Genomic DNA, 57,671 nt, shown 5'->3' on the forward strand with positions numbered 1-57,671 from the left:
TGGCCCGAAACAAATGTGGGAGCGGGCTTGCCCCGCGAAGCGCCGCGCGGGCGGCGCTCGATCTCCCAGGCGCTGAAAATCCCCAGGCGACCACCTGCCAGCCACACCCCCAATCCCGCCCATCGGCCCGGACACACCGCGACATATTGTCGGCTTGACTTTGCTTATGCCCATATTCTTGTTGTAAAGTTGACGCAGAAGTCAGTTTTTTCTGACTCGCGTGACAAGGTTCTCACCCTTCCGAGTTCCCCGCACAAGAATCAAAAAAATGGGCAGCCCCCTAGCTGCCCAGAGGATCAAGCATGTCCAACCGTGATATTTCCCGGCGCGCCTTCTTGCAAGGCGGCCTGATCGCTGGTGTCGGTGTGACCATGGCGCCACTTGGCAGCCAGGCATTCGCCGCGCTGATGGAGGAACGCGTCACCACCTCGCCGCAGAAGTGGATGAACCATGATGGCAAGGCGCGTTTCCGTAACGATGCCTTGTCCAAGGTGTGCGGCGACAAGGTGTTCGCCCGCGATATTCGCGCCAAGGACATGCCCGGCTGGCCTACGCAGCAGGGCCATGCGCTGCTGCTCAAGGCCACCAAGGCCGACCGTATCTATGCCGGGCACGACCTGAGCCTGCTCGGTAGCGAGTTGCAGCCGGACCGCATCGTGACCGCGGCCGACCTTGAGAAAGACGGCATTGCCTGGCCCGAGGCGCACTCGCCCGACCCGCTGCTGCCGCCCGGCAAGGTGCCGATGTTCATCGGCCACCCGGTGGCAATCCTGATCTGGCACGACTTCGAGCGCTTCCGCCAGGCCAAGCGCAAGCTGCAGTTCAATGAGCAGGCGATCCGTTACGGTGCCCAGGCGCCGCTGTACCAGCGCGACCCCTATGGCAGCTTCCGCTTCGTGCGGGTGGGCGGTGCCACGCCGTTCGACGACGATGAATTCTCCAGCCTGAAGAATTCCATGCTGTTCCCCACCATCCTCAACCGCAAGCCGGTGTGGTCCAAAGCGCCCAACCAGCATGGCGACCTGACCGAGCAGGGGCTGTTCTACGCCAAGCGCATGGCCGAGCAGCTGGACAACCCGCCCGAAGACTGGCTGGTGTTCGACGAGCGTTACAAGACGCCGTCCATCGAACCTGCCGCGCTGGAACCGGACAACGGCAACGGCTGGTACGACCCGGCCACCGGCACGCTGCACTTCGTGGTCGCCACCCAGTGCCCGTTCGAAGTGGCGCAGGAATGCGTGCACATGATCAAGCCGTCGCGTTTCGCCTTGAACACGCTGAACATGCACCCGGGCTACACCGTGGGCTACGGCTCGAAAGACAACAACATCTTCGTCTTCTACGCCGCCGTGGCCGCGCTGTATGGCGCCGGCGTGCCAATCCGCCTGGCCAACGACCGCTATGAGCAGTTCCAGAGCGGCATCAAGCGCCATGCCTTCGACATCCGCTACCAGTTGGCCGTGGACAAGAAGGACAACAGCTTCAAGATCTTCCGCGCCGACATGAGCTGCGACGGCGGCGGGCGCATCAACTACAGCCCGTCGGTGGCAGCAGTGGGCGCTACGGCCGCGCAATCGATCTATTACATGCCGCAGAACGACCTGTCGGTGACCGCCTACCACTCCCGCGGTGTCGAGGCCGGCTCCATGCGCGGCTACGGTACCCTGCAGAGCATGGCGGCCACCGAAATGATGGTGGACGAAATCGCCGGCCGCCTGGGCGTCGATGCCATCGACCTGCGCCGCGCCAACGCGTTGAAGTCGGGCATGAAGAACACACAAGGCGCGGTCCCGGCGGGTGCGCTGCGTCTGTACGAGATTCTCGACAAGGCCGCTGTGCACGACTGGTGGCGTAACCGCGATGCACGCAAGCAGCAGATGGACGCGCAGGACCAGGACCACTGGTACGGCGTAGGCTTTGCGATTTGCCAGAAGGACTTCGGCACCGGCTCCGAAGCACCGATGGCCAGCATCGAGTTCAGCCGCGACGGGCGCATCAGTCTGCGCCACATCGGCACCGAGCTGGGCACCGGCATGTCTACCTCCCAGGCCCTGGTGGTCAGCGACTTCCTGGGCCGCTCGGCTGACGAGGTCAGGACTGCGGTCACCGAATGGCCAGAGCTGCAGCTGAGCACCAGCGGCAACCCGTACCTGATCAGCCAGCCCGAGCAGGACGCTGCGCTGCGCAACCCGCGCTGGGTCGGCAAGCTGGCGTCGCCATCGTCGGCGACCAACTCGGCCTTCTACTTCAGCCATGCCACCCGCGAAGCGGCGCGCGTGCTGTTCAACCACGGCCTGTGGCCGGCGGCCATGGCCATCTGGAGCCAGGGCCCGCATGGCGGCCAGGCCAACCCGCTGGTGGTGCGCCGCGAGAACGCGGTGTGGGTCAATGGTGAGCTGACCGGTAACGGCCTGCAGCCGATCCCGTTCGCCCAGCTGGCACAGAAGGCCCACGACATGGGCCTGATCACCGGCGCCAGCGTGCACGGTTTCAACCGTTGGAGCTGGGCCGAGGCCGACTTCGTCATCGACGGCGTGCGCGAGCGCTTCCCGCTCGATGCCGTGGCGGTGAAATACGGTGACGGCGCGGTAAATGCCAAGAAGGCGCAGATGAGCAGTCACGGCTACCACCTGCTCGACCGGCAGAACGCCGCTTACCCCGACACCCAGCTGAACAACGCCATGGTCACCTACTACAGCCCGGTAGCGACCATTGTTGAAGTCAAGGTCAACAAGGGCACCCACGAAGTGCAGGTGCTCAATCACCACAGCTGGCTGGAGTGCGGCCGGGTGCTGGTGCCGGAGCTGGTCAAGGGCCAGCTCGAAGGCGGTATCGCCATGGGCATCGGCCACGCGCTGACCGAAGACATGCCGATGTACGAAGGCGGCCCCGGGGAGGGCGACTGGAACTTCAATCGCTACCGCCTGCCGCATGCGCGCGACGTGGCGGTGTGGAAGCAGACCAGCGAAATCCTCCCGCCGCTGTCACCAACCGACCCGTCCAAAGGCATCGCCGAAGTGGTGATGATCCCGGTCGTGGGGGCCATCGGCAATGCCGTCGCCCATGCCATCGGCAAGCGCGTGCGCGATCTTCCCATCACCCCAGCCCGTATCAAGGAGGCCCTCAATGGCTAACCGTCCACTGCAACTGACCCTCAACGGTCAACCGGTCGGCCCGGTCGAGGTCCCCGCTGACCTGGCGATGATCGACTACCTGCACGAACACCAGAACCTCACCGGCTCGCGCCTGGGCTGTGGCCAGGGCATCTGCCATGCCTGCGTGGTGATCGTCGACAACCCCGACGGCACCAGCGAGGAAGTGCGCACCTGCATCACCGGCGCCCACTACTTCGAGGGCAAGAAGGTACGCACCATCGAGGGCCATGCCAAACCGGACGAGGCCGGCAACCTCACGCTGAACCCGATCCAGCAGAAGTTCGTCGACCTGTTCGCCTTCCAGTGCAGCTACTGCGCGCCGGGCTTCGTCAACGCCGCTACCGTGCTGGTGGAAACGGCCCAGCGCCAGCCATTGAAGAAGAGCGAAGTGGAAGACCGCATCGAGGCCAGCCTCGGTCACCACATCTGCCGCTGCACCGGCTACGTGCGTTATTACGACGCCACCCGCAAGGTGCTCAACGACCTCGGCCTGGTCAAGGAGGGTTGAGCATGGGCTTCGTTCGTAACGCACTGGCATTGGCCCTGGGCCTGGCGGTCAGCTCGTTTGCCCTGGCGGCCGACGAGGCCCAGGTCAAGCGCGGTGAGTACCTGGCACGCGCGGCCGACTGCATGGCCTGCCATACCGCCGAAGGCGGCGCGCCGTATGCCGGCGGCCTGCCGATTCATTCACCGTTCGGCACCATTTATGGCAGCAACATCACCCCGGACAAACAGTACGGCATCGGCAACTACAGCGCCGACGAGTTCTTTGCCGCCGTCACCGAGGGCAAGCGCAAGGATGGCGCCAACCTGTATCCAGCGATGCCTTACACCTCGTACCACCTGATCAAGCGTGAAGATTCGGACGCAATCCTCGCCTATCTGATGACCATCCCGCCGATCAACCGCCCGGCGCCGCAGACTGCGTTGCGCTTCCCGTTCAATGTGCGGACGGGCTTGAGCGGCTGGAACATGCTGTATGGAAAAAGCGTGCAGCTGCAGCCAACCGAAGGCAAAAGCCCGGCCTGGCAACGTGGCCAGTACATGGTCGAGGTGATGGGCCATTGCGGCGAATGCCATACCCCGCGCAACCCCATCGGCGCGCTGCAGCAGGACCTGCGCCTGACCGGTGGCCTGTTGGGCGGCTACCTGGCGCCGAGCCTGCTGGCCCAGGACCTGGCCGAGCGCGGCTGGACCCAGCCGGACCTGACCACCTTCCTGAAACACGGCATCAGCGCCCAGGGCAGCATGTTCAACGAGATGTTCCCGGTGGTGCACCACAGCACCCAACACCTCGAAGACGCCGACCTGGCGGCCATGGCCACCTACCTGCTGGGCGACCAGCCTCCGCCGGCCAAGGCCATCCAGGCCGTTGCCCTGGAACAGATGAGCGACAGTGCCAAGCGCGGCCACCAGCAGTACCTGAACGTCTGCGCCGGCTGCCATGGTGTCGACGGCGAGGGCAAGCCGCACATTGCCGTGGCCATGCAGGGCAACACCGTGCTGCGCCAGGGTGACTCGCGCAACCTGGTCAAGGTCATCCTCGAAGGCATCCGTGAGCAGCAGTTCACCGGCTTCGAGCGCATGCAGCCGATGCCGGGCTTTGCCGACAAGCTCGATGACCAGCAAGTGACGGATATGGTCAACTACCTGCGCCAGGCCTGGGGTGGATTGCCCGGTGACCTGAACGTACAGCAGCTCGCCGAGCTGAAGGCGGAGTAAACGTGCAGCATCTCGATCTACAGGTGGTCCGTCAGGCCTTGCAGTGGTCGTGCAACGGTCAGCGGGTGTGGTTGTGCACGGTGCTCGCCACCTACGGCTCGGCGCCCCGCGCGCCGGGCTCGCTGCTGGCGGTCAACGCCAGCGGCCAGTGGCTGGGGTCGCTTTCGGGTGGCTGCGTCGAAGACGACTTCCTCGAGCGTGTGGCCTTGGGTGAGTTCCCCGAGCCGGTTGCCATCGTGCGCTACGGTGACGACAGCGACCCGCGTTCGAGCATCCGTTTGCCGTGTGGTGGCGTGCTCGAAGTGCTGGTGGAGAACCTGCCTGCCGAGTGCGAGGTGCAGGCGCACCTGCGTGAGCTGCAAAGCGCGCTGCTGGGCCAGCGTCGGCTGCTGCGTGAAGTGCGCCTGCCCGAGGGGACGCGCCTGCTTGTCGATGACACGAGCCAAGGCCCGCGTGTGGAGCGTGAAAACGCCCGCGTGCGCCTACGCGTTGGCGCCGCCCAGCGCCTGCTGCTGGCGGGGTATTCCAGCGTGGCGCATTTCTGTGCCGAGTTCGGCAGGGGCATGGGGTTCGAAGTGATCCTCTGCGAGCCCCGTGACGAGGTGCTCGACGGGGTGCGGCTGGACGGCATCGAAGTGCGTCGCGAACTGCCGTCGGAGTTCATCTTCAATGGCGGTTGCCATGCCGATACGGCAGTGGTCGCGCTGACCCACGATCCGAAGATCGATGACCTGGCCATGCTCGAGGCGGTGCGCACCGAGGCATTTTATATCGGTGTGATGGGCTCCCGGACCACCTCCGACAAGCGCCGTGAACGCCTGCGGCGGATTGGTGGGTTGGGTGACGTCGAACTGGGCCGCATCCATGCCCCGATCGGCCTCAACCTGGGCAGCAAGACGCCGGCAGAGATCGCCCTGGCGGTGCTGGCCGATGTACTGCGGGTGCGTAACGGCATCGAGCGGGTGGCGCTGTGAGCGTGGTGGCGCTGGTACTGGCGGCAGGCAGCGGCACGCGCTTCGGTTCCGACAAGCGCCGGGCGACGCTGGCGGATGGACGCAGCCTGCTGGCGCACAGCGTTGAGCGGGCCCGGGCGGTGTTCGAGGACGTGCGTGTGGTATTGCGCGAGGGGGAGCGGGGGGAGGATTTTGGCTTGCCTTCCGATTGCCGGGTCATCGTCAGCCCCGATGCCGCGTCGGGGATGGGGCACAGCCTGGCGGCCGGCGCTCGGTCCTTGCGTGACAGCCCGGCCCAGGCGGTGGCGATTCTGCTGGGCGACATGCCCTGGATCGCGTCGGCGACCTTGCGCCAGTTGGCCACGGCAGCCTCGGCTTCCACCATCGTGTTGCCGCGGCATGCGGGGCAGCAGGGGCACCCGGTGATTTTCGGGCGCGACTTCTGGCCTGCACTGGGGCAGCTGGGTGGGGATGAGGGGGCGCGCTCGGTGGTGCAGGGTAACCGGGGTAGTTGTGTGGTAATCGAACTAGAGGATGCCGGGGTGTTGCAGGATGTCGATACGCCACAGGGGTTGATGTAGGGTCTAAGGGTTCGCCACAACATTTTCAGCGCCTGTCAGATCGAGCGCCGCCCGCGCGGCGCTTCGCGGGGCAAGCCCGCTCCCACATCTGTTTCGGGCCAGTCTCTTCTGTGGATTCACCGCTGCCCGCCTTGTTTGTTCCCTTCGATATTGAAGGTGGCGCCTTTTTTTCATCAATGCACAGCCATGCACCAAGGGTGCGCGCGCCAAAGGTGCAGGATTGACTGGCCCGAAACAGATGTGGGAGCGGGCTTGCCCCGCGAAGCGCCGCGCGGGCGGCGCTCGATCTGCCAGGCGCTGAAAATGTTGTGGCGAGCACCAGGGCCACCACTGCACCCAAGACGAACCCCCTGACCCATCCACAAAGGTCCATAATGCCCCCTTAATCCACCCAAGGTGCAATGCCAGCCACACCACTCCGGGAGCCCCACCATGCACGTTCTGCTCTGCGAGGACGACGACCTGATCGCCGCCGGCATCTGCGCCGGCCTTACCGCCCAGGGCCTGACCGTGGACCGGGTGGGCAACGCCGCCGATGCGCGGGCGATGCTGCAGGCCGCGCAGTTCGACGTGATGATCCTCGACCTCGGCCTGCCCGACGAAGACGGCCTCAAGCTGCTGCGCCGCCTGCGCCAGCAGGGTGTAGACCTGCCAGTGCTGGTGCTCACTGCCCGCGATGCCGTCACCGACCGCGTCGATGGCCTGCAGGCCGGTGCCGACGACTACCTGCTCAAGCCGTTCGACCTGCGCGAACTGGCGGCCCGCCTGCATACCCTGCTGCGGCGGGTGGCCGGGCGAGCGGTGAATGTGATCGAGCACGGGCCGCTGCGGTATGACCCCAGCAGCTGCGAGGCGACCCTTGCCGGGCAGTCCGTCGACCTGTCCCGCCGTGAGCAGGCCTTGCTCCAGGCACTGCTGCAGAACCCCGGGCGGGTGCTGTCCAGCGAACAACTGAAAGACTGCGTGTACGGCTTCAGCGACGAAGTCGAAAGCAACGCCCTGAACGTGCATATCCACCACCTGCGGCGCAAGCTTGGCAACGGCATCGTCGAGACCGTGCGTGGCCTGGGTTACCGGCTGGGCCCGGCGCAGGCACCGGAAGAGGCTGCATCATGAGCCTGCGGGTACGCCTGAGCCTGATCCTGGGCAGCGCCTTCGTGATCATCTGGGCGCTGGCCGCGGCATGGATGCTGCGTGACCTGCGCCAGCAGATGATGTTCTCCCTCGACCAGCGCCTGGTGGCATCGGCGCGCATGGTCGCCGGGCTGATCGACCAGTTGCCGCAACCGCTCACCGCCAAGGGCGGGGAGGCGCACTTTTCTGCCGACCAGTTCAGTGTGCCGGACGGCATGGCCTGCCAGGTCAGTTCGCTGCGGGGCGAGATCCTCGCCAGCAACCACAAGCACGATGGCGCCATGGACGACGAGCGCAGCGGCTTCCGTGACCAGACCATCGACGATGCACTGTGGCGCACCTTCACGTACAACCACGGGGATGTGCGCATCACCACTGCCGACCGGCACATGGAGCGTGAGGCGCTGAACCAGTCGATTCTGCTGGCCGCTTCGGCACCCGTGCTGATGGCTCTGCTCGGTAGCCTGGGGCTTTTGTGGATCGGCCTGGGCAAGGGCCTGGAACCCCTCAACCGCATGCGCGACGCGTTGCGCCGACGGCGAGCGGACAGTGTCGAGCCGTTGCAGGTGGCAGGCATGCCCAGCGAGTTGCAGCCCTTGCTGGAAACCCAGAACCAGCTGTTCCTGCGTATCGCCCAGACCATCGAGCGCGAGCGGCGCCTGACCGACGATGCCGCCCATGAACTGCGCAGCCCGCTGACCGCGATCAAGACCCACCTGCAGGTGGCACGCATGACCGATGGCGCGGTGCGCGAGCAGGCGCTGGAGCACGCCGAGCAGGGCACCGACCGCATGCACCGCACGCTGGAGCAGTTGCTGATGCTGGCGCGGGTAGAGGGCAGCCTGTCGTTCGAGGATGGCGTGCAGTGCAGTGCCGAGCAGGTGGCCCGCCAGGCAGTGCAGGACGCCGGCGGGGGTGATAACCGTCGTATCGTGCTGCGTTTGCCTGAAGCAGCCACGCAGATCTACCTGGGCATGCCCGCACCGCTGGCAGTGGCCGCGCTGCGCAACCTGCTGGACAACGCCCTGCGCCATGGCGGCAATGAGGCGGTGGAGCTGGAAGTGCAGATGGCTGACGGGCAGGTGGGCTTCATGGTGCGCGACCACGGGCCTGGGATTGCCGAAGCGGACCTGGAGCACCTGACCGAGCGCTTCTGGCGCAATGGGCAGAGTGGGGGCTGCGGCTTGGGGTTGGCGATTGTCCAGGCGATCGTGCAACGTTGTGCCGGTAGCCTGCGCTTCGACAGCCGTAGCGATGGCTTGAGGGTGCTCCTGCAAGTACCGGCGCGCTCCGGGCATTGATCTTTCCTGCCTGCACCGGCCCTTTCGCGGGCACGCCCGCTCCCACAGGGATCACACCTCAGGCCTATGCAGTACCTGTGGGAGCGGGCATGCCCGCGAAAGGGCCCGTGCAGGCTACGTAAAATTCAGTAACAACCGCTAAATCCTCCCGGCACTCAAGCGTTTTCCAAGCGATAACTGCCCATTCGCTTGTTTGCGAGGATTTACCCATGTCCACCGCTTCCAGCCTTGCCCAGGTTGCACCGGCCAACGCGTCGCAACCCTTGTACGAATTCACCGAATCACCCCTGCTGCAACGCCAGCAACAGCAAGAGTCCAACGCCCGCAGCTACCCGCGGCGCATTCCGCTGGCGCTCAAGCGCGCCCGTGGCATCTACGTGGAGGATGTCGAAGGCCGTCAGTTCATCGATTGCCTGGCCGGCGCCGGCACCCTGGCCCTGGGCCATAATCACCCCGTGGTGATCGAGGCGATCCAGCAGGTGCTGGCTGACGAGCTGCCGCTGCATACACTCGACCTGACGACCCCGGTCAAGGACCGTTTCGTTCAGGACCTGTTCGGCGTATTGCCAGAGGCACTGCGCCGCGAGGCCAAGGTGCAGTTCTGCGGCCCGACCGGCACCGATGCAGTGGAGGCGGCGCTCAAACTGGTGCGTGGCGCTACCGGGCGCAGCACTGTGCTGGCGTTCCATGGCGCCTACCATGGCATGAGCCAGGGCGCCTTGAGCCTGATGGGTAGCCTTGGTCCCAAGCAGCCGTTGGGTGCATTGCTGAGCAGCGGCGTACAGTTCATGCCGTACCCGTATGATTACCGCTGCCCATTCGGCCTTGGTGGCGAAGCTGGGGTGAAGGCCAACCTGCATTACCTTGAAAACCTGCTGCTCGATCCGGAAAGCGGTGTACCGCTGCCGGCGGCGGTGATATTGGAAGTGGTGCAAGGCGAGGGTGGGGTAATCCCGGCCGATATCGAATGGCTCAAGGGCGTGCGCCGTATTACCGAGCAGGCCGGCGTCGCGCTGATCATCGACGAGATTCAGAGCGGCTTCGCCCGCACCGGGCGCATGTTCGCCTTCGAACATGCCGGCATCGTGCCCGATGTGGTGACCTTGTCCAAAGCCATCGGCGGCAGCCTGCCCTTGGCAGTGGTGGTCTACCGCGACTGGCTGGACACCTGGAAACCGGGTACCCATGCCGGCACTTTCCGTGGCAACCAGATGGCCATGGCGGCGGGTTCTGCCGTGTTGCGCTTCCTCAAGGGCCACGACATCCCGGCCCACGCCACTGCCATGGGCGAGCGCCTGTCCGCTCATCTCAAGCACCTGGCCCGGGACTATCCGCAACTGGGCGATGTGCGCGGCCGTGGCCTGATGCAGGGTGTGGAGATCATCGACCCCGCTGCAGCCACCGACGCCCTCGGCCATCCGGTCGCCGACGGCGCCCTGGCTTCGCGAATCCAGCGTGAATGCCTCAAGCGTGGGCTGATTCTCGAAGTGGGCGGCCGCCACGGTGCCGTGGTGCGCTTCCTGCCACCGCTGATCATCACCGCAGCGCAGGTCGACGAAGTGATCGAACGCTTCTCCCGTGCCCTCGCTGCGGCGATCCAGTGAGGGCGGGGCGATGAGCGAAATACTGACCTTCGATATCAAGCCGCTGCTGCCGGCGCGCGGCACTTTGCCTTTGTTGGTCGAGGCGCCTGAGCCGGGCATGAACCTGCTCGAAACCTTCGATGAGCTACGTCCGTTGGTCGATACCCACCTGCGCAGCAGCGGCGGCATTCTGTTCCGCGGCTTCGACGTGGGCGGTGCCGAGGCGTTCCAGCAGTTCGCCGCAGCGTTCGGTGATCCGCTGCTCAACTACGAGTTCGGCTCGACGCCACGCAGCAACGTGATCAAAGGCGTGTACACCTCCACCGAGTACCCGGCGCACCAGTCGATCCCGTTGCACAACGAGCAGGCCTACACCCTCGAATGGCCTATGAAGATCTGGTTCTACAGCGTGATACCGGCCGAGACGGGCGGCGAGACGCCGATCGCCGACAGCCGCGAGATTTACCGCAGGATGCCCGCGCACATTCGCCAGCGTTTCATCGACAAAGGCCTGATGTACGTACGCAACTACGGCAACGGCCTGGATGTTGCCTGGGAGCAGGTGTTCAACACCGAGGACCGCGCGGTGGTCGAGGCCTACTGCAAGCCTCGGGCGATTCATTGTGAGTGGACCGACGATGGCGAACTGCGGACTCGCCAGACCTGCCAGGCGGTGGCCCGTCATCCGGTTACCGGCGACAACGTCTGGTTCAATCAGGCGCACTTGTTCCACGTGTCCAACCTGCCGCTGGACGTGCGTGAGAGCCTGCTGGAAGTGGTCGAGTACGAGGATTTGCCGCGCAACGTCTACTACGGCGATGGCACGCTTATCGAGGACTCGTTGCTTGAAGAGGTACGCGGTGTGCTCGATGAATGCAGCATCAGCTTCGCCTGGTACAAGGACGATGTGCTGATGCTCGACAACATGCTCGCTGCCCATGCCCGCGCGCCGTTCACCGGCAAGCGCAAAGTGGTGGTGGCCATGGCCCAAGGCCACAGTGGCTGCGGGGCGTAGCAGTTTTTCCGGCGCGCCGTTCGTACTGCAGGTACACGGCGCTTGCCATTTCGAACCTTCAGGCAAGGAGCAACACAATGACCTCGGTATTCGACCGCGAAGACATCACGTTTCAGGTGGTGGTCAACCACGAAGAGCAATTCTCCATCTGGCCGGACTACAAGGCAGTGCCCAGCGGCTGGCGCACTGTCGGCAAAAGTGGCCTGAAAAAGGAATGCCTGGCCTACATCGAGGAGGTCTGGACCGACATGCGCCCGCTGAGCCTGCGCAAGCACATGGAAGAGCAGGCCCGCAAGGCCGCGGTCTGAGCGCACGTTCATGACGAACCTGGAACTGTTTTGCCTGCCGTATTCCGGCACCAGCGCCACGGTCTACAACGGCTGGCGGCGCTCGCTGCCGGCCTGGTTGAGCGTCGTGCCCGTAGAGTTGCCCGCTGCGGGCGCGCGCCTTTGCGAGCCGTTGGTCTGCGACATGCAGGTCTTGGCCCGGCAACTTACCACCGAAATGTCGGCCAGGATCAACGGGCCTTACGCGCTGTTCGGTCACGGCCTGGGTGCCTTGCTGGCCTATGAGCTGGCAGTGGCCCTGCGCGAGGCGGGTGCACCGTGCCCAGCCGCACTGATCGCCTCCGGCACGGCGGCGCCCACCCGGTGCTACGAGTCCGCGCCCGGCGCGCCGCTCGATTGCCCGCTGCATGTGCTGGGCGGCGTCGACGACAAGGCCACCCAGGAAGCACTGCTGGCCTGGCAATTGCACACGTCGGTCAGTTTCTCTCTGGACATGCTTGCGGGTGGGCATGGCTTCCTCCATGAGCATGAGCCGAAGGTGCTGCGCATTCTGCGCAGGCACCTGGAAGTCGACCTGCGCAGGCTGGCGCTCGCAGCCGCCTGACGGAGGGAGCGACCATGGCTCGCTCCCTCCGTCATTTTCACACGGCCTGCCAGGCGCGTTTCAATCCGCTAAATCACCCCCACTCCCGCTCGTTCTTAACTAACACACGACCTGGCCCGGCGCCAGGCAACCGGCCAGTTAAGGACGTAGCAATGACGCCTCAAGATGCACAACGACTCGCCCGCCGCTTCATCGAGCTGCCTGCCGCCAAGCGCCCGCTGTTCCTGGAAGCGCTGGCGCGGGAGAACGTCGATTTTTCCCTGTTCCCGATTCCGGCCGAGGTAAAGGTCGAAGCGCGCGATGGCCTGTCCTTCGCCCAGCAGCGGATGTGGTTCCTGTGGCGCCTGGACCCGGCCAGTGCGGCATACCACCTGCCCATGGCAGTGCGCCTGGAAGGTGCGGTCGATGTGCTGGCGCTGCAGGCAGCGCTGGATGCGCTGGTGCAGCGCCATGAAAGCCTGCGTACCGGTTTCGTCGAAGACGGCGACAGCGTACGCCAGGTGGTGCAGGCGGCGTGTCACGTCCCCCTCGCACAGATCGATTTGTCAGCCACAGGTCAATCGCTCGAGACCTTGGCCGAAGCCCAGGTGCGCGAGCCTTTCGACCTCGCTCGGCCACCGCTGCTGCGTGCCAGCCTGGTCAAACTCGCGGCCGACGAGCATGTGCTGCTGTTGACCCTGCACCACATCGTGGCCGACGGTTGGTCGATGAACGTGCTGGTCGAAGAAATGGTGCGCGGCTATGACGCCGCCTGCAGCGGCACGCCCCAGGCCCTGATACCGCTGCCGATCCAGTACCGCGACTACGGCCTGTGGCAGCGCAGTTGGCTGGAGGCTGGCGGCGCCGACACGCAACTGGCGTACTGGCGTGAGCGGTTGGGCGAGGAGTCGCTGCCGTTGAACCTGCCACTGGACCGACCTCGCCCGGCCACGCCCAGCTTCACGGGTGCCCGCGTGGAAGTGGTGGTGCAGGCGGACCTGGCCGGTCGCCTGCAGCGCCTGGCCCAGGAGCATCAGTGCACGCTGTTCATGGTTTTGCTGGCGGCCTACAAGTGCCTGCTGCAACGTGAGGGCGGACAGCGACATGTACGCGTGGGCATTCCGGTAGCCAACCGGCAGCGCGCCGAGGTAGAGCCGCTGATCGGATGCTTCATCAACACCCAGGTATTGCAGACCGATATCGATACGACAATCGACAGCACCGCACTGCTGGCGCGGGTCCGGGAAACCGCGCTGGGCGCCCAGGCCCATCAGGACCTGCCCTACGAGCGACTGGTCGAAGCGCTGGCACCCCGCCACACAGGCGGTACGCCGGCGGGTTTGTTCGAGGTGCTGTTCAACCATCAGAGCCAGGTAGCCGACATTGCCGCGGTCGCTACCGCCAGCGGCTTGCGCCTGGTGCGTCAGGAGGCCGCGCGGATCAGTGCGCGGTTCGACCTGTCACTGGACACCCATGAGCGTGGTGGTGAGCTGTTCGCCCATTTCACCTACGCCAAGGACGTGTTCGATGCCGCCACGGTCGAGCGCCTGGGGCAGGACTGGTTGTCGATCCTGGACCAGATGACGGCAGGGCAGGGCAGGGCCATCGGCGATTGGGCCCTGCGCGAACACACCGAACGCGCGCCCGAGCGCGTGGCCGAAGGGTTGGCCGTGCATCGCCAGTTCGAGCGTGCGGCTGCCGGTGCCCCGCACACCCTCGCCGTCGTCGCCGGTGGCGAGCGAGTCGATTACCTCACGTTGAACCGCCGCGCCGATGCGCTGGCACTTGAGTTGCGACGTCAGGGTGCTTCAGCGGACACGCCGGTGGCGTTGGTGGCAGAGCGCTCGGTGAACATGCTCGTGGGGCTGCTGGCGATTCTCAAGGCAGGCGCGGCCTACCTGCCGCTGGAACCTGAGCAACCGGCAGACCGCCTGGCGCACATGCTGGAGGTTGCCCAGGTGCGCCTGCTGCTGGCGCCCCCGCACTGGCAAGCGCCGTTGCCGCCTGGCATTGCCCGCGTCGAGATCGGCCAAGCGTTGGCCGAGCATGCGTTCGAGGGGCCAGACGTGCACCCGGACCAACTGGCATACGTGATTTTCACGTCCGGCACTACGGGGCGGCCCAAGGGCGTTGGCGTCTCTCACCGGGCCCTGGCGCATTATCTGGACGCCGTATGCGCACGGCTGCCGCTCGAAGGTGTCGAGCGCCTGGCCATGGTGTCGACGCCCGCAGCGGACCTGGGCCACACGATGCTGTTCGGCGCCTTGGCCAATGGCCGTACGCTGCACCTGCTGAGCAAGGACCAAGTGCTCGACGCCCAGGCCTTCGCTGCGTACATGAGCGTCGAGCGTATCGATGCCCTGAAGATCGTTCCCTCGCACCTGCTGACACTGCTGTCGGCCAGCGAAGGCAACCAGGCACTGCCGGCGCGCTGCCTGGTCCTGGGCGGCGAAGCCTGCCCGCAAGCGCTGCTGGCGCAGATTGCCGAGCGTGCACCGGCCCTCGCGGTGGTCAACCACTATGGCCCGACGGAAACCACGGTCGGCGTGCTGACCCATTCATTGGCAGCCGGTGCAGCCGTCGCGCTGGGGCAGCCGCTGGGGCAGACTCGCGTGCGGGTGCTCGATGTCAGTCTTCAGCCCACCGCCCGGGGCGAGCTCTACGTGGCGGGCCCGAGCGTGGCCCGGGGTTACCAGGGGGCGGCGGCGCAGACTGCCGAGCGCTTTGTGCCCGACCCGTTCGACCCCCAGGGCGGCCGACTGTACCGCACGGGTGACTGGGTGCTGCGTGATGCCGTCGGTGACCTGCACTACCAAGGGCGCCAGGACGGTCAGGTAAAAATCCGTGGGCACCGGGTGGAGCTGGCCGAAGTCCAGGCCCGCCTGTGCGCCCTGCCGGGGGTTTCGACCGCGTTGGTGCGCGTACACCGCGATGGGTTGCTGGTGGCCTATGTCGTCGCGCCACAGGCTGACGAAGCGAGCCTGCGCAGCCGCCTGGCCGGCGAGTTGCCCGAGCCCATGCTTCCGAGCCACTGGATGCTGCTGGATCGCTTGCCGGTCACCGCCAATGGCAAGGTCGATGTCCAGGCGCAATGGTGTCGGGCGCCCCCTGGCAAGCCCCGCGCACGCCGCTGGAAACCGCCATGGCCGCACTCTGGGCCGAGGTGCTGCAGGTGGAGCGTGTGGGCCTGGCTGACAACTTCTTCGCCCTGGGCGGCCATTCGTTGCTGGCGACACAGTTGATCTCCCGGGTGCGCCGCCAGTTGAGCCTGGACGTGGCCCTGCGTGCCTTGTTCGACGCACCGGAGCTGGGCGCGTTCTGCGCCATCGCTGCAGCCCAGTGTGAACAGGCTGAGGCAGCGATCACACTGCGTGACCGCGCCCAGGCGCTGCCGCTGTCCCATGCCCAGCAACGCCAATGGTTGTTCTGGAAGATCCACCCGGCCAGCGCGGCCTACCACACCCCGCTGGCGGTTCGCCTGAACGGCGCGCTGGACCTGCCCGCGCTGCAAGCGGCGCTGGATGCGCTGCTCGAGCGTCACGAAACCCTGCGCAGCGTGTTCGAAGAGCACGACGGCACCGCCTTGCAGCGGGTGCTGCCCGCCAGCGGCCTGCCCGTCGTCGACGAGGACTGGCGCGCATGTGATCAGGCCGGGCTCGAAGCCTACCTGCGTGAGTGCGTGGAAGCGCCGTTCGACCTGCGGCACGGCCCGCTGATCCGCGCCCGGCTGATCCGCCTGGGCGAGGCCGAACACGTGCTGCTGCTGACCCTGCACCACATCGTCTCGGACGGTTGGTCGATGGGGGTGATGGTCCGTGAGTGCCTGGCCCACTACAACGCCCATCGCGAGGGCACCCCGATTGCCATCCAACCCTTGGCTGTCCAGTACGCCGACTACGCCAGCTGGCAGCGTGAGCGCCTGGCCTCCGGGCGCCAGCAGGCTCAGATCGACTACTGGAAAGCCCGCCTGGAAGATGACTTCAGCGTGCTGGAACTTCCCGCTGACCGCCTGCGCCCGAATGTGCCCAGCCATCGCGGCGCGCGTCTGGACATCCGCTTGCCCGAGCACCTGACCGAGCGCCTGCGCGCCTTGGCCGTGGGCGCCAATGCAACGCTGTTCCATGTGTTCCTGGCCACCTTCGCGCTGCTGCTGGCACGCAGCAGTGGTCGCGAGAAAATAAACCTTGGCGTGCCGATGACCAATCGCGACCGGGTGGAGCTCGAGGGCCTGATCGGCTTTTTCGTCAACACCGTGGTGGTGCGCACGGCGGTCGATCCGAGCTGCTCCTTCCTCGATCTGCTGGCCCAGGTGCGCGATAGCGCGCTGGGTGCACAGGCCCACAACGACCTGCCATTCGATGCGCTGGTCGAAGCCTTGCAGCCGCAGCGCTCGACCAGCTACAACCCGTTGTTCCAGGTGATGTACAACCACCTGCGCGATGTCGGCCACAAGGTCGATGGCAGCAGTGCGGCGGGGCTGTCGGTGACCGAGCTGGAGCTGTCCGAGCACACCGCGCAGTTCGACCTGTCGCTTAATACCCTGGAGCGCAGCGACGGGCTGCTGGCAAGTTTCAACTACGCGACGGATCTGTTCGAGGCGTCGCGCATCGAAGCCCTGGCCAGCCAGTGGCTGCGTGTGCTCGAAGGCATTGCGCGTTCGCCCAGCGGGGCCGTGGGCGAACTTGAACTGCAGGGCGAGCAGGCCTTGCAGCAGGATGCCAGGGCGCTCAACCCGGCTCCACTCGAGTACCCGGCCGTTGCGGCGCACCGTCAGTTCGAAGCCCGGGTTGCCGAGGCGCCCGATGCCGTGGCGTTGATCGTCGGTACCCGCAGCCTGACCTATAGCCAGCTCAACGCCCATGCCAACCGGCTGGCGCGGGTACTGATCGAACACGGTATCGGTCCTGGCCAGAAGGTGGCTGTGGCCTTGCCGCGCGACGAGCATCTGGTCGCCACGTTACTGGCAGTGTTCAAGGCCGGCGGTGCCTATGTGCCGCTGGACCTGGCCTACCCGGCCGAGCGGGTGGCCTACATGCTCGAGGACAGCCGCGCGCAGGTGCTGGTCACCACGTCCTCGGCCCGAGCGCAATTGCCGCGCCTGGCGAGTGTGCAGGTCCTGGCGCTGGACACCCTGAACCTGGATGGCATCGCCCCGCATAACCTGGCTGACAGCGTCGCGCCAGCAGCACTGGCCTACTGCATCTACACCTCCGGCTCCACCGGCAAACCCAAAGGCGTGATGATTGAACAGCGCAACCTCAGTGCATTGATCGGCTGGGCGGCCACGGTATACGACCGTGAGCAATTGCAGGGCGTGCTGGCGTCGACCTCGATCTGCTTCGACCTGTCGGTATGGGAGCTGTTCGTCACCCTGGCGCTGGGTGGCCAGGTGATCCTGGCCGAAAACGCTCTGCAACTGCCCCAGTTGCCGGCGCGGGATCAGGTGCGCCTGATCAACACTGTGCCTTCGGCAATCAAGGCGCTGCTCGATGCCCGACAACTGCCGGAATCGATCCGTACCATCAACCTGGCCGGCGAGCCGCTCAAGCAGGAACTGGTCGATGCGCTGTACGCTGGTACGCAGGCGGAGCGGCTGTACGACCTGTACGGCCCGTCCGAAGACACCACCTACTCAACCTTCACACTGCGCACCGCAGGCGGTCGGGCCACGATTGGGCGGCCACTGGCGGGGAGTTGGGTGCACCTGCTCGACGGTGCCGGTCAGCGGGTTGCCGCCGGCAGCCTGGCGGAAATCTGTATTGGTGGTGTCGGGCTGTCCCGGGGCTACCTGGGGCGCCCGGCGTTGACTGCCGAGAAATTCCTGCCAGATCCATTCGGGCCTGCTCCAGGCCAACGGATGTACCGCACCGGTGACCTGGCTCGCCAGGACATGGCGGGTGAGCTGGTCTACGAAGGCCGCATCGACCACCAGGTCAAGGTACGGGGCTTCCGGATTGAACTGGGCGAGATCGAAACACGTTTGCAAGCTTTCGACGGTATCGCCCAGGCGGTCGTGCTGGCCGTCGATGGGCAATTGGTGGCCTACGTGGTGCCCACTGCCGAGGTGGCCGAAGCCACCCTGCGTAATGCGTTGCGGGCGTATCTGAAGGGCAGCCTTCCGGCCTACATGGTGCCGGCGCATTTCGTGGTGCTCAGTGCCTTGCCGCTCACGCCCAACGGCAAGCTCGACCGCAAGGCCTTGCCGGCGCCACAGGTACAGGCCGAAGCCGAATACCTGCCACCCCAGACCGACATCGAACAGCGCCTGGCCGAATTCTGGGCCCAGGTGCTGGGTGTGACCCGCGTGGGCCTCACCGACAACTTCTTCGAACTGGGTGGTCACTCGCTGCTGGCCACCCAGGTCAACGCCCAGGCCCAGGCCGAATACGCCATTGACCTGCCGCTGATCGAGCTGTTCCAGGCGCCCACCCTGGCCGCCTATGCCCAGAGCGTTGCCGCCCGCATTCCTGGCGACACCCAAGACCTTGATGAACTACGTGACTTCCTGACGGACCTGGAGACGGTTTGACATGCAACACAACACCCAACTGGAGATGGTCCAGCGTTTCGTCCAACTGCCCCTGGCCCAGCGCCGTCTGTTCCTTGAGAAGCTGGCGGCCAAGGGCATGAGCCTGGCGCAGTTTCCCCTCGGCCCGCTGCGCAGCGGTGAGGGGCCTTGGCCTGTGTCCTACGCCCAGGAGCGTCAGTGGTTCCTCTGGCAACTTGAGCCGCAGAGCACGGCTTATCACATGCCCACCGTATTGCGTCTTAGCGGTGCCCTCGACGTGGCCGCCCTGCAACGGGCACTGGATGCGTTGATCGTCCGTCACGAAGCCCTGCGTACGGTGTTCATCGAGACCGACGACGGCCTGCGCCAGCAGGTTCTGCCGGCGTTGTCGGTGCCTGTTCGGACCGAGGTGCTGCGCGGCGCACTCGATGCGGCCATCGAAGCTGAAGTGGCCCAGCCATTCGACCTGTGCCATGGCCCGCTGGTGCGCCTGACGCTGCTGCAGGAAGGGCCCGAGTGCCATGTGCTGGTACTGACCCTGCATCACATCGTCAGCGATGCCTGGTCGATGCAGCGGCTGGTGGCGGAGCTTGTGCAATTGTATGCGGGGCAGGGTGAACTGCCCGCGCTGCCGATCCAGTACGCCGATTACGCCCTGTGGCAGCGCAGCTGGATGGAAGCCGGCGAGCGTGATCGCCAGCTGGGCTACTGGCGTGAAGCCTTGAGTGGCGAGCAGCCGCTGCTGGAGCTGCCTTTTGACCGGGCGCGGCCGGCCCGGCAAAGCCACCGCGGCGAACGGGTCGAGCTGCACTTGCCTGCCGCCACCGCGCAGGCCCTGCACGGCTTGGCCAAGTCGACCGCCAGTACCCCGTTCGTGATCCTGCTGGCCGCGTTCCAGGCCACGTTGCACCGCTACAGTGGTCAGGCCGATATCCGTGTCGGTGTGCCCATTGCCAACCGCACCCGCCTGGAAACCCAGGGCCTGATCGGTTTCTTTGTCAACACCCAGGTATTGCGTGCCGAACTCGACGGGCAGATGACCGTCAACGACGTGCTCGACCAGGCCCGCGCGCGTACCCAGGCGGCCCAGGCCCATCAGGAGCTGCCGTTCGAGCAACTGGTGGATGCCTTGCAGCCCGAACGTAGCCTCAGTCACAGCCCGCTGTTCCAAGTGATGTTCAACCACCAGTCGGGGGGGCGTAGTGGCCAAGCGCTGGCCGGCCTGCCGGGCCTGAGCGTGGAGAGTCTGGAGCGCGCCACGCGCACTTCCCACTTCGACCTGGTGCTCGACACCTGGGACGGCGCCGAGGGCATCCATGCTGCCTTCACCTTCGCCACGGACTTGTTCGACCGGGCCACCATCGAGCGCTTCGGCCAGCATTGGGCGCATCTGCTCGAAGCCGCCCTGGCCGACCCGACGCAGCGCCTGTGCGAACTGCCGCTGATGACTGCTGACGAGACTGTCGCCCAGGTCGCCCAGTGGAACCGGGGCGCCGTGGCTCGACCCTCGTCCCGCCTGGTGCATCAACTGTTCGAAATCCAGGCGCAGCAAGCACCTGATGCCCCGGCGATCCTGTTCGGTGAGCAGGTGCTGAGTTATGCCGAGGTCAACCGCCGTGCCAATCGCCTGGCCCATGCGCTGATTGCCCGTGGCATCGGCCCTGAGTCGCGGGTAGCGATCCTGCTGCCGCGCAGTGCCGAGGTACTGGTGAGCTTCCTGGCGGTTCACAAGGCCGGTGGCGCCTACGTGCCGCTTGACGTGGCCTACCCGCAGGACCGCTTGCAGTACATGGTCCAGGACAGCCGCGCAGCGCTGATCGTCACCGATCGCATCCGCGTCGCTGAGCTGGCTCTGGACGAAAGCCGCGCCCTGGCGCTCGACGATGCCGGGCTTGCTTCGTACGCCGAGACCAATCCGCAGTTGGTCATCGATGAAGAGAACCTGGCCTACGTGATCTACACCTCCGGGTCCACCGGCCTGCCCAAGGGTGTGGCGGTGCCGTTCGGGGCGTTGTCGATGCACATCCAGGCGGCGGGTGCCCGTTACCAGACCAGCCCGGCCGATTGCATGCTGCACTTCATGTCGTTCGCCTTCGATGGTTCCCATGAAGGCTGGATGCACCCGCTGATCAACGGCGCCCGGGTGCTGGTGCGCGACGACGAAATCTGGTCGCCGGAACACACCTACGAACAGATGAAACGCCATGGCGTCACCATCGGCATCTTCCCGCCGGTGTATATCCAGCAACTGGCCGAGCATGCCGAGCATGACGGCCAGCCACCCGCAGTGCGTATCTATTGCGCCGGTGGCGATGCGGTGTCCCAGGCCAGCTATGACCTGGTGCGCCGCGCCCTGCGTCCGGACTGGTTCATCAACGGTTACGGTCCGACCGAAACCGTGGTTACCCCGTTGCTGTGGAAAGCCGGCCACGACGAACCGTGCCCCGGCGCCTACGCCCCTATTGGCGATCTGGTCGGCAGCCGCAGCGCTTATGTGCTCGACGATCACTTGGCATTGCAACCCGTTGGGCTCTCGGGCGAGCTGTACCTGGGCGGGCAGGGCGTGGCTCGCGGCTACCTGGAGCGGGCGGCACTGACCGCTGAGCGCTTCGTGCCCGACCCGTTCGGCGGCGACGGCGGCCGTCTGTACCGCAGCGGTGACCTGACCCGCTACACCGCGGGTGGCGTGGTGGAGTACCAGGGTCGGGTTGACCACCAGGTGAAGGTGCGCGGCTTCCGGATCGAACTGGGGGAAATCGAAGCACGACTGCTGGAACTCGAAGCCGTCAGCGAAGCGGTGGTGGTGGCCCAGGACACCGATAATGGCAAACGTCTTGTGGCGTATCTGGTGGCTGGCGAAGCGGGGCAGGCGCTGGTCGAAAGTGTGCGGGCACAATTGCGCCAGCAACTGCCGGAATACATGATCCCGGCGCACTTCGTGGTGCTTGCGGCGATGCCGCTGACGCCCAACGGCAAGCTTGACCGCAAGGCCTTGCCAGCGCCGGACGTGAGCGTGACCCAGCGCAGCTTCGTGGCGCCGGTCGCAGCCATGGAGCAGCGCCTGGCTCAGATCTGGCAACAGGTGCTCAAGCTGGACCAGGTGGGGCTGTACGATAACTTCTTCGAGCTGGGCGGCGATTCGATCATTTCGCTGCAGATGGTCAGCCGTGCCCGCCGCGAAGGTATCGCGCTGGCGGCCAAGGACGTGTTCGAACATCAGACCGTCCAAGGGCTGGCCAGTGTCGCCCGCGAAGTGGCCAGCACGGTTGCCGAGCAGGCGCCGGTCACCGGCGCAGCGCCCTTGACCCCTATCCAGCAGGCCTTCTTCGAGCGGGCCGTGGCGCAGCGTCATCACTGGAACCAGAGCCTGGTGCTCACCCCGCGCGAGGCGCTGCAACCTGAGCCCCTGGCCCGTGCATTGGCCACACTCGTGGCCCATCACGATGCACTGCGCCTGCGCTTTACCGAGCAGCAGGGCGAGTGGCATGCCGAATACGCCGGGATCGCCGATGAGCCGCTGCTCAAGACCTTCCAGGCGGTGGACGCCGACGCCTTTACCGCCTGCGCCGATGCTGTGCAGCGCAGCCTTGATCTGGCTCACGGGCCGTTGCTGCAAGCAGTCCTTGCGGACTGGGCTGACGGTTCCCAGCGCTTGCTGCTGGTGATCCATCATCTGGCGGTCGATGGCGTGTCCTGGCGAGTGCTGCTCGAAGACCTCGAACAGGCCTACGCCGCCGCGCTGCGCGGCGAGGTTCCGGTGCTTGCGGCCAAGACGCATGCCTTCAAGGACTGGGCTGAGCGCCTGCAAGCCCTGGCAGTGGCCAAGACGCCGGAGCTTGGATTCTGGCAGCAGCAACTCAGCGCCGCGGATGACCGCTTGCCCGGCCAGCGCGAGGGCACCGGCCGCCTGGGCAACAGCTGCAGCGTGCGTAGCCGCCTGAGCGAGGCCCTGACCCGCAAGTTGCTGCAGCAGGCGCCTGCGGCCTATCGCACCCAGATCAACGACCTGCTGCTCAGCGCGCTGGCGCGGGTGCTGTGCGACTGGACCGGTCGCGACGAGGTACTGGTGCGCCTTGAAGGCCATGGCCGTGAGGCGCTGTTCGAGGACGTCGACCTGTCCCGCACCGTGGGCTGGTTCACCGCGCTGTACCCGGTGCGCCTGACGCCCGCCGCCGAGCACGGCGCCAGTATCAAGGCGATCAAGGAACAACTGCGGGCGGTACCCGACAAGGGCGTGGGCTATGGCCTGCTGCGTTATCTGGGCGAGCCCGAGGCACGCAGCACCCTGGCGGCCTTGCCCGAAGGGGCAGTGCTGTTCAACTACCTGGGCCAGTTCGACCAGAGCTTCGATGCCGAACAGGGCTGGCTGCGCCCGGCCCGCGAGAGCGCCGGCGCCAGCCAGAGCCCGGAGGCGGCACTTGATGCGCCGCTGAGCATCAACGGCCAGGTGTATGGCGGGGTACTGGAGCTGGGCTTCAGCTTTGACGACCAGGTGCTGGACACGGCCGCGGTCGAAGCCTTGGCCGAACACTACACACACGTGCTCGCAGCCATGATCGAGCATTGCTGCCAGGCCCCGGCCGGTGCGCTGACGCCGTCGGATGTACCGCTGGCGCATCTGACCCAGGCGAGGCTGGACGCGTTGCCACTGGCGCCTTCGCTGGTCGAGGACATCTACCCGTTGGCGCCCTTGCAGCAAGGCATGCTGTTCCACGCCTTGTACGGCGCGGGTAATGGCGACTACGTCAACCAGATGCGTGTGGATGTACAGGGCCTTGACGTCGCAGCCTTCCGCGCGGCCTGGCAGGCCGTGGTGCAGCAGCATGAAACCCTGCGTGCAAACTTCCTGGCGGATGCCGAGCCGCCGTTGCAGGTCACTCGCCGTACGGTCGAAGTGCCGTGCCTCGAGCTGGACTGGCGTAACGCTCAGTGCTCTGCCGAGGCCCTGGCACAGTGGGCCGCCGAAGACCGGCTGGCAGGCTTCGACCTGCTGCACGACCCGCTGTTGCGCCTGGCGCTGCTGCGCACCGGTGAGGACAGCCATCACCTGGTGATGACCAGCCATCACATCGTGCTCGATGGCTGGAGCCTGTCGCAGATGCTTGCCGAGGTCCTGCAACGCTATGCTGGCCAGCCGGTGCACCGTGGGCCGGGGCGGTATCGCGACTACATCGGCTGGCTGCAACGCCAGGACGTCGCCCGCAGCGAGCAGTTCTGGCGCGGTCAACTGGCGCCGGTCAACGAGCCGACCCGCCTGGCCCGTTGCGTGGGCACCGTTGCGGCCGTTGCCGGCTACGGTCAGCACGGCGTGGTGCTGGATGCGGCACGCACTCGCGTGCTGGCCGACTTTGCCCGCCGTCAGCGCGTCACCCTCAACACCCTGGTGCAAGCGGCCTGGGCGCTGCTGTTGCAACGCTATACCGGCCAGGCCAGCGTTGCCTTCGGTGCTACGGTCGCCGGGCGCCCGGCCGAGCTGCCGGGCATCGAGCAGCAACTGGGGCTGTTCATCAATACCCTGCCGGTGATCGCCAGCCCCGACGCGACTGCTTCGGTCGGTCAATGGCTGAGCCAGTTGCAGGGCACCAACCTGGCCCTGCGCGAGCATGAGCACACACCGCTGTACGACGTGCAGCGCTGGGCCGGCTTTGCCGGCGAAGCGTTGTTCGACAGTGTGCTGGTGTTCGAAAACTACCCGGTGGCCGAGGCGCTGCAGCAGGGGCCGATCACCGGCTTGCGCTTCGGCGATGTGGCGAGCCAGGAGCAAACCCACTACCCGCTGACTCTGGTGGTGGGTGTGCATGATCAGTTGTCCTTCCAGTTCAGCCATGCGTTGGGGCATTTCGATGCGCCGGCGATCGCACGGATTGCCGAACACTTCGTGCGGTTGCTCGAAGCCTTGGCGCAAGAGGCGGCCAACGCCGTGGGCAACCTGTCGATGTTCGCTGCGCATGAGCGCACCGCGTTGCTGGCTGACTGGAACCCGACGCTGGCCGAATACCCCAGCCAGGCCTGCCTGCACCAGTTGATCGAAGCCCAGGCCGCGCGCCACCCGGGCGCCATCGCCCTGGTGTTCGAAGGCCAGCACCTGAGCTACGCCGAACTCAACCGCCGCGCCAACCGCATCGCCCATCACCTGCGTCAGCTGGGCGTCGGGCCGGACGTGCTGGTGGGGCTGGCGGTAGAGCGCAGCCTGGAGATGGTCGTGGGCCTGGTGGCCATTCTCAAGGCGGGTGGCGCCTACCTGCCACTGGACCCGGACTCTCCCGTCGACCGCCTGGCCTACATCATCGACGATGCCGGCCTCACGTTGCTGCTGGCCCAGCAGCACTTGCGCGGGGTGTTGCCGGTTCCGGCGAATGTGCAGTGCCTGGCGCTGGAAACGGCAGGCGAGGGCTGCCCGGAGCACAACCCGGTCAACCTGACCACGCCGGCCAGCCTGGCCTACGTGATCTACACCTCCGGCTCCACCGGCAAGCCCAAGGGAACACTGCTGCCTCATCACAATGTGCTGCGCCTGTTCGAGGCGACGGCGCGGGACTTCGCCTTTGACGAAAGCGATGTGTGGACCCTGTTCCACTCCTACGCCTTCGATTTCTCGGTATGGGAGATCTTCGGCGCGCTGCTGTACGGCGGCCGTCTGGTGATTGTGCCGCGTGCGCTGACCCGTTCGCCGGAGGACTTCCACGGCTTGCTCGCCGCCGATCAGGTCACGGTGCTCAACCAGACCCCGTCGGCCTTCAAGCAGTTGATGCCGGTGGCCTGTGCCTCGGACAAAGGCCTGGCCCTGCGCCATGTGGTGTTTGGTGGTGAAGCCCTGGAAATCGCCAGCCTGGCGCCGTGGTTCGAGCGCTTCGGCGACCAGGCGCCACGGCTGATCAACATGTACGGCATCACCGAAACCACGGTGCACGTGACCTTCCGCCCGGTGACCCTGGCGGACCTGGGCAGCCAGGCGGTCAGCCCGATCGGCCGGGCCATCGACGACTTGTCCTGGTACGTGCTCGATGGCGCGCTGAACCCGGTGGCACCGGGCTGCACCGGCGAGCTGCATGTCGGTCGCGCGGGCCTGGCCCGTGGTTATCTGGGCCGGCCTGCACTCACTGCCGAGCGCTTTATTCCCGACCCGTTCGCCGCCGACGGTGGCCGGCTGTACCGCACCGGCGACCTGGCCAATGCCAGCATTGACGGCGCGGTGGAGTACATCGGGCGTATCGACCATCAGGTGAAGATTCGCGGTTTCCGCATCGAATTGGGCGAGATCGCCGCGCAACTGCACCAACACCCGTTGGTGCGCGAGGCGGCAGTGGTGGACGTCGAAGGCCCGTTGGGCAAGCAACTGGTCGGCTACCTGGTGCCCACGAGCGCTGGCGCGGACCCGCGCGAGGCGCTCAAGGCGCACCTGAAGAGCGTACTGCCGGACTACATGGTGCCGGCGCACCTGGTACTGCTGGAGCGCCTGCCGCTGACCACCAACGGCAAGCTCGACCGCAAGGCGCTGCCCGCGCCAGAAGTTGAACAGCAGGCATACGTGGCCCCAGTCGGCGAGACCGAGCAGCAGGTGGCAGCGATCTGGGCCGATGTGTTGAAGGTCGAGCAAGTCGGCCGCGACGACGATTTCTTCGAACTCGGCGGCCATTCGCTGCTGTCGCTCACGGTCATTTCCCGGCTGCAACTGCAGCTTGGCCTGACCGTAAAACCGGAATTGATCTTTCAGTTCCCCAAACTGGCTGAATTTGCCGAGGCCTTGAACGTTAGAGAGGAGGACAGTTTTGAAGAGAAGCTTCGTCGCTTGAGCTTCCTTGCCGAAGACCTGGAGTCGGTCGAATGAACAATGAGTTGGCAGTTGGCATCATCCGTCGCTTCATCAAGCTCCCGCTTGAGAAGCGCAGACAGTACTTGCAGCAGATGCTCGCCGAAGGCATTTCCCCGGCCAACCTGCCGATCCCCGAACTGCGCTCGGGGTTCGAGCGGTTGCCGTTGTCCTTTGCCCAGCAGCGCCAGTGGTTCCTGTGGCAGATGGAGCCGCACAGCGCGGCGTACCACATCCCGACGGTGCTGCGCCTGCGCGGCGAGCTGGACCTGGCCGCGCTGGAAGCGGCCTTCGCGGCGCTGATCGCGCGCCACGAAACCCTGCGCACGACCTTTGTCCTGGACGGCGACGCGCCAGTCCAGCGGGTGCATGAGCCACTGCCACTGCCCCTTGAGGTGTCGCCTCGGGTGGACGAAAGCGCCTTGCAGGCGACCATTGCCCAAGAGATTGCCCGGCCGTTCGACCTGGAGCAGGGGCCGTTGTTACGGGTGCGCCTGTTGCAGCAGGCGGCGGATGAGCATGTGCTGGTGATGACTTTGCATCACATCGTGGCCGATGGCTGGTCGATGCCGGTGATGGTCGAGGAACTGGTGGGGCTATACCAGGGCAATCGACTGGGCGAGCCCCTGGCCTTGCCACCGCTGGCCATCCAGTACGCCGATTATGCGATCTGGCAGCGCCGCTGGATGGAAGCTGGCGAACAGGAGCGTCAGCTCCAGTACTGGACGCAGCAGCTGGGTGGTGAACAGCCGGTACTTGAGCTGCCGTTGGATCGCCCGCGTCCACCCGTCCAATCCTTGGCCGGTGCCCGTATGGGCATTACGCTGGATCAGCAGCTTGCAGCCCGGCTCAAGGCACTCGCACAGCAGCAGGGTGTCACCTTGTTCATGCTGTTGCTGGCGTCATTTCAGGCACTTTTGCATCGCTATACCAATCTCGCGGACATCCGCGTCGGCGTACCCACGGCCAACCGCAACCGGGTGGAGGCGGAGCGGCTGATCGGCTTCTTCGTCAACACCCAGGTGCTCAAGGCCGAGTTCGACGTTACCACCACCGTTGCCGAGTTGCTGGCGCAGGTCAAGCATGTGGCGCTGCAGGCCCAGGCGCATCAGGACTTGCCGTTCGAGCAACTGGTCGAGGCGTTGCAGCCTGAGCGCAACCTCAGCCATACGCCGCTGTTCCAGGTCATGTTCAACCACCAGACCCAGGTCAAGGGGCAGGCACGAGTGCTCCAGGGGTTGTCGCTGGAAAACCTTGGTTGGGAAGCCCACAGCGCACCTTTCGACCTGACCTTGGAAACCTTCGAAAGCGAGGGCGGTTTGTCGGCTTCGCTGCTCTATGCCCGCGCTTTGTTCGATGCCAGCACGGTCGAGCGCTTGGCCGATCACTGGAAGGCGCTGCTGGTCGCGATGGTTGTCGACCCCTCGCAGCGCATCGCCGCGCTGCCGCTGCTAAATCCGCTGGAGCGCGAACTGATGCTCACGCGCCGCAACCAGGCTGCAGAGGTTGCGCGAGATGGCATGACGCTGCTCGAACATTTTGATGCGCAGGTGGCGGTCCGTCCCGCGGCCATCGCCCTGGTCGCCGAGCAGGGTCAGCTTAGCTATGCCCAGTTGGCCGAGCGCAGTAACCAGCTGGCGCATCATCTGCGTGCACGGGGCGTTATGGCCGACGTGCCGGTCGGGCTGGCCATGGGCCGAGGCCTGGATATGGTGGTGGGTTTGCTGGCGATCCTCAGGGCCGGTGGTGCCTATGTGCCGCTGGACCCGGACTTCCCGGCCGAACGCCTGGGCTACATGATGCAGGCCAGCGGCTTGCGGCTGTTGCTCAGCCATGGCGATGTGCCCGAGCGGCTGGACGTTCCCGCATCTGTCGAGGTGCTTCGTCTGGATCAGGATGCCAAGGACTGGGCCGAGGCTTCCATCGCGCCTCCGTTGGCCGCCATCCACCCAGAGCACTTGGCGTACGTCATCTACACTTCCGGCTCCACCGGGCGCCCCAAGGGGGTTGCCGTCAGCCACGGCGCTCTGGCCAACTTCCTCGGCGGGATGAGCCGTGCACTCGGCGCTCAGCCCAGGCGTGTACTGGCATTGACCTCGCTGTCGTTCGACATCGCCGCACTTGAGTTGTACTGGCCCTTGGTGACGGGCGGAACTGTTGTGCTGCTTCAGGATGGCGAGAACAAGGACCCGCACATCCTCTCGCAGATCATCCAGGCGCAGGAGGTGGAGCTCATCCAGGCCACGCCGTCGACCTGGCGCATGCTGTCGGCAGCTGATGCACTGCCGGACCTGACCGGCAAGACGCTGCTCTGTGGCGGCGAGGCGCTGCCCACGGATCTGGCCCAGACACTGCTGGAGAAGGCCGGCACGCTGTGGAACATGTATGGGCCCACCGAAACGACCATCTGGTCGGCGGTGGCACGCCTGACAACCGGCGAACCGGTCACCCTCGGCGCGCCCGTCGACAACAACCGGTTGTATGCCCTGGGGGCTGATCTGGAACCCGTGGTCGCCGGCTGCGCCGCAGAGTTGTACATCGGCGGCGATGGACTGGCCCGGGGCTACTTCGGCCAGCCCGGCTTGACTGCAGAGCGTTTCCTGCCTGATCCGTCCGGAGATGGCAAACGCCTGTACCGCACCGGTGATCGGGTGCGGATGGATGCCCAAGGGGTGTGCCAATACCTGAGCCGGGTCGACCATCAGGTGAAGATTCGCGGACTGCGCATCGAACTGGGTGAAATCGAGGCACGGCTGACCACTCATCCACGGGTTCGCGAAGCTGCGGTCATCGATCTGGAAGGGCAGGGTGGGACCCAGTTGGTCGCCTATGTGGTACTTCGGCAGGAGGGCCCTCTGCCGTTCGAGGCACTCAAGGCCCACCTCAAGGGGGCATTACCCGACTACATGGTGCCCACGCTTTGGGTGCCCTTGGCGTCGTTGCCGCTCACACCCAACCGCAAGCTTGATCGCAAAGCCCTGCCACGCCCGGATGCCGGTGCGCTCCAGCAAGACTTCGAGGCGCCGCATGCGGGGCTGGAGCAGCAGGTAGCGGGCATCTGGGCCGAGGTTTTGAAGATCAAGCAGGTCGGTCGTACCGATGACTTCTTCAGCCTGGGCGGCCACTCGTTGTTGGCCACACAGGTCATGGCTCGCGTACGCCGCGAGCTGCAGATCGACGCCCCGCTCAAAGCGCTGTTCGAAGCGGGTGATCTGGCCAGCTTTGCCATGCGTGTCGCGCAGGAGCGGGTCGACACCGCGCCCGCGCTGGCTTCGGTCGCGCGTGACGGTGACTTGGCCTTGTCCTACGCTCAGCAACGCCAGTGGTTCCTTTGGCAGCTTGAGCCTCAGAGTGCGGCCTACAACATACCCGCAGCACTGCGTTTGCGTGGTGCTCTCGATGTGGCCCGGCTGCGTCAGGCGTTCAACCGTCTGATCGAGCGCCACGAACCGCTGCGCACGACGTTCCGCCAGGACGCAGAGCAAGCGATACAGGTGATTCACGCTTCGCTGCCGCTGTCGATGGCCATCGATAGCGATCCGGTGGCCGACCTGCGCCAATGGGTGGAGGCTGAAGCGGCTGTGCCGTTCGATCTGGAGCAGGGGCCGCTGCTGCGTGTGCGGCTGCTGCAACTGGCCGAGGACGACCATGTGCTGGTAGTGACACTGCACCACATTGTTGCCGACGGCCAGTCTATGCCTGTGCTGGTGGATGAACTGGTGCAGCTCTACCAGGGGGCCGAACTCCCGCCGCTTGCCATCCAGTACGCTGACTTTGCCGCCTGGCAGCGGCAGTGGATGGAAGCCGGAGAGCAGGCGCGCCAGTTGAGCTATTGGACACAGCAACTGGGCGGTGAGCAACCGGTGCTGGAGTTGCCGCTGGAGTTCCAGCTGTTGCTGGCGCGTTACTCCGGCCAGGCCGACATCCGCGTCGGCATGCCGATCGCTAACCGCACCCGGCTGGAAACCGAGCGGCTGATTGGCTTCTTCGTCAACACCCAGGTGCTCAAGGCCGAGTTCGATGGCGAGCTGACCGTCAGCGGCCTGCTGGCCCAGGTCAAGCGCACCGCCATCGAGGCTCAGGCCCATCAGGACTTGCCGTTCGAGCAATTGGTCGAGGCGCTTTCTCCGGCGCGCAACCTCGGGATTTCACCGCTGTTCCATCGCCCACGGCCAAGTGTGCAGGACACTCGCGGCGCGGCCTGGCCAGTTGCGCTGGATGCTGGCCTGAGCCGTTCGCTCAAAGCGCTGGCCCGCGAGCAGGGCGTGACCCTGGCGCAGCTGCTGCTGGCCTCATGGCGATGTCCGCGAACTGCCTGGCCTGCGTGTGGAAGGCGTGGAGTGGGGCGTCGACTCGGCCAAGTTCGACCTGAGTCTGAACACGTTCGATGGCGAGCAGGGTATTCATGCCGGTTTCAGCTACGCCACGGCGTTGTTCGATGCAGCGACCATCGGGCGCATGGCTGGCCATTGGCGCAACCTTTTGGTGGCGATGGTCGCTGATGTCGGGCAGCGAGTTGCCCAACTGCCGATGCTCAACGACGAAGAACGATCAGGCTTGATTGCGCAATGGAACCCGACGCTGGCCGACTACCCCAGCCAGGCCTGCCTGCACCAGTTGATCGAAACCCAGGCCGCGCGCCACCCGGACGCCATCGCCCTGGTGTTCGAAGGCCAGCACCTGAGCTACGCCGAACTCAACCGCCGCGCCAACCGCATCGCCCATCACCTGCGTCAGCTGGGCGTCGGCCCGGACGTGCTGGTGGGGCTGGCGGTGGAGCGCAGCCTGGAGATGGTCGTGGGCCTGGTCGCCCTTCTCAAGGCGGGTGGTGCCTACCTGCCACTGGACCCGGATTCTCCCGGCGAGCGCCTGGCCTACATCATCGACGACGCCGGCCTCACGTTGCTGCTGGCCCAGCAGCATTTGTGCGGGGTGTTGCCGGTTCCGGCGAATGTGCAGTGCCTGGCGCTGGAAGCGGCAGGCGAGGGCTGCCCGGAGCACAACCCGGTCAACCTGACCACGCCGGCCAGCCTGGCCTACGTGATCTACACCTCCGGCTCCACCGGCAAGCCCAAGGGAACACTGCTGCCCCATCACAATGTGCTGCGCCTGTTCGAGGCGACGGCGCGGGACTTCGCCTTCGACGAAAGCGATGTGTGGACCCTGTTCCACTCCTACGCCTTCGATTTTTCGGTATGGGAGATCTTCGGCGCGCTGCTGTACGGCGGCCGTCTGGTGATTGTGCCGCGTGCGCTGACCCGTTCGCCGGAGGACTTCCACGGCTTGCTCGCCGCCGAGCAGGTCACGGTGCTCAACCAGACCCCGTCGGCCTTCAAGCAGTTGATGCCGGTGGCCTGTGCCTCGGACCAAGGCCTGGCCCTGCGCCATGTGGTGTTCGGTGGTGAAGCCCTGGAGATCGCAAGCCTGGCGCCGTGGTTCGAGCGCTTCGGCGACCAGTCGCCACGGCTGATCAACATGTACGGCATCACTGAAACCACGGTGCACGTGACCTTCCGCCCGGTGACCCTGGCGGACCTGGGCAGCCAGGCGGTCAGCCCGATCGGCCGGGCCATCGACGACTTGTCCTGGTACGTGCTCGATGGCGCGCTGAACCCGGTGGCACCGGGCTGTACCGGCGAGCTGCATGTCGGTCGCGCGGGCCTGGCCCGTGGCTACCTGGGCCGGCCTGCACTCACTGCCGAGCGCTTTATTCCCGACCCGTTCGCCGCCGACGGTGGCCGGCTGTACCGCACCGGCGACCTGGCCAATGCCGGCGTTGACGGCGCGGTGGAGTACATCGGGCGTATCGACCATCAGGTGAAGATTCGCGGTTTCCGCATCGAACTGGGCGAGATCGCCGCACAACTGCACCAGCACCCGTTGGTGCGCGAGGCGGCAGTGGTGGACGTCGAAGGCCCGTTGGGCAAGCAACTGGTCGGCTACCTGGTGCCCAAGAGCGCTGGCGCGGACCCGCGCGAGGCGCTCAAGGCGCATCTGAAGACCGTCTTGCCGGACTACATGGTACCGGCGCACCTGGTGCTGCTGGAGCGCCTGCCGCTGACCACCAACGGCAAGCTCGACCGCAAGGCGCTGCCCGCGCCAGAAGTGGAACAGCAGGCATACGTGGCCCCAGTCGGCGAGACAGAGCAGCAGGTGGCGGCGATCTGGGCTGATGTGCTGAAAGTTGAACAGGTTGGGCGCGACGACAACTTCTTCAGCCTGGGCGGCCACTCGTTGCTGGCAACTCAGGTCATGGCTCGTGTCAGGAGCGAGCTGCAGATCGATGCACCACTCCGAGCGCTGTTCGAAGCGGGCGGGTTGGCTGAATTTGCTGCACTGGTCGAGCAAGGACATGCCGATACGGTGCCTGTGCTGACCCCGGTGGACCGAGCCACTTCGCTGGAGCTGTCCTACGCTCAACAGCGGCTGTGGTTCCTCTGGCAACTGGAACCGGACGGTACGGCGTATAACATCCCTTCAGTACTCCATCTTAGAGGCGCTTTGGATCTGACCAGGCTGCGCGGAGCTTTTGCCCGCCTGATCGACCGTCATGAGCCGTTGCGCACCACCTTCCGCCAGGAGGGTGACCGGGCAGTGCAGGTGATCCATGCTTCGTTGCCGTTTGAGGTGAAGGTCGATACTGCAACTGATGCGCGCCTGTGGGTCGAGGCCGAAGCCAAGCGGCCGTTCGATCTGTTGCAGGGGCCGATGCTGCGTGTGCGCCTGCTGCAACTGGCCGAGGACGACCATGTGCTGGTGCTGACGCTGCATCATATCGTCGCCGATGGCCAGTCGATGCCGGTGCTGGTGGATGAACTGGTGCAGTTCTACCAAGGTGTTGAACTCCCACCGCTTGCCATCCAGTACGCCGACTTTGCCGCCTGGCAGCGTCAATGGATGGAAGCGGGTGAGCAGGAGCGCCAACTGGGGTATTGGACCCGGCAACTGGGCGGCGAGCAGCCGGTGCTGGAGCTGCCGCTGGACCGCCCACGGCCAAGTGTGCAGGACACTCGCGGTGCGGCCTTGCCAGTCGCGCTGGATGCCAACCTGAGCCTCTCGCTCAAAGCCCTTGCCCGAGAGCAGGGCGTGACCTTGGCGCAATTGCTGCTGGCCTCGTTCCAGCTGTTGCTGGCGCGTTACTCCGGCCAGGCCGACATCCGCGTCGGCATGCCGATCGCCAACCGCACCCGCCTGGAAACCGAACGGCTTATTGGCTTCTTCGTCAACACCCAGGTGCTCAAAGCCGAGTTCGATGGCGAGCTGACCGTCAGCGGCCTGCTGGCCCAGGTCAGGCGCACGGCTATCGAAGCCCAGGCTCATCAGGACCTGCCGTTCGAGCAACTCGTCGAGGCGCTGGCACCGGCACGCAACCTTGGGATCTCGCCGCTGTTCCAGGCACTGTTCAACCACCAGACCGAAGTGCGTGGCGATGTCCGCGAACTGCCGGGCCTGCGTGTGGAAGGCGAGGAGTGGGGGGGCGGGTCGGCCAAGTTCGACCTGAGCCTGAGCACCTTCGATGGCGATCACGGTATTCATGCCGGGTTCACCTACGCCACGGCGCTGTTCGATGAAGCGACCATTGCGCGAATGGCCAAGCACTGGCTCAACCTGCTGGTGGCGATGGTCGCCGATGTCGGGCAGCGGGTAGCCCAGCTGCCGATGCTTGATACCTGTGAGCAACAGGCGCTGGCCGCGAGCTGGCAGCGCGAGGGCGAAGCGTTCCCTCGCGAGCGCTGTGTACATGAACTGATCGCCACCCGGGCAGCCGCCACGCCAAACGCCACGGCGCTGGTATTCGCCGATCAGGCGCTGACCTACGCCGAACTCGACCGCCGTGCCAACCAGATAGCACATCGTTTGAAAGCCTCGGGCGCAGGTCCCGATGTACTGGTGGGCATTGCTGCCGAGCGCAGCGTGGAGATGATCGTGGGCTTGCTGGGCATCCTCAAGGCCGGGAGTGCCTACGTGCCGCTGGACCCGGAGTATCCCCGCGACCGCCTGGCCTACATGATCGAGGACTCGCGCATTTCCCTGCTTCTGACTCAGGCCCACCTGCTTGAACAGTTACCGGTGCCGGAACAGGTCGAATGCTTGCTGCTGCAGTCAGCTGGAGAAGGCTACCCGGTCGAAGTGCCTGACGGTCAGGTGATGCCGTCCAACCTCGCCTACGTGATCTACACCTCCGGTTCTACGGGCCGCCCTAAAGGCGCTGCCGTGCGCCACGACAGCTTCATCAATCTGCTGCAGTGGTTTGCTGCGACTTGCCAGATGTCCGAAACCGACAAGGTGATGCTGGTCAGCTCATACAGCTTCGACCTGACCCAAAAGAACCTCTACGCCGTGCTCTGCATGGGCGGGGAGCTGCACCTGCCGGGCCCGGGCTACGACCCGCAAACCTTCCGCACCCTGATCGGCGAGCAGGGCATTACCGTGCTCAACTGCGCGCCGAGCGCCTTCCTGCCATTGCTGGAACCGCTGGATGGCCGCCTGGATTCTCTGCGCCACGTGCTGCTGGGCGGCGAGCCGGTCAAGAGCCAAGAGATGGCGGCCTGGCTGCGTCATCCGGGTAACCGGGCGAAGCTGCACAACAGCTACGGCCCCACCGAATGCACTGACGTGGTGATCGAGCACGTGCTCGAGGCCGAACAGGTGCTGGCGAGCCCAAGCATGGCCACCGGCCGGCCGATCCGTGGTGCCAGCATCCAGTTGCTGGACGGCGAGGGCCAATGGGTCGCACCGGGGGCACTGGGCGAGATCCATATTGCCGGCGGCTGCGTCGGTCAGGGCTACTGGCATCAGCCGGCGCTGACCGCGGAACGCTTCGTGCCGGATGAATTCGCCGACGGTGGCCGTTGCTACCGCACCGCGTGCCGACCTGAAACAGGCGCTCAAGGGGCGCCTGCCGGACTACATGATGCCGACCTGCTGGATGCTGCTCGAAGCCATGCCGCTGAACCCCAACGGTAAGCTCGACCGCAAGGCGCTGCCTGCGCCTGTCCCGGAGCTGCGCCCGTACAGGGCGCCTGAAACGGCACTGGAAGTCGACATTGCCCGAATCTGGCAGCAACTGCTCAACCAGCCCCGAATCGGACTGGATGACAGCTTCTTCGAGCTGGGCGGCCACTCGCTGCTGGCCACCCGACTGGTGTCGAGCCTGCGCGAAGAACTCGGTACCGACGTCCCCCTGCGCCTGCTCTTCGAGCACCCGACCCTGGGCGAATTCGCCCAAGCCATCGAAACCCAAGCCACGCGCCTGTCCGACGATGGCCTGGCAGAAATTGAACAGTTGATGAACGAATGGGCCGAGATATGACCATGGATATGACCACCGCGCAACGAATCGCCAAGCGCTTCGTCACCTTGCCCGTCGACCAGCGCCGGCAGATCCTCGACAAGCTCGCCGCCAGCGGCCAGAGCTTCCGCTTGCTGCCGATCGTACCGGCCTCGGAAGGCATGGAACGCATCCCGCTGTCGTACGCCCAGCAGCGTCTGCTGTTCCTGTGGCAACTGGCGCCGCAGAGCGCGGCGTACAACGTGCCCCGTGCGGTACGCCTGCGCGGGGCGTTGAATGAGGCTGCGGTTCGCGCATCGTTCAGCGCAATGCTCGCGCGCCATGAGGTGCTGCGTACCCATTTCGCTGGCGATGAAGGCGTGTTCCATCAAGTGATCGAAGCTGAGCCCGTATTGCCGTTCACGGTCGTCGAGGTCGACGCAACTGAGCTGGACTGCCGTATTCGCGCTGAATTCGACGAGCCTTTCGACCTGCTCACTGGCCCCCTGCTGCGCATTCGCCTGTGGCGCCTGGCCGAGGACGACCACGTTCTGACCCTGTGCATGCACCACATCATCTCTGACGGCTGGTCGGCCGAGGTCATGGTGCGTGAGTTCGCCGAGGGCTATGCCGCTGCGCTCGACGCGCGTCCGGCCAACTTGCCAGCCTTGCCGATCCAGTACGCCGACTACGCGCTCTGGCAACGTGCCTGGCTGGAAGCGGGCGAGGGCGAGCGGCAACTGGCCTACTGGAAAGCCCAACTCGGCGATGAGCAGCCTTTGCTGGCCTTGCCGGCCGATCATCCGCGTCCGGCCCAGCCAAGCCATCGCGGCGGCCAAGTGCATCTGGCGGTTGATCCGCAACTGGCCAGCGGGCTCAAGCAACTGGCCCGCCACGGCGGCTATACCCTGTTCATGCTGGTGCTGGCGGCGGCCGGGATCACGCTGTCGCGCTTCAGCGGCCAGGACGACATCCGCATCGGCACGCCCAACGCCGGGCGCAACCGCAAGGAAGTCGAAGGGTTGGTGGGCTTCTTCATCAACACCCAGGTGATCCGCTTGGGGATCGACGAGCGCCAGTCGTTCAGGCAACTGCTCGAGCAGGTCAAGCAGACGGTGGCCGGTGCCCAGTCCCATCAGGACTTGCCCTTCGAGCAACTGGTCGAAGCGCTTGCCCCAGAGCGGTCGCTGGCGGTCAATCCGTTGTTCCAGTTCAAGCTCAACCAGAACGTCGGCGCCGATGCCACGGCCGAAGGGCCGGCCCAACGCCTGCATGGCCTGGAAGTGTCTGGCCATGGTGCGCTCGCGGACGAAGCGCGCTTCGATCTGGCGTTGGACTTCACGGAAACCGAAAGCGGGATCGAGGGTTACTTCACCTATGCCCGTGACCTGTTCGAAGCCCCCACCATCGAGCGTCTGAACCAGGCCTTTGGCGAGGTGCTGAGGGCCATGGTGCGCGCGCCTGAGCAGGCATTGCTGGCGCAGCCCGTGACACCTGCATCGGCTGCACCTGAATCGCCGATGGCCTTCCCCTGCGCAGACATGCTTGCGCTGTGGCGCCAGGGCCTGGCGGCGGGCGGTGTGGGCCCGGCGTTGCAGCAAGGCGAGCAGGTACTCGGCTACGCGCAATTGGACACCGAGTCCAACCGCCTGGCGCATTACCTGGGCGAGCTGGGTGTGCTGCCGGGCAACGTGGTCGGTCTGTGCCTGGAGCGCTCCATCGAGTGGGCGGTAACCTGGCTGGCGATCCTCAAGTGCGGTGCCGCCTGCCTGCCGCTGGACCCGGCCCAGCCGGCCCAGCGCCTGCGCCAGCTGGCCCGGGACAGCCGTGCGGTGCGGGTGATTGGCGATGCGTCGCTGGACAATGCCCTGGCCTATGACAGCGCCACCTGGGCCCATTGCGCGGCCGATGCACCGAGTGTGCAACTGCACCCGGCGCAACCCGCCTACGTGATCTACACCTCCGGTTCCACTGGCCAGCCCAAGGGCGTGGTGATCAGCCATGGCGCGCTGGCCGACTATGTCCAGGGCGTGCAGGTGCACCTGCAAGGTGCGCCGGGCGTGAGCATGGCGCTGGTGTCCACCCCGGCGGCGGACCTGGGCCACACCCAGTTGTTCGGCGCGCTGGCCAGCGGCGCGTTGCTGCACCTGGTGCCCCAGGCCCATGCCTTCGACCCGGACCGCTTCGCTGACTACATGAGCGAGTACCGCATCGATGTGCTCAAGCTGGTGCCGAGCCATCTGCAAGGCCTGCTTCAGGCTGCCAATCCGGCCGACGTATTGCCGGCGCGCCTGCTGGTGCTGGGTGGCGAGCGTTGCGACTGGGCGCTGGCCGAGCGTATCCGCAGCCTCAAGCCGGCCTGTCGACTGCTCAACCACTACGGCCCGACCGAGACCACTGTTGGCGTACTGGCTCATCCGCTGACTGAGGTCCTGCCCGGCTACGACAGTGTGCCGCTGGGCGCGCCGTTGCCCAACGCGCAGGTGCGGATTCTCGACGCCTGGCTGCAACCGGTTGCCGAGGGGGTGGCCGGTGAGCTGTACCTCGGCGGCCCGGGCGTTGCCCAAGGTTATCTGGGCCATGCGGCGTTGACCGCCGAGCGCTTCGTGCCGGCAGCCGACGGCGCACGCTGCTACCGCAGTGGCGACCGTGCCCGGCTGGATCGCGAGCGCATCGTGTTTCTGGGGCGCAACGACGACCAGGTGAAGATCCGCGGCTACCGCGTCGAGCTGGGTGAGTTGGCCCAGGCACTGCGCGCGCTGGAGGGCGTGGAGGACGCTGTGGTCCAGGCGCTGCCGATGGACAATGACCCGGGCCGCCTGCAACTGCTGGCCTGGTGCGTGGCGCCGGGCCGCACCGCCCAGGCGCTCAAGGATGACCTGCTGAAACGGCTCCCTGAAGCCCTGGTACCGGCGCAGATCGTGCTGCTTGAACGCCTGCCGGTTACCGGCAACGGCAAACTGGACAAACGCGCCTTGCCGATGCCAGGTGCCCAGCAGGCTGACTTCGTGGCGCCGTCCGGCGAGGCCGAGGAAACCCTGGCGCGTATCTGGGGCGAGGTGCTCAAGGTCGAACGGGTCGGTGCCGAAGACAACTTCTTCGAGCTTGGCGGCGACTCCATCCTGAGCCTGCAGATCATCGCCCGGGCCAAGCGCCAGGGTTGGAAGATCACCCCCAAGCAACTGTTCGAAGCCCAGACCGTGGTGCGCCTGGCCCAGCTGGCCAAGCCCATCGCGGCCAAGCCTGCGGCGCAAGCCCCGGTGGTGAGTGTGCGTCAGGGCCAGGTGCCCCTGGTGCCGGCGCAGGCGCGCTTCTTCGACACCGAGGTGGTGGCCCGCCATCACTGGAACCAGTCGATCCTGCTCACGCCGTACCAGGTGCTGGACGACGCGGCGCTGGTCCGCGCCCTGGACGCGGTGGTTGAGCAACACGATGCCTTGAACCTGGCGTTCAGCGAACAGGCGGGACAATGGCGCGCTGAGTTCAGCCGCGCTGCGCCCGCCAATCGCCTGTGGCGCCGCAAGGTCGGCAGTTTCGACGAACTGCCTGCCTTGGCCGACGAGGCCCAGCGCAGCCTGGACCTGAGCCGTGGTGAATTGCTGCGGGCGGTGCTGTTCGAAGACCAGGCCAGCGCCCAACGGCTGCTGCTGATCGTCCACCACCTGGTGGTTGATGGCGTGTCCTGGCGGGTACTGCTGGAAGATTTGCAGGCCGCGTACCAGCAACAGCCGCTGGCACCGCGGACCACCGCAATCAAGGAATGGGCCGAGCGCCTGCAAGGCTATGCGGCCGCTCCGGCATTGCTGGCCCAGCGTGAGCATTGGGAACAGGCGCTGGACGATGGCTTGTCGGCGTTGTTGGCCAAGGGCGATGTCGTGACCGTCGGCGAACCTCTGGTCACGCGCCTGAGCAGCCAACAGACCCAACGCCTGCTCAAGGCAGCGCCTGCGGCCTATCGCACCCAGGTCAACGACCTGCTGCTGGCCGCCCTGGCCGAAGCCGTGCGCCGCTTCAGCGGTGAAAGTGCAGTGTCGGTGATGCTCGAAGGCCATGGTCGCGAGGACCTGTTCGACGGGCTCGACCTCACCCGCACCCTGGGCTGGTTCACCAGCCTGTTCCCTGTGCGCCTGAGCGCCGGCGAAACCCTCGACGCCACCCTGAAGGCCGTCAAGGAGCAACTGCGGGCAACGCCTGAGCGGGGCGTGGGCTACGGCGTGCTGCGCTATCTGGCTGATCCGGCCATCCAGGCGGCACTGCGCACCCGGCCGCAGCCGCGGCTGGTGTTCAACTACCTGGGCCAGTTCGACGGCAGCTTCGATCGCCAGCAGGGCAGCCTGTTCGCCCCGGCCGCAGAGGCCAGCGGTGCCGCGCGCTGCCCGGCCAGCCCGGCCGCGCCGGTGGTGAGCATCGATGGCCAGGTCTACAACGGCGAACTGAGCCTGAGCTGGAGCTTCAGCCCGGCGCTGTTCGATGCTCGCGCGGTGCAGGCCCTGGCGGCGCATTACCAGCAGGCGCTGGAGGCGATCATCGAGCATTGCGCCAGCGGCGTTGGCAGCGCGATCACGCCGTCGGACGTCCCGTTGGCGGGCCTGTCCCAGGCACAACTGGACCGGCTGACCGTGCCGGCGGCGGCCATCGAGGATGTCTACCCGCTGTCGCCGATGCAGCATGGCATGTTGTTCCATACGCTACTGGGCCAGGACGGCGAGGCCTACTTGAACCAGATGCGCGTGGACGTGTCGGGCCTGGACGTGGAGCGCTTGCGCGCGGCCTGGCAGGCCACCGTCGATGCCCACGATGTGCTGCGCTCAAGCTTCGTGTCCACCGAACCGCACCCGGTGCAGGTGATTCGCCGTGAGCTGAAAGTCCCGCTGTTCGAGCTCGACTGGCGTGCCCAGCCGGACCAGGCCGGCACACTTGACCAATGGGCCCGTGAAGATCGCCGAGCCGGCTTCGACATGGCCTGCGGGCCGCTGATGCGTTTGACCCTGATCCGCATCACCGATGACACCTGGCACATGGTCTACACCAGCCACCACTTGCTGATGGATGGCTGGAGCAGCACCCGCCTGCAGGCCGAAGTGCTGCAGCGCTACGCCGGTCTTGCCGTGGGCGCGCCGACGGCCCGTTACCGCGACTACATCCAGTGGCTCGGTCAGCAGGATGTCGCTGCCGACGAGGCGTTCTGGAAAGCGCAGATGGCGCCATTGGCCGAGCCGACCCGGCTTGGCGCAGCGAGCGCTGGCAAGCAGGCGAGCACCCATGGCGAGCACCATCAGGTGTTCGACGCCGAGGTTACGGCGCGGCTCGAGGGTTTTGCACGGCAAGAGCGCGTAACCCTCAACACCCTGGTGCAGTCCGCCTGGTTGCTGCTGCTCCAGGCCTTCACTGGTGAAGACTGCGTGGCCTTTGGTGCCACCGTTGCTGGCCGGCCGATGGGTTTGCCAGGCATCGAAGAGCAACTGGGCCTGTTCATCAACACATTACCGGTGGTCGCCGCGCCGTCGCCGCAGACCCGTGTCGGGGAATGGTTGCGTGCCGTGCAGGACCAGAACCTGGCCCTGCGCGAGCACGAGCACAGCCCGCTGGCCGATATCCAGCGCTGGGCCGGCCATGCCGGCGAGGCGCTGTTCGATTCGCTGCTGGTGTTCGAGAACTATCCGCTGGCTGAAGCGCTTGCCCAGGGTGCACCGGGTGGCCTGCGCTTCGGTGCGCTGGAAAACCAGGAACAGACCAACTACCCGCTGACGCTGGTGGTAGGCGTCGGGCAGGTCATGGGTATTCGCTATGCGTTTGATGAGCAGTATTTCGACAGTGCCCGGGTACAACTGTTATCGGCCTGCCTGGAGCGTGTGCTGCAGGGCATGGTCGAGCAGGCGCAACGGCCGCTCGGTGAGCTGGCCCTGGTGTCCGAAGCCGAGCGGCAACGGCTGTTGATGCAGTGGAACGACACCGCTGCCCAGTTCCCGGCCGAGCAGTGCATCCAGTCGTTGATCGAGGCTCAGGTTGTTCGCAAGCCGGACGGCGCGGCCCTGGTCTTTGGCGAACAGTCGTTGACCTATGCTGCCTTGAACGCTCGCGCCAACCAGCTGGCTCATCAACTGCGGGCCTTGGGCGTCGGCCCGGACGTGGTAGTCGGCATCGCCGCCGAGCGCAGCGTGGAAATGGTCGTGGGCTTGTTGGGCATTTTGAAAGCTGGCGGCGCCTACGTGCCGCTGGACCCGGAATACCCGCGTGACCGCCTGGCCTACATGATCGAAGACTCGGGCATCTCGCTGCTGCTGACCCAAAGCCATCTGCGCGAGCAGTTGCCGGTACCGGGCAGCGTCGAATGCCTGCTGCTCGAATCGGCCGGCCAAGGCTACCCGCAAGACAATCCGGTCAACCTGCGTGCTGCAGAAGACCCCGTTCAGCTTCGACGTGTCGGTGTGGGAGTTCTTCTGGCCGCTGCTGACCGGTGCGCGCCTGGCTGTCGCTCAGCCGGGCGCCCACCGCGACCCGCAGCTGCTGGTGCAGACCATCCAGCAGTTCAAGGTCAGCACGCTGCACTTCGTGCCGTCGATGCTCCAGGCCTTCATGGCCAGCGCCGAGGCGGACACCTGCAGCGGCCTGCGCCGGATCGTGTGCAGTGGTGAGGCCTTGCCCCATGAGCTGGCGCAGAGCGTGCTGGCGCGCCTGCCACAGGCCGGGCTGTACAACCTGTACGGCCCGACCGAAGCGGCCATCGACGTCACCCACTGGACCTGCACGGCAAGCGACCGCAGCGTGCCGATCGGCCTGCCGATCGACAACCTCAAGACGCACATCCTCGGCCAGGGCCTGAACCCGGTGCCGGTGGGGGTGAACAGCGAGCTGTACCTGGGCGGCGTCGGCCTGGCCCGGGGTTATCAGGGGCGCCCGGCGCTGACCGCCGAACGCTTCGTACCGGACCCGTTCGGCCATGGCGAACGCCTGTACCGCACCGGCGACCTGGCCCGCTACCGCGCCGATGGCGCCATCAAGTACGCCGGCCGCCTGGACCATCAGGTGAAGATTCGCGGGCTGCGCATCGAGCTGGGCGAGATCGATGCGCGCACCCAGGAATACCCGGGTGTGCGCGAGTCGGTGGTGATCGACGTGGACGGCCCGCTGGGCAAGCAACTGATTGGTTACGTGGTGCCGGTCACGCCTGGCGACGACCTGCGTGAAGGCCTGAAGGCGCACCTGAAAGCCGGCCTGCCGGACTACATGGTGCCGGCGCAGTGACTGCCCAAGCCAGAGGCTGGGCAGCATGTCTACGTAGCGCCTGAAACCGAGCTGGAGCAGCAACTGGCCGCGATCTGGGCCGAGGTGCTCAAGGTCGAGCGGGTGGGCCTGAACGATGACTTCTTCGAGCTGGGCGGGCATTCCCTGCTGGTGATGCAGGTCATTGTCCGGGTTCGCAGCCAGCTCGGTCAGGAAATCGCCATGGGCGAGCTGTTCGAATGCTCGCGTTTCGGTGATTTCGCCGACCGCCTGGCGGTGACTGCAGGGCAGGGTGATGACCTTCAGGATGAGCTGACTAAATCTCTGGAGGCCTTGAAACGTCTATCGAAGGAGGAAATCGACGAACTGACTTCATAGGGGATATTAAGTGCAAGCGCTGCTCGACTCGGTCCGGACTCTCTCTCCAAAAGAACGCCAGGCCTTGGCGGCCTTGCTCAAGCGCAAGGGCATAAACCTGTACGGGGTGACGCCCGTGCTGCCCCGCAAGCCTGACGAAACCACGACGCTGTCGTATGCACAGCAGCGGTTGTGGTTTCTGTGGCAACTGGAGCCGCAGAGTACAGCCTATAATCTCTCGACCGTGTTGCGGTTGACTGGGCAGCTGGACCTGAGCGCATTGGAGCAAGCCTTCCGCACCGTGATCGGGCGGCATGAAATTCTACGGACCCGCTTCGTGGAGACCGCGGCAGGTGTCGAGCAGCAGGTTTCAGCCCAGGTCGATTTCAGGTTGGCCACGGAGTTGATTCAAGCGTCTTCACTTCAGGCCATGATTGGCAGCAAGCTGGGCCATCGCTTCGATCTGGCCAAGGGCGATTTGCTCCAGGCCAATGTGCTTCGCCTGGCCGAGGATGATCATGTGCTGGTGCTGGTACAGCACCATATCGTGTCCGATGGCTGGTCGATGGCGATCATGGTCGAGGAGCTGGTCCAGGCCTATGAGGCCTTCAGCCAAGGGGCTATACCGGCGTTGCCGAACATGGCAATTCAGTACGCCGATTATGCGATCTGGCAGCGTAACTGGATGGAGGCCGGCGAGCAGGAGCGGCAACTGGCCTACTGGCAGCAGACCCTGGGGGGTGAACAGCCAGTACTGGAACTGCCGCTGGATAGACCTCGGCCTGCAGTCCAGAACTTTGCCGGGGCACGCCAGGTGCTTGAGCTCGACAGCGAGGTAACCGGGCAGCTTCGAATGCTGGCTCGAGGGAGCGGTGTGACGATGTTCATGCTGCTGCTGGCCTCGTTCCAGGCGTTGTTGCACCGCTACAGCGGCCAGTCCGATATCCGCGTTGGGGTGCCCACCGCCAACCGCAGCCGTGTCGAAACCGAGCGATTGATCGGTTTTTTTGTCAACACCCAAGTTCTAAAGTCCACATTCACGGGGGAGTCGAGTGTTGCCGGCTTGCTCGCTGAGGTGAAAAAGTCCGTGCTCGAAGCCCAGGCTCATCAGGACCTGCCATTCGAGCAATTGGTCGAAGCGCTTCAGCCGGAGCGCAGCATGAGCCACACGCCACTGTTCCAGGTGATGTTCAACCATCAGGCGGCCATGCTGGGGCAAGGTCGGGAACTGCCGGGGCTTCGTGTGGATAACGTCGAGTCCGAGGGGCAGGCTGCTCAGTTCGACCTCAGTCTGGATACCTTCGAGCAGGGCGATCGTCTGACCGCTTGCCTAAGTTATGCCACTGCCTTGTTCGATGCCGTCACGGCAGAGCGGTTTCTGAGGCATTGGCGCAATCTGTTGACCGCCATGGCGCAGGCGCCCCGTGCCAGAGTCGCCGAGTTGCCGATCATGGGCGAGGAGGAGCAGGGCCAGATTCTCCGCCGTCTGGATCAACGTGATCGCATCGCACTGGAACATGAGCCTGTGCAGGCTCGCATCGAACGCCAGGCTGCACGACAGCCCGATGCAGTTGCGCTGATCTGCGAGGGTGCGCAGCTGACTTATGCCGAACTCAACCGCCAGGCCAATCGCCTGGCGCATCGGCTTCGAGCCGTGGGTGTGGGCCCCGATGTGCTGGTGGGGCTGGCGGCCGAGCGCAGCCTGGCGATGGTGGTAGGGTTGCTCGGCGTGCTGAAGGCCGGGGGTGCTTACGTACCACTCGATCCAGACTATCCGGCAGACCGGCTGGGTTACATGATTGAGGATTCGGGTATCCGGCTAATGCTTGCCCAGGCTCACCTCGAACATCGTCTGGTCTTACCCGAGGGATTGAAATGCCTGTACCTGGAAGATGCCGGGGCAGGGCAGCCGGAGGATGATCCGGAGGATGTTGGTTGTGGCACCAGTCTGGCTTACGTGATGTACACCTCGGGATCCACCGGGCGGCCCAAAGGGGTTGCGATCGATCGACAATCCCTGGCGACACATGCCCAGGTTTTTGCAGGGTTCGCCGGCCTGGTCGAAAGCGATCGGGTACTGCAGTTCTCCACGCTGAACTTCGACGGTTTTGTCGAGCAACTGTATCCCGCACTCACGGTCGGTGCGTCGGTGGTCATTCGCGGCCCGAGCATCTGGGACAGTGAAACCTTCTACCGCCAGCTCATCGAGCTGGACATCAGCTTCGTCGACCTGACTACGGCCTACTGGTTCATGCTGGTCAACGATTTTGCTGCTGTGGGCCCCCGCCCGTACGGTAGGCTGCGCCAGCTGCACATCGGTGGCGAGGCCATGCCGCCCGAGGGGGCCGATGCCTGGCGGCGCGCGGGCCTAGGTCATGTGCGGTTGCTCAATACCTATGGGCCGACCGAAGCGACGGTCACCGCCACACAATTCAATTGCCAACCGCTGGTCGAAGGCGCTGTGGTGCCTGCAACCATGGTGCCTATTGGCGAAACCCTTGCCGGCAGGACCATTTATATCCTCGACGACGAAGGCCAGATGACCCTTCCCGGCGCTCGTGGTGAATTGATGATCGGCGGCGATCTGCTTGCGCGGGGCTACTTCCAGCGAGCCGCCCTGACTGCCGAACGGTTCATCCCTGACCCCTTCGCAGGCGATGGTGGCCGGTTGTACCGCACAGGCGATCTGGCACGCCATGGGCGCGCAGGCGAGTTGACCTATGCCGGGCGCATCGACCATCAGGTGAAGGTCCGGGGCTTCCGTATCGAGCTGGGTGAGATCGAAGCCCAGATCCAGGCCCTGAAAGGGGTTCGTGAGGTTTTGGTGCTGGCAGTGGATGGGCCTCTGGGCAAGCAACTGGTGGCTTACGTCGTACCGGCCGTACCCGGAGAGGACCCTCGTGCTGCCTTGCGCAGCGCACTCAAGGAGAGCCTGCCGGATTACATGGTGCCCAGTTTCTGGATGCTGATGGACGCGATGCCGATGAGCCCCAATGGCAAGCTCGATCGCAAGGCGCTGCCTGCGCCGGATACTGGCAGTGCACACCGTGAGCACGTCGCGCCGGTCAGCGAGCTGGAGTGTCAGTTGGCGGCTATCTGGGCACAGGTGCTCAGGGTCGAGGCCGTGGGCCTGAACGATGATTTCTTCGAACTGGGGGGCCATTCGCTGCTGGCAGTCCAGGTGATATCCCGGGTACGGCGGGAGCTCGACATCGAGGTGCCGCTGAAAGCCTTGTTCGAAGCCAGTGATCTGGCTGGGTTTGTTGCCCGGGTGAGCTTGGCTGAATCGGATGCTCTACCCGCACTGGTCAAGGTCGAACGGACCGGGCCGTTGGCGCTGTCCTATGCTCAGCAACGCCAGTGGTTCCTCTGGCAGCTCGAACCCTCAAGCCCTGCCTATAACATCCCTTCGGCTTTACGACTGAAGGGTGCACTTGATTTGGATGCCTTGGGCATGGCGCTTTCGAGGCTGGTTGAGCGGCATGAGTCGCTACGCACCACCTTCCGTCAGGACGGTGAGCAGGCTGTACAGGTGATTCACCCGCCTGTGCCGTGGGATCTTGTAATCGATACCGGGACTGAAGCAGATGTGCGCCAGTGGGTCGAAGCCGAAGCAGCTCTGCCGTTCGACCTGGAGCAGGGTCCGCTGCTGCGCGTTCGTTTGCTGCACCTGGCAGAGGACGATCATGTACTGGTGTTGACGCTGCACCATATCGTCTCCGACGGCCAGTCGATGCCGGTGCTGGTAGAAGAACTGGTCAAACTCTACCAAGGGGTCGAGCTGCCCGCACTTGCAATCCAGTACGCAGACTTTGCCGTTTGGCAGCGGCAATGGATGGACGCCGGTGAGCAGCAGCGGCAACTTGCGTACTGGCAGCAGCAGCTGGCTGGCGAACAGCCTGTCCTGGAACTGCCGTTGGACTACCCTCGCCCAGCGGTGCAGGACACTCAAGGTGCCGGAGTACCCATCGACCTGGGCGGTGATTTGAGTCAGCGGCTCAAGGTGTTGGCCCAGCAGCAGGGCGTGACAATCTTCCAGCTGTTGCTGGCCTCGTTCCAGGCGTTGCTGCAGCGCTATTCGGGGCAGCGCGACATCCGTGTAGGTGTGCCGATTGCGAACCGTACCCGGATCGAAACCGAGAGCCTGATCGGTTTCTTCATCAACACCTTGGTTTTCAAGGCGCAGTTCGTTGGCGAGTTGACCGTCGCTGGCCTGCTGCAGCAAACCAAGCGCACCGCCCTTGAGGCCCAGGCGCATCAGGACCTGCCTTTTGAACAGCTGGTCGAAGCGCTGCAGCCGGAGCGCAGCCTGAGTCATTCACCGTTGTTCCAGGTCATGTTCAACCACCAGACGGAAGTGCGTGGTGATGTTCGTGAACTGCCAGACCTGCGGCTGGAACCTGTTGAATGGGACGGTGTGAACGCCAAATTCGACCTCACGCTGAGCACCTTTGATGGAGAACAAGGTATTCATGCCGGGTTCACTTACGCCACGGCGCTGTTCGATGAGGCGACCATTGCGCGCATGGCCAGGCACTGGCGCAACCTGCTGGTGGCGATGGTCGCCGATGCCGGGCAGCGCGTAGCCCAACTGGCAATGCTTGATACCCGGGAGCAGCAGGACCTGGCCGCGAGCTGGCAGCGCGAAGGCGAAACGTTCCCCCGCGAGCGTTGCGTGCACCAACTGATCGCCACCCGGGCAGCGGCCACGCCAAACGCGACGGCGCTGGTGTTCGCCGATCAGGTACTGACTTACGCTGAACTTGACCGCCGCGCCAACCAACTGGCCCATCGCTTGGAAGTTTCGGGCGTGGGCCCCGATGTACTGGTGGGCATTGCTGCCGAACGCAGCGTCGAGATGGTCGTGGGCCTGTTGGGCATTCTCAAGGCCGGTGGTGCCTACGTGCCGCTGGACCCGGAGTATCCCCGCGACCGCCTGGCCTACATGATCGAAGACTCGCGCATTTCCCTGCTTCTGACTCAGGCCCACCTGCGCGAGCAGTTGCCGGTGCCGAAACAGGTCGAATGCTTGCTGCTGGAGTCAGCTGGAGAAGGCTACCCGGTCGAGGTGCCTACCAACCGGGTGATGCCGTCTAGCCTCGCCTACGTGATCTACACCTCCGGCTCCACGGGCCGCCCTAAAGGCGCTGCCGTGCGCCACGACAGCTTCGTCAACCTGCTGCAGTGGTTTGCTGCGACCTGCCAGATGTCCGAAGCCGACAAGGTGATGCTGGTCAGCTCGTACAGCTTTGACTTGACCCAAAAGAACCTCTACGCCGTGCTGTGCATGGGCGGCGAACTGCACCTGCCAGCCCCGGGCTACGACCCGCAAACCTTCCGCACCCTGATCGGCGAGCAGGGCATTACCGTGCTCAATTGCGCGCCGAGCGCCTTCCTGCCACTGCTGGAACCGCTGGATGGCCGCCTGGATTCTCTGCGCCACGTGCTGCTGGGCGGCGAGCCGGTCAAGAGCCAGGAGATGGCAGCCTGGCTGCGTCATCCGGGTAACCGGGCGAAGCTGCACAACAGCTACGGCCCCACCGAATGCACTGACGTGGTGATCGAGCACGTGCTTAAGGCCGAGCAGGTGCTGGCGAGCCCGAGCATGGCCACCGGTCTGCCGATCCCGGGTGCCAGCATCCAGTTGCTGGACGGCGAGGGCCAATGGGTCGCACCGGGGGCGCTGGGCGAGATCCACATCGCTGGCGGCTGCGTCGGTCAGGGCTACTGGCATCAGCCGGCGCTGACCGCGGAACGCTTCGTGCCGGATGAATTCGCCGACGGTGGCCGTTGCTACCGCACCGGCGACCTGGCGCGCTACACCGCTTCGGGCGTACTGGAGTACGCCGGGCGCCGTGACCATCAGGTGAAGATCCGTGGGCTGCGCATCGAACTGGGCGAGATCGAGGCCCAGGTCAAGGCGTGCGCCGGGGTCAAGGAAACCGTGGTGCTGGCGGTGGACGATGTGCTGGTGGCCTACGTGGTGCCGCAGCAGGTGGGCGCCGATCTGCGTGCCGAACTGAAGCAAGCGCTCAAGGGGCGCCTCCCGGATTACATGATTCCGACTTGCTGGATGCTGCTCGAGGCCATGCCCCTCAACCCCAACGGCAAGCTGGACCGCAAGGCGTTGCCGGTGCCGGAGGCTGAGGTGCGGGGTTATGTGGCGCCGGTGACCGAATTGGAGCGGCAATTGGCGGCGATCTGGTCGCAGGTGCTGAAGGTCGAGCAGGTTGGCCTGGAAGACGACTTCTTTGCCTTGGGTGGACACTCACTGCTGGCCACCCAAGTGGTTGCCCGGGTGCGTCAGAACCTGGGGTTGCAGGTGCCGTTGCGGGCGCTTTTCGAGGCCAGTGATCTGGCAGGTTTCACCCACAAAGTGGCTGAAGGTCATACGGACACTGCGCCAGCGTTGCTGCCGGTGACGCGTGAGGGTGAGCTGGTGTTGTCCTATGCTCAGCAACGTCAGTGGTTCCTGTGGCAGCTGGAGCCGCAGACGGCGGCATACAACATTCCTGCAGCACTGCGCTTGAGAGGCGCGTTGGACCTGCCTGCCCTGCAGGCCAGTTTCGATAAACTGGTGGCGCGCCACGAGCCTTTGCGCACAACGTTCCGTCAGAACGCAGCGCAGACGCTACAGCGCATCCGTGCCGAGGCTCCGGTTGAAATCCTTGTTGAGCAAGGGCCTGTAGCTGAGGTGCGGTCATGGATCGAGCACGAAGCAAGTCGCGCTTTCGACCTGGAGCAGGGGCCGCTGCTGCGTGTGCGGCTGCTGCAACTGGCCGAGGACGATCATGTGCTGGTGGTGACGCTGCACCACATTGTTGCCGACGGCCAGTCTATGCCTGTGCTGGTGGATGAACTGGTGCAGCTCTACCAGGGGGCCGAACTCCCGCCGCTTGCCATCCACCGTCCACGGCCAAGTGTGCAGGACACTCGCGGTGCGGCCTGGCCAGTTGCGCTGGATGCTGGCCTGAGCCGTTCGCTCAAAGCGCTGGCCCGCGAGCAGGGCGTGACCCTGGCGCAGCTGCTGCTGGCCTCCACCGTCAGCGGCCTGCTGACCCAGGTCAAGCGTACCGCCATCGAGGCTCAGGCCCATCAGGACTTGCCGTTCGAGCAATTGGTCGAGGCGCTTTCTCCGGCGCGCAACCTCGGGATTTCACCGCTGTTCCAGGCATTATTCAACCATCAGACCGAAGTGCGTGGTGATGTCCGCGAATTGCCGGGCCTGCGTGTGGAAGGCGTGGAGTGGGGCGTCGAGCCGGCCAAGTTCGACCTGAGTCTGAACACGTTCGATGGCGAGCAGGGTATTCATGCCGGCTTCAGCTACGCCACGGCGCTGTTCGATGAGGCAACCATCGCCCGCATGGCTCGTCACTGGCGCAATCTGCTGGTAGCGATGGTGGCCGATGCCGGGCAGCGAGTGATCGAACTGCCGATGCTGGAGCCAGTTGAGCAGAAGCTGTTGCTCGAGCAGTGGAACGATACCGCAGTCCCGTTCCCGGCCGAGCAGTGCATCCAGTCGTTGATCGAGGCTCAGGTTGCTCGCACCCCAGATGGCGCGGCCCTGGTCTTTGGCGAACAGTCGTTGACCTATGCTGCCTTGAACGCCCGCGCCAACCAGCTGGCTCATCAACTGCGCGCCCTGGGCGTCGGCCCGGACGTGGTCGTCGGCATTGCTGCCGAGCGCAGCGTGGAAATGGTCGTGGGCCTGCTGGGCATCCTCAAGGCCGGCGGCGCCTATGTGCCGCTGGACCCGGAATACCCGCGTGACCGCCTGGCCTACATGATCGAAGACTCGGGCATCTCGCTGCTGCTGACCCAAGGCCATCTGCGCGAGCAGTTGCCGGTACCGGGCAGCGTCGAATGCCTGCTGCTCGAATCGGCCGGCCAAGGCTACCCGCAAGACAATCCGGTCAACCTGACCGTGCCTTCGAACCTGGCCTACGTGATCTACACCTCCGGCTCCACCGGCCGCCCGAAAGGCGCCGGCAACAGCCACCGCGCCCTGGTCAACCGCCTGCACTGGATGCAGAAGGCCTACGGCCTGGACGCCAGCGATACGGTGCTGCAGAAGACCCCGTTCAGCTTCGACGTGTCGGTGTGGGAATTCTTCTGGCCGCTGCTGACTGGTGCACGGCTGGCCGTCGCGCAACCGGGCGCCCACCGCGATCCGCAGCTGCTGGTGCAGACCATCCAGCAGTTCAAGGTCACCACGCTGCACTTCGTGCCGTCGATGCTCCAGGCCTTCATGGCCAGCGCCGAGGCGGACACCTGCAGCGGCTTGCGCCGTATCGTGTGCAGTGGCGAGGCCTTGCCCCATGAGCTGGCGCAGAGCGTGCTGGCGCGCCTGCCACAGGCCGGCCTGTACAACCTGTACGGCCCGACCGAGGCGGCGATCGACGTCACCCACTGGACCTGCACGGCAAGTGACCGCAGCGTGCCGATCGGCCTGCCGATCGACAACCTCAAGACGCACATCCTCGGCCAGGGCCTGAACCCGGTGCCGGTGGGTGTGAACAGCGAGCTGTACTTGGGCGGCGTCGGCCTGGCCCGGGGTTATCAGGGGCGCCCGGCGCTGACCGCCGAACGCTTCGTACCGGACCCGTTCGGCCATGGCGAACGCCTGTACCGCACCGGCGACCTGGCCCGCTACCGCGCCGATGGCGCCATCGAGTACGCCGGCCGCCTGGACCATCAGGTGAAGATTCGTGGCCTGCGGATCGAGCTGGGCGAGATCGACGCGCGCACCCAGGAATACCCGGGTGTCCGCGAGTCGGTGGTGATCGACGTGGACGGCCCGTTGGGCAAGCAACTGATCGGTTACGTGGTGCCGGTCACGCCTGGCGACGACCTGCGTGAAGGCCTGAAGGCGCACCTGAAAGCCGGCCTGCCGGACTACATGGTGCCGGCGCAGTGGGTGCTGCTGGAAGCGATGCCACTGAGCCCGAACGGCAAGCTGGAGCGCAAGGCGCTGCCCAAGCCGGAAGCGACCGAAAGCCAGAGTTACCGGGCTCCACGCACTGTGATGGAAGGCGAGCTGGTGCAGTTGTGGGAGCAAGCCCTGGGGCTTGACCGAGTGGGTATCGATGACGACTTCTTCGCCTTGGGCGGCCACTCGATCCTGATGCTAGGCCTGTTGGAGCAGATCCGCGCCAAGGTCGAGCCGGGCTTGTCGGTTCATGAGTTCATGACCCACCCGACCATCAACCAGCAAGCGCACTTGTTGCGTGAACGCCGGCCGGGGCTGGCCTCGGCCCGTGTGCCCATGGGCGGTGCTGGCGTAGGCTTGCCCAAGCTGTTCTGCCTGCCTCCGGCGGGAGGCGTGGTGTTCGCCTACTACCCGTTGGCTCACAGGCTGTCCGGTCGTTACGAAGTCATTGGCTTGCTGCACCGCTCTATCGTGGAGGCCGGGTTCCGCTATGCGTCCTGGGATCAGATGGTCGATGGGTTCATGGACGAGATTCTGGCCGAGCAACCGCAGGGCCCTTATCACTTGATGGGATGGTCATCCGGTGGGTTGATCGCCATGGCAATCACCAACCGGCTCGAGGCACGTGGCGAGCGAGTCCAGTGGCTGGGCCTGGTGGACAGTGCGTTGCCGACCGGGTTTGCCGATCTCTACCAGCAAAGCGATAGCAGCCAGGCTGCGGCCCCGGCCGACAGCGAGTTCGCCGAATTGGCCGCTGTGATCAAAGGCTTCTTCCCGACACTTGATGACGAGGAGTTGCTGGCACGCTGGGAGGCGGCTCAAGCGGCTGGGCCTGGTGTCGACCGTGTCGATCATGTGCTTGAGCAGTTGGCCAGCTCCCAAGGTGTACCGTCCGAGCGCTTCAAGCAATTGTATGACGTGCAGAAGCGCGCTGCGGAGATGGCCATTGGTTTCGATGTCTTCCGTCAAGTGCTGGAGCTTCAGGAAAATGCCCGGATCTTGCCGCTTTGCGCACAGCCTTGCTGCTGGTGGTCTTCGCTGACATTTGTGCCAGGGCCTGGGCTGCAGCAGCGTTTCGATGCACTGTTGACCCAGGCTGGCAGCATGAGCACACAGATGCTTGCGGTCAGCCATGAGTGGATTGCTCGTAGCCCTGAGTTCCTGGATGACCTGGAGGCTGAGCTTACTTCGCGTTGAGGGTGGGCAAGTGAAGAGGCCGGTTCGCCGGCCTTTTTCACTCCGGCTGGGAAGAGATAAAAAAAAGCCCGGAGAAACGTGAATTTCGTCCGGGCCTGGAGAGTGCGGGGAGGATCAGAAGCTTCCGCGCAAGGTCACAGTGTAGTTGCGCGGCGTACCGTAGAGGCGTCCACCTTGGTCTTCGTAGTAGTAACGATCGAAGATGTTGTTGGCATTGAGCTGGACATTCCAGTGGTCGTCAAGCTGGTAGCGGGCGAAAGTATTCCATACCGCGTAACCACTCTGTGCGTAGCTGTAAGCGCCGCTGAGATAGTAGGTGTCGCTTTGAGCCGTCATGCCACCGCCGATGGTCAAGCGCTCCAAGGGGCCTGCAAACTGGTAGCTGGTGTAGGCGCGGAAGAGATGCCTGGGCGTCGAATCGCTGAAGTTACCGCCGGCGTTACTGACGTCTTTGACATAGACCTGGCGATTGTAGGTGTAGCCAACATTGGCCTGCCAGCGATCGAGGATCTCGCCGCTTACTTGCATTTCGATACCTTTGCTCTCGACTTCGCCACCCTCTGTGTAGCAGATGGTCAGCGCGCCTGTACACAGGTTGGAGTCGAGCCTCTGACCTCGATCCTTCTGGCGGGTGTAGAAGACTGCAAGCGAGGTGTTGAGGCGACCCTCGAACATCTCGCCCTTGATCCCCGCTTCGTAGTTGTAGCCGGTAGTGGGTTTAAGCGCACCACCGGTTGCACTCTTGTAGTTGTACTGCGGGTTGAAGATGTCGGTATAGCTGGTGTAGAGGGTCCAGTCAGGCGTCAGGTCATACAACAGCGCCGCGTATGGGGTGACCTGGCCATGTTCTTGTGCAGTGGTCTTCGTGGTGCCGAAAATATTGTCGTAGCTGTATTCGCTTACACGGCCGCCCAAGATCAGATGCAGTGGTTCGGCCAGCTGCAGGTTAATGTTACCGTAGACCCCCTTGTTGATCGTCTCGTTGTTGGCGGGTGACATGTTGATGCTGGTAGGTTTGGGTACGTTGACGTTGAGGTCGTTCAGATTGATCGGAAAGGCGGTACCATACCCTTGGGCGGAGTTCTCACTCGACTTAAGGTAGTTGGCACCGATGACCAACCGGTGTTCCAGGCCGAAGGATTCGAAGTTTCCAGTCAGGTTCGCATCCACGCCGGTGGCGCGAATGTTGTTCCAACTGTAATAGGGGGTCAGGCGTGCCCCGGTCATTGTTGAGGGATCTACCGAACCCAAAACCCATACGGTTTCGGTGTCGTTCTTGATCTGGAGATGATTGACACCGACCTTGCCGTGCCAGTTTTCGTTGAAGTCGTGGTTCATATCCACGAAGTATTCATAGGTTTCGTCCAATTGGCGGGCCCAGTCGGGTGCCAGGGTCGTGGAGCGCGACAGGTGCAGGTTCGTACCGTTGTTCGACCCTGGCAAGTTTCCTGCCCAGATTCGCGGTTGCCAGGCACGCTGATAGCGCATGCCTGCGGCAATCCTTGTGTCATCGGTCAGGGCAAAGTCCAATACCCCGTAGAAGAACGGCATTTCCGAGTGGGTACCGTCGTAGAAGTAGTCCTTGCTCTGGTATGAGAGCACGGTACGGCCGCGCAGGCGCTTGTCATCGCTCAGCGGACCACTGACATCAAGTTCGGTGTGGTAGTCATCCCAGGATCCAGCTTGTGCTGCCATGTTCAGGCGGAAGTCGTCAGTGGGGCGTTTACGCACAAGGTTGACGGTGCCGCTAGGGTCGCCTGCACCGATCAGCATACCTGCTGCGCCTCGCAGCACTTCAACGTGGTCGTACATGGCCATGTCAGATTGCTTACCGAAGCCGCCCTTGGCCCAGTAACCCATTGGGATACCGTCGTACTGGTAGTTGCGAATTTCAAAGCCGCGCGACAGGAAAACATGGTTGCCAGCGTTGGTGACCGACTTGCTGATCCCCGGTGTTTCCATCATCGCTTCGTCAACGGTCTTGACGTTCTGATCCTGCATCTGCTGACGCGTGATCACGGACACGGACTGAGGAATGTCCTTGAGCCGGGTATTACCCTTAAGCATCGAGGCGGTGCCGGTGGTGTAGGAGCCAGTGCCTTCGGTGGTGCCGCCCAGGCCCGAGCTGGTTACCGTCGTCGCACCGAGCTCCATTGCACTGTACTCGGCCGGCGGTGAAAGTGTCAGCACGTTGCCCTGCAGGCTGTAGCGCACTTTGGCGCCTCGTAGCAGCTGGGCGATCGCCTGCTCTGCACTCAGGCTACCCTTTACCTGAGTGCTTTTTTGGCCCTCCACCACGCCCGGGCTGTACAGCACTTCGACATTCGCCTGCCTTCCGAATTCGCGCAACGCCGAAGCCAGTGGCTGGGCGGGAATGTCGAAAGCGATGTCCTGCGCCTGGACCGTCACGGCGGGCAGCATCATGGCAAGGCCCGCAGCGGCCAGCAGGCGAGGTTTGCGCACCGAGTGACGTATCAGCAAGGCCCGGGCGAGGGGGGTCAATCCGTGGAGGGATGGCATGGATGCTCTCTTTGATCGTGTTGTGTCGACATTAAATTAATTATCGCGCGGGCACCCCCAATGATGCCCCGCAGTCATTGAACGAAACGAGAAAGATTTTCTTTAAGGTTTTGTGAAGGGGTTCACGAAAGGGGCAGGGCGGGGAAAAGGGCTGCTGTGCAGCCCTTGCGCGACCACGGTCCACTCCTGCGCGTCAGGGAGCGACCTGGCTTGTTCAGGCGGGTTGTTCGGCCTCGACCCGCTCGGTGGCGACGCGGCCGCGGTCCATGCGAATCAACTGGTCGGCGACGTGGAAGTAACGGTCGTCGTGGGAGATGACGATGATGGTGCGACCCTGGCGTTTCATTTCCGGCAGTAGCTCGGTGTAGAACACTCGGCGGAAGGACGGGTCCTGGTCGGCGGCCCATTCGTCGAACACCAGCACCGGGCGTTCGTCGAGCCAGGCGTTTACCAGCGCCAGGCGCTTGCGCTGGCCGGTGGACAGGGCGGTGGTGCTGTAGCTGCCGTCGACCAGGCTGACCTTGTGGGCGATGTCGAGGCGCTCCAGGTAGCGGGCCACCAGTTCGGGCTTGTCGGCGGCCACGGGGCTCAGGTCATCGAACAGGTGGTGGTCGGCGAAGATGGTGGTGAACAACTGTCGGTAGTCGTCGCGGCCTTCATCAGAGACGGGCTGGCCGTTGAGCTGGATCTGCCCTGAATGAGGCGGGTACAGCCCCAGCAGCACCTTGATCAGCGAGGTCTTGCCACAGCCGTTCTCGCCGACGATGAACAGGATCTCGCCTTGGTTCACCGTGAGGTCCACCGGCCCCAGGCGGAACGGATCACTGCCGGGAATCACCGGGTAGTCGTAGCGCACCTGGCGCAACTCCAGTCGCTCGAATGGCGCGGCTTGGGTGCTCATCTCACCGGGCTGGCCTTGCACCTCCGGTGTTGAAAAGCGTTGGGACAGCTCGGCCACCCGGCCCAGGGCGATGCGCGCACGGCCGATCATCGGCAGGTTGAGCACAAGCTGCTCCAGCGGGCCTTTCATGTACAGCATCACCAGCACAAAACCGCCCAGCACCGTGCGCTCGGCCGCCGGCCACATCACCTGGAAGGCGATGGCCAGGCCGATGACGGCGAAGAACAGCATCGAGCCGAACGTTTCCGCACTGATGAAGATGGCGCCGGCACGGATGTTGGCCTGGGCGATGCGCTGGGTGACGCCGTCGATCTGCTCATCACGCAGGCGCCAGCGGCGTTGGCGCTGGATGCGCAGCTCTTTGGCACCGTCGGTGATTGCCTGGTAATAGCCTTGCAGCTCGTCCTCGCCTTCACGTCCTTCGGCCATGCGCCGGTTGCCAAAGCGCTGGGCGACATATTGGGCACCCACGCCGATGGCCACGGTGAGAAGGGTGAGCGCCAGGATCTGCCACGACAACAGTGCCAGGTAGGCGAGGCACGCCAGGGTTACGGTGAACGAGATCACCATCGGCGCCACCGAAAGGGCGAAGCTGCTGATGGTGGTCACGTCGTTGAGCAAGATCGGGATCAGGCGGTGG

16 protein-coding genes and 3 pseudogenes (1 of these 19 running past the window's edge) are annotated in these 57,671 nt (G+C 65.0%); 17 read left to right on the forward strand and 2 right to left on the reverse strand.

The genetic code is table 11. The features are described 5' to 3' along the window. The first annotated feature begins 302 nt into the window (after window positions 1–302). The 17 genes and pseudogenes from AK81_RS20215 to AK81_RS30495 all read left to right on the forward strand — a co-directional run bounded on the left by AK81_RS20215 (window position 303) and on the right by AK81_RS30495 (window position 53,610). Window positions 303–3,134, forward strand: a complete 2,832-nt coding sequence (locus AK81_RS20215; RefSeq protein ID WP_043201825.1) for a xanthine dehydrogenase family protein molybdopterin-binding subunit — start codon at window positions 303–305, stop codon at window positions 3,132–3,134. After that, entirely contained in the window at window positions 3,127–3,663 is a 537-nt protein-coding gene (locus AK81_RS20220) for a (2Fe-2S)-binding protein (RefSeq protein ID WP_016488319.1), read from the forward strand. Before AK81_RS20215 ends, AK81_RS20220 begins: the two co-directional genes overlap by 8 nt. A 2-nt stretch (window positions 3,664–3,665) precedes the next feature. After that, the gene (locus AK81_RS20225) at window positions 3,666–4,877 is read left to right on the forward strand and encodes a cytochrome c (RefSeq protein WP_043201830.1); all 1,212 of its coding nucleotides are present in this window, start codon (window positions 3,666–3,668) and stop codon (window positions 4,875–4,877) included. A 2-nt stretch (window positions 4,878–4,879) separates the two neighbouring features. Beyond that, window positions 4,880–5,851 (forward strand): XdhC family protein, encoded by a 972-nt coding sequence (locus AK81_RS20230; RefSeq protein WP_043201832.1) that lies wholly within the window; start codon window positions 4,880–4,882, stop codon window positions 5,849–5,851. Beyond that, window positions 5,848–6,411, forward strand: coding sequence for a nucleotidyltransferase family protein (locus AK81_RS20235; RefSeq protein ID WP_043201835.1), 564 nt, complete (start codon window positions 5,848–5,850; stop codon window positions 6,409–6,411). The genes AK81_RS20230 and AK81_RS20235 overlap by 4 nt, the downstream gene beginning before the upstream one ends. 432 nt (window positions 6,412–6,843) lie before the next feature. Beyond that, window positions 6,844–7,527: a response regulator gene (locus AK81_RS20240; protein WP_043201837.1), complete on the forward strand. Its 684-nt coding sequence runs from the start codon at window positions 6,844–6,846 to the stop codon at window positions 7,525–7,527. Further along, window positions 7,524–8,846, forward strand: a complete 1,323-nt coding sequence (locus AK81_RS20245; protein WP_043201840.1) for an ATP-binding protein — start codon at window positions 7,524–7,526, stop codon at window positions 8,844–8,846. Before AK81_RS20240 ends, AK81_RS20245 begins: the two co-directional genes overlap by 4 nt. 209 nt (window positions 8,847–9,055) lie before the next feature. After that, complete coding sequence (locus tag AK81_RS20250) at window positions 9,056–10,450, forward strand: aspartate aminotransferase family protein (protein WP_043201842.1); 1,395 nt, start codon at window positions 9,056–9,058, stop codon at window positions 10,448–10,450. A 10-nt stretch (window positions 10,451–10,460) separates the two neighbouring features. Next, entirely contained in the window at window positions 10,461–11,444 is a 984-nt protein-coding gene (locus AK81_RS20255) for a TauD/TfdA family dioxygenase (protein WP_043201845.1), read from the forward strand. Window positions 11,445–11,521: 77 nt separating this feature from the next. Continuing rightward, window positions 11,522–11,752 (forward strand): MbtH family protein, encoded by a 231-nt coding sequence (locus AK81_RS20260; protein ID WP_043201848.1) that lies wholly within the window; start codon window positions 11,522–11,524, stop codon window positions 11,750–11,752. 10 nt (window positions 11,753–11,762) lie between these two features. Then, window positions 11,763–12,335 (forward strand): thioesterase II family protein, encoded by a 573-nt coding sequence (locus AK81_RS20265; protein WP_043201850.1) that lies wholly within the window; start codon window positions 11,763–11,765, stop codon window positions 12,333–12,335. A gap of 152 nt (window positions 12,336–12,487) precedes the next feature. Then, a pseudogene (locus tag AK81_RS30845) lies at window positions 12,488–18,762 on the forward strand (amino acid adenylation domain-containing protein); the annotation flags it as partial. A gap of 82 nt (window positions 18,763–18,844) precedes the next feature. Further along, window positions 18,845–26,650: a non-ribosomal peptide synthetase gene (locus tag AK81_RS20275; protein ID WP_050491926.1), complete on the forward strand. Its 7,806-nt coding sequence runs from the start codon at window positions 18,845–18,847 to the stop codon at window positions 26,648–26,650. A gap of 48 nt (window positions 26,651–26,698) precedes the next feature. Then, a pseudogene (locus AK81_RS30850) lies at window positions 26,699–35,527 on the forward strand (amino acid adenylation domain-containing protein); the annotation flags it as partial. Between the two features lie 19 nt (window positions 35,528–35,546). Beyond that, window positions 35,547–35,945, forward strand: a complete 399-nt coding sequence (locus AK81_RS30490; RefSeq protein WP_241496106.1) for a phosphopantetheine-binding protein — start codon at window positions 35,547–35,549, stop codon at window positions 35,943–35,945. Between the two features lie 2 nt (window positions 35,946–35,947). Further along, window positions 35,948–43,505: pseudogene (locus AK81_RS20290) on the forward strand (amino acid adenylation domain-containing protein). A 10-nt stretch (window positions 43,506–43,515) separates the two neighbouring features. Beyond that, on the forward strand, window positions 43,516–53,610 hold the full coding sequence (locus AK81_RS30495) for a non-ribosomal peptide synthetase (protein WP_081042119.1): 10,095 nt from the start codon (window positions 43,516–43,518) through the stop codon (window positions 53,608–53,610). A gap of 114 nt (window positions 53,611–53,724) precedes the next feature. On the opposite strand, the gene AK81_RS20300 is transcribed toward AK81_RS30495, so the two are convergent. Both AK81_RS20300 and AK81_RS20305 read right to left on the reverse strand, forming a co-directional pair. Next, the gene (locus tag AK81_RS20300; protein WP_043201852.1) at window positions 53,725–56,130 is read right to left on the reverse strand and encodes a TonB-dependent siderophore receptor; all 2,406 of its coding nucleotides are present in this window, start codon (window positions 56,128–56,130) and stop codon (window positions 53,725–53,727) included. Between the two features lie 214 nt (window positions 56,131–56,344). Then, window positions 56,345–57,671: the 3' portion of a cyclic peptide export ABC transporter gene (locus AK81_RS20305; protein ID WP_043201854.1), read on the reverse strand. Its footprint extends 335 nt past the window's final position; the window shows 1,327 of its 1,662 coding nt (coding positions 336–1,662); its start codon lies off the right edge, out of view — the gene reads right to left on this strand; the stop codon is at window positions 56,345–56,347.

The sequence above is a fragment of the Pseudomonas putida W15Oct28 genome, assembly GCF_000708715.2.
In the GTDB taxonomy this organism is placed as follows: Bacteria; Pseudomonadota; Gammaproteobacteria; order Pseudomonadales; family Pseudomonadaceae; genus Aquipseudomonas; species Aquipseudomonas putida_R.

Coding starts and splice junctions, on each gene's coding strand:
- AK81_RS20265 (WP_043201850.1), top strand. CDS start 11,763: ATGACGAACCTGGAACTGTTTTGCCTGCCGTATTCCGGCACCAGCGCC.
- AK81_RS30490 (WP_241496106.1), top strand. CDS start 35,547: ATGCCGACCTGCTGGATGCTGCTCGAAGCCATGCCGCTGAACCCCAAC.
- AK81_RS20225 (WP_043201830.1), top strand. CDS start 3,666: ATGGGCTTCGTTCGTAACGCACTGGCATTGGCCCTGGGCCTGGCGGTC.
- AK81_RS20240 (WP_043201837.1), top strand. CDS start 6,844: ATGCACGTTCTGCTCTGCGAGGACGACGACCTGATCGCCGCCGGCATC.
- AK81_RS20300 (WP_043201852.1), bottom strand. CDS start 56,130: ATGCCATCCCTCCACGGATTGACCCCCCTCGCCCGGGCCTTGCTGATA.
- AK81_RS20220 (WP_016488319.1), top strand. CDS start 3,127: ATGGCTAACCGTCCACTGCAACTGACCCTCAACGGTCAACCGGTCGGC.
- AK81_RS20260 (WP_043201848.1), top strand. CDS start 11,522: ATGACCTCGGTATTCGACCGCGAAGACATCACGTTTCAGGTGGTGGTC.
- AK81_RS20215 (WP_043201825.1), top strand. CDS start 303: ATGTCCAACCGTGATATTTCCCGGCGCGCCTTCTTGCAAGGCGGCCTG.
- AK81_RS20245 (WP_043201840.1), top strand. CDS start 7,524: ATGAGCCTGCGGGTACGCCTGAGCCTGATCCTGGGCAGCGCCTTCGTG.
- AK81_RS20255 (WP_043201845.1), top strand. CDS start 10,461: ATGAGCGAAATACTGACCTTCGATATCAAGCCGCTGCTGCCGGCGCGC.
- AK81_RS20275 (WP_050491926.1), top strand. CDS start 18,845: ATGCAACACAACACCCAACTGGAGATGGTCCAGCGTTTCGTCCAACTG.
- AK81_RS20250 (WP_043201842.1), top strand. CDS start 9,056: ATGTCCACCGCTTCCAGCCTTGCCCAGGTTGCACCGGCCAACGCGTCG.